This is a genomic window from Knoellia sp. Soil729, assembly GCF_001427985.1.
Taxonomy (GTDB): Bacteria; Actinomycetota; Actinomycetes; order Actinomycetales; family Dermatophilaceae; genus Knoellia.
The window spans coordinates 1-57,089 of sequence record NZ_LMSA01000002.1; the positions used below are offsets into that span (position 1 = coordinate 1).

The 57,089-nt window shown below is 70.9% G+C and carries 53 protein-coding genes and 1 tRNA gene (1 of these 54 running past the window's edge); 13 read left to right on the forward strand and 41 right to left on the reverse strand.

From position 1 onward, the window contains the following. Positions 1–591: 591 nt before the first annotated feature. Genes ASG74_RS04890 through ASG74_RS04905 form a run of 4 tightly spaced genes read right to left on the reverse strand, consistent with a single transcriptional unit; the run spans position 592 to position 4,538 of the window. Positions 592–1,671 carry an NAD(P)-binding domain-containing protein gene (locus ASG74_RS04890; protein ID WP_056139641.1) on the reverse strand — a complete coding sequence of 360 codons (1,080 nt, stop codon included), beginning with the start codon at positions 1,669–1,671 and terminating at the stop codon, positions 592–594. A gap of 26 nt (positions 1,672–1,697) precedes the next feature. Continuing rightward, positions 1,698–2,180, reverse strand: a complete 483-nt coding sequence (locus tag ASG74_RS04895; RefSeq protein ID WP_056139643.1) for a DUF4396 domain-containing protein — start codon at positions 2,178–2,180, stop codon at positions 1,698–1,700. Between the two features lie 56 nt (positions 2,181–2,236). Then, the gene (locus ASG74_RS04900) at positions 2,237–3,031 is read right to left on the reverse strand and encodes a deoxyribonuclease IV (RefSeq protein WP_056139645.1); all 795 of its coding nucleotides are present in this window, start codon (positions 3,029–3,031) and stop codon (positions 2,237–2,239) included. Positions 3,032–3,041: 10 nt separating this feature from the next. Continuing rightward, the gene (locus ASG74_RS04905) at positions 3,042–4,538 is read right to left on the reverse strand and encodes a flavin-containing monooxygenase (protein ID WP_056139647.1); all 1,497 of its coding nucleotides are present in this window, start codon (positions 4,536–4,538) and stop codon (positions 3,042–3,044) included. Positions 4,539–4,655: 117 nt separating this feature from the next. On the opposite strand from ASG74_RS04905, the gene ASG74_RS04910 reads away from it, so the two are divergent. The 3 genes from ASG74_RS04910 to ASG74_RS04920 are packed head-to-tail and all read left to right on the forward strand — an operon-like array spanning position 4,656 to position 6,875. Then, entirely contained in the window at positions 4,656–5,792 is a 1,137-nt protein-coding gene (locus ASG74_RS04910) for a metallophosphoesterase (protein ID WP_056139649.1), read from the forward strand. Between the two features lies 1 nt (position 5,793). Continuing rightward, on the forward strand, positions 5,794–6,279 hold the full coding sequence (locus ASG74_RS04915; protein ID WP_056139651.1) for a hypothetical protein: 486 nt from the start codon (positions 5,794–5,796) through the stop codon (positions 6,277–6,279). Continuing rightward, complete coding sequence (locus ASG74_RS04920) at positions 6,276–6,875, forward strand: DNA-3-methyladenine glycosylase I (RefSeq protein ID WP_056139653.1); 600 nt, start codon at positions 6,276–6,278, stop codon at positions 6,873–6,875. Before ASG74_RS04915 ends, ASG74_RS04920 begins: the two co-directional genes overlap by 4 nt. A gap of 166 nt (positions 6,876–7,041) precedes the next feature. On the opposite strand, the gene ASG74_RS04925 is transcribed toward ASG74_RS04920, so the two are convergent. From ASG74_RS04925 to ASG74_RS17315, 5 genes are all read right to left on the reverse strand, one after another. After that, positions 7,042–7,114 (reverse strand) — tRNA-Ala (locus tag ASG74_RS04925). Between the two features lie 77 nt (positions 7,115–7,191). Continuing rightward, positions 7,192–7,845: a histidine phosphatase family protein gene (locus tag ASG74_RS04930; protein ID WP_056139656.1), complete on the reverse strand. Its 654-nt coding sequence runs from the start codon at positions 7,843–7,845 to the stop codon at positions 7,192–7,194. A 37-nt stretch (positions 7,846–7,882) separates the two neighbouring features. After that, the gene (gene rsfS / locus ASG74_RS04935) at positions 7,883–8,260 is read right to left on the reverse strand and encodes a ribosome silencing factor (RefSeq protein ID WP_056139658.1); all 378 of its coding nucleotides are present in this window, start codon (positions 8,258–8,260) and stop codon (positions 7,883–7,885) included. Continuing rightward, entirely contained in the window at positions 8,247–8,870 is a 624-nt protein-coding gene (gene nadD / locus ASG74_RS04940) for a nicotinate-nucleotide adenylyltransferase (protein WP_056139659.1), read from the reverse strand. Before nadD ends, rsfS begins: the two co-directional genes overlap by 14 nt. Positions 8,871–8,899: 29 nt before the next feature. Continuing rightward, positions 8,900–9,136 (reverse strand): hypothetical protein, encoded by a 237-nt coding sequence (locus tag ASG74_RS17315; protein WP_162252783.1) that lies wholly within the window; start codon positions 9,134–9,136, stop codon positions 8,900–8,902. 569 nt (positions 9,137–9,705) lie between these two features. Between ASG74_RS17315 and ASG74_RS04950 the strand changes: the two genes are divergently transcribed. Next, a complete protein-coding gene (locus tag ASG74_RS04950) occupies positions 9,706–10,680 on the forward strand; it encodes a glycosyltransferase family 2 protein (protein WP_056143155.1) in 975 nt (324 codons plus the stop codon). Here the strand turns inward: ASG74_RS04950 and ASG74_RS04955 are convergent. After that, a complete protein-coding gene (locus ASG74_RS04955; protein ID WP_056143157.1) occupies positions 10,677–11,936 on the reverse strand; it encodes a glutamate-5-semialdehyde dehydrogenase in 1,260 nt (419 codons plus the stop codon). The two genes, ASG74_RS04950 and ASG74_RS04955, sit on opposite strands and share 4 nt — an antisense overlap. Positions 11,937–12,013: 77 nt before the next feature. On the opposite strand from ASG74_RS04955, the gene pdxY reads away from it, so the two are divergent. Then, positions 12,014–12,868 carry a pyridoxal kinase PdxY gene (gene pdxY, locus ASG74_RS04960; protein ID WP_056139663.1) on the forward strand — a complete coding sequence of 285 codons (855 nt, stop codon included), beginning with the start codon at positions 12,014–12,016 and terminating at the stop codon, positions 12,866–12,868. Then, positions 12,868–13,683, forward strand: a complete 816-nt coding sequence (locus ASG74_RS04965; RefSeq protein ID WP_056139666.1) for a DUF72 domain-containing protein — start codon at positions 12,868–12,870, stop codon at positions 13,681–13,683. Before pdxY ends, ASG74_RS04965 begins: the two co-directional genes overlap by 1 nt. A gap of 39 nt (positions 13,684–13,722) precedes the next feature. Here the strand turns inward: ASG74_RS04965 and proB are convergent, their stop codons facing one another. From proB to ASG74_RS05010, 8 genes are all read right to left on the reverse strand, one after another. Continuing rightward, complete coding sequence (proB, locus tag ASG74_RS04970; RefSeq protein WP_056139668.1) at positions 13,723–14,850, reverse strand: glutamate 5-kinase; 1,128 nt, start codon at positions 14,848–14,850, stop codon at positions 13,723–13,725. 9 nt (positions 14,851–14,859) lie between these two features. Further along, a complete protein-coding gene (gene obgE, locus ASG74_RS04975; protein ID WP_056139670.1) occupies positions 14,860–16,392 on the reverse strand; it encodes a GTPase ObgE in 1,533 nt (510 codons plus the stop codon). A gap of 210 nt (positions 16,393–16,602) precedes the next feature. Then, a complete protein-coding gene (gene rpmA / locus ASG74_RS04980; protein ID WP_056139672.1) occupies positions 16,603–16,872 on the reverse strand; it encodes a 50S ribosomal protein L27 in 270 nt (89 codons plus the stop codon). A gap of 31 nt (positions 16,873–16,903) precedes the next feature. Next, the gene (gene rplU, locus ASG74_RS04985) at positions 16,904–17,209 is read right to left on the reverse strand and encodes a 50S ribosomal protein L21 (protein WP_009778363.1); all 306 of its coding nucleotides are present in this window, start codon (positions 17,207–17,209) and stop codon (positions 16,904–16,906) included. A gap of 131 nt (positions 17,210–17,340) precedes the next feature. Continuing rightward, the gene (locus ASG74_RS04990; RefSeq protein WP_056139674.1) at positions 17,341–20,418 is read right to left on the reverse strand and encodes an Rne/Rng family ribonuclease; all 3,078 of its coding nucleotides are present in this window, start codon (positions 20,416–20,418) and stop codon (positions 17,341–17,343) included. A gap of 178 nt (positions 20,419–20,596) precedes the next feature. Beyond that, positions 20,597–21,346, reverse strand: coding sequence for a TIGR03936 family radical SAM-associated protein (locus ASG74_RS04995; RefSeq protein WP_056139676.1), 750 nt, complete (start codon positions 21,344–21,346; stop codon positions 20,597–20,599). Positions 21,347–21,424: 78 nt separating this feature from the next. Further along, entirely contained in the window at positions 21,425–22,360 is a 936-nt protein-coding gene (locus tag ASG74_RS17400) for an MSMEG_6728 family protein (RefSeq protein ID WP_200942532.1), read from the reverse strand. A 153-nt stretch (positions 22,361–22,513) separates the two neighbouring features. Beyond that, the gene (locus ASG74_RS05010) at positions 22,514–24,505 is read right to left on the reverse strand and encodes a TIGR03960 family B12-binding radical SAM protein (RefSeq protein WP_056139681.1); all 1,992 of its coding nucleotides are present in this window, start codon (positions 24,503–24,505) and stop codon (positions 22,514–22,516) included. Positions 24,506–24,564: 59 nt separating this feature from the next. Between ASG74_RS05010 and ASG74_RS05015 the strand changes: the two genes are divergently transcribed. Continuing rightward, positions 24,565–25,140 carry a protein-L-isoaspartate O-methyltransferase family protein gene (locus tag ASG74_RS05015; RefSeq protein WP_056139688.1) on the forward strand — a complete coding sequence of 192 codons (576 nt, stop codon included), beginning with the start codon at positions 24,565–24,567 and terminating at the stop codon, positions 25,138–25,140. Between the two features lie 95 nt (positions 25,141–25,235). Here ASG74_RS05015 and ASG74_RS05020 read toward each other — a convergent pair whose 3' ends face one another. The 10 genes from ASG74_RS05020 to rimP all read right to left on the reverse strand — a co-directional run bounded on the left by ASG74_RS05020 (position 25,236) and on the right by rimP (position 37,114). Beyond that, positions 25,236–27,116, reverse strand: a complete 1,881-nt coding sequence (locus ASG74_RS05020) for an AMP-dependent synthetase/ligase (protein WP_056139691.1) — start codon at positions 27,114–27,116, stop codon at positions 25,236–25,238. Between the two features lie 113 nt (positions 27,117–27,229). After that, positions 27,230–28,378, reverse strand: a complete 1,149-nt coding sequence (locus ASG74_RS05025; RefSeq protein ID WP_056139694.1) for an FtsW/RodA/SpoVE family cell cycle protein — start codon at positions 28,376–28,378, stop codon at positions 27,230–27,232. After that, on the reverse strand, positions 28,342–29,304 hold the full coding sequence (locus ASG74_RS05030) for a bifunctional riboflavin kinase/FAD synthetase (RefSeq protein WP_056143160.1): 963 nt from the start codon (positions 29,302–29,304) through the stop codon (positions 28,342–28,344). Before ASG74_RS05030 ends, ASG74_RS05025 begins: the two co-directional genes overlap by 37 nt. 10 nt (positions 29,305–29,314) lie before the next feature. Further along, complete coding sequence (truB, locus tag ASG74_RS05035; RefSeq protein WP_056139696.1) at positions 29,315–30,229, reverse strand: tRNA pseudouridine(55) synthase TruB; 915 nt, start codon at positions 30,227–30,229, stop codon at positions 29,315–29,317. Next, on the reverse strand, positions 30,226–30,744 hold the full coding sequence (gene rbfA, locus ASG74_RS05040) for a 30S ribosome-binding factor RbfA (RefSeq protein ID WP_056139698.1): 519 nt from the start codon (positions 30,742–30,744) through the stop codon (positions 30,226–30,228). Before rbfA ends, truB begins: the two co-directional genes overlap by 4 nt. Before the next feature lie 177 nt (positions 30,745–30,921). Beyond that, positions 30,922–31,836, reverse strand: coding sequence for a DUF4262 domain-containing protein (locus tag ASG74_RS05045; protein WP_162252784.1), 915 nt, complete (start codon positions 31,834–31,836; stop codon positions 30,922–30,924). A 154-nt stretch (positions 31,837–31,990) separates the two neighbouring features. Then, positions 31,991–34,918: a translation initiation factor IF-2 gene (infB, locus tag ASG74_RS05050; protein ID WP_056139702.1), complete on the reverse strand. Its 2,928-nt coding sequence runs from the start codon at positions 34,916–34,918 to the stop codon at positions 31,991–31,993. A gap of 74 nt (positions 34,919–34,992) precedes the next feature. Continuing rightward, positions 34,993–35,397 carry a YlxR family protein gene (locus ASG74_RS16850; protein ID WP_082569534.1) on the reverse strand — a complete coding sequence of 135 codons (405 nt, stop codon included), beginning with the start codon at positions 35,395–35,397 and terminating at the stop codon, positions 34,993–34,995. An 8-nt stretch (positions 35,398–35,405) separates the two neighbouring features. Next, entirely contained in the window at positions 35,406–36,581 is a 1,176-nt protein-coding gene (gene nusA, locus ASG74_RS05055) for a transcription termination factor NusA (protein ID WP_056139705.1), read from the reverse strand. Between the two features lie 2 nt (positions 36,582–36,583). After that, positions 36,584–37,114 carry a ribosome maturation factor RimP gene (gene rimP, locus ASG74_RS05060; RefSeq protein WP_056139707.1) on the reverse strand — a complete coding sequence of 177 codons (531 nt, stop codon included), beginning with the start codon at positions 37,112–37,114 and terminating at the stop codon, positions 36,584–36,586. A gap of 102 nt (positions 37,115–37,216) precedes the next feature. On the opposite strand from rimP, the gene ASG74_RS05065 reads away from it, so the two are divergent. Both ASG74_RS05065 and ASG74_RS05070 read left to right on the forward strand, forming a co-directional pair. Further along, on the forward strand, positions 37,217–38,236 hold the full coding sequence (locus tag ASG74_RS05065; RefSeq protein ID WP_056139709.1) for a hypothetical protein: 1,020 nt from the start codon (positions 37,217–37,219) through the stop codon (positions 38,234–38,236). 50 nt (positions 38,237–38,286) lie between these two features. Continuing rightward, positions 38,287–39,159, forward strand: coding sequence for an aminoglycoside phosphotransferase family protein (locus ASG74_RS05070; protein WP_156465293.1), 873 nt, complete (start codon positions 38,287–38,289; stop codon positions 39,157–39,159). A 7-nt stretch (positions 39,160–39,166) separates the two neighbouring features. On the opposite strand, the gene ASG74_RS05075 is transcribed toward ASG74_RS05070, so the two are convergent. Further along, positions 39,167–39,850, reverse strand: coding sequence for a response regulator (locus ASG74_RS05075; RefSeq protein WP_056139712.1), 684 nt, complete (start codon positions 39,848–39,850; stop codon positions 39,167–39,169). Continuing rightward, entirely contained in the window at positions 39,843–41,474 is a 1,632-nt protein-coding gene (locus ASG74_RS05080; protein WP_235498826.1) for a sensor histidine kinase, read from the reverse strand. The genes ASG74_RS05075 and ASG74_RS05080 overlap by 8 nt, the downstream gene beginning before the upstream one ends. Positions 41,475–41,623: 149 nt before the next feature. Here ASG74_RS05080 and ASG74_RS05085 point away from each other — a divergent pair, with 149 nt between their 5' ends. Together ASG74_RS05085 and ASG74_RS05090 are read left to right on the forward strand one after the other, a co-directional pair. Next, positions 41,624–43,006: a cation:dicarboxylate symporter family transporter gene (locus ASG74_RS05085; protein ID WP_082569535.1), complete on the forward strand. Its 1,383-nt coding sequence runs from the start codon at positions 41,624–41,626 to the stop codon at positions 43,004–43,006. Between the two features lie 62 nt (positions 43,007–43,068). Further along, on the forward strand, positions 43,069–45,060 hold the full coding sequence (locus ASG74_RS05090; RefSeq protein ID WP_056139717.1) for a thioredoxin domain-containing protein: 1,992 nt from the start codon (positions 43,069–43,071) through the stop codon (positions 45,058–45,060). On the opposite strand, the gene ASG74_RS05095 is transcribed toward ASG74_RS05090, so the two are convergent. The 11 genes from ASG74_RS05095 to ASG74_RS05145 all read right to left on the reverse strand — a co-directional run bounded on the left by ASG74_RS05095 (position 45,057) and on the right by ASG74_RS05145 (position 55,672). Continuing rightward, positions 45,057–45,896 (reverse strand): PhzF family phenazine biosynthesis protein, encoded by an 840-nt coding sequence (locus ASG74_RS05095; RefSeq protein ID WP_056139719.1) that lies wholly within the window; start codon positions 45,894–45,896, stop codon positions 45,057–45,059. The two genes, ASG74_RS05090 and ASG74_RS05095, sit on opposite strands and share 4 nt — an antisense overlap. A gap of 25 nt (positions 45,897–45,921) precedes the next feature. Continuing rightward, positions 45,922–46,638 (reverse strand): FAD:protein FMN transferase, encoded by a 717-nt coding sequence (locus tag ASG74_RS05100; protein WP_235498827.1) that lies wholly within the window; start codon positions 46,636–46,638, stop codon positions 45,922–45,924. Between the two features lie 53 nt (positions 46,639–46,691). Continuing rightward, complete coding sequence (locus tag ASG74_RS05105) at positions 46,692–47,216, reverse strand: FMN-binding protein (protein ID WP_056139721.1); 525 nt, start codon at positions 47,214–47,216, stop codon at positions 46,692–46,694. Positions 47,217–47,231: 15 nt separating this feature from the next. Next, entirely contained in the window at positions 47,232–48,656 is a 1,425-nt protein-coding gene (locus ASG74_RS05110) for a ferredoxin reductase family protein (RefSeq protein ID WP_056139723.1), read from the reverse strand. A gap of 149 nt (positions 48,657–48,805) precedes the next feature. Further along, positions 48,806–49,525 (reverse strand): HNH endonuclease signature motif containing protein, encoded by a 720-nt coding sequence (locus ASG74_RS17575; RefSeq protein ID WP_056139725.1) that lies wholly within the window; start codon positions 49,523–49,525, stop codon positions 48,806–48,808. Between the two features lie 159 nt (positions 49,526–49,684). Further along, a complete protein-coding gene (locus tag ASG74_RS17580; protein WP_056139727.1) occupies positions 49,685–50,266 on the reverse strand; it encodes a DUF222 domain-containing protein in 582 nt (193 codons plus the stop codon). Positions 50,267–50,345: 79 nt separating this feature from the next. Further along, positions 50,346–51,017: a nucleoside/nucleotide kinase family protein gene (locus ASG74_RS05125; RefSeq protein WP_082569537.1), complete on the reverse strand. Its 672-nt coding sequence runs from the start codon at positions 51,015–51,017 to the stop codon at positions 50,346–50,348. Further along, positions 51,007–51,786, reverse strand: a complete 780-nt coding sequence (locus ASG74_RS05130; protein ID WP_056139729.1) for a sulfite exporter TauE/SafE family protein — start codon at positions 51,784–51,786, stop codon at positions 51,007–51,009. The genes ASG74_RS05125 and ASG74_RS05130 overlap by 11 nt, the downstream gene beginning before the upstream one ends. After that, positions 51,783–52,565 carry an HAD family hydrolase gene (locus ASG74_RS05135; protein ID WP_056139731.1) on the reverse strand — a complete coding sequence of 261 codons (783 nt, stop codon included), beginning with the start codon at positions 52,563–52,565 and terminating at the stop codon, positions 51,783–51,785. The genes ASG74_RS05130 and ASG74_RS05135 overlap by 4 nt, the downstream gene beginning before the upstream one ends. After that, the gene (locus ASG74_RS05140) at positions 52,562–54,349 is read right to left on the reverse strand and encodes a proline--tRNA ligase (RefSeq protein WP_056139734.1); all 1,788 of its coding nucleotides are present in this window, start codon (positions 54,347–54,349) and stop codon (positions 52,562–52,564) included. The genes ASG74_RS05135 and ASG74_RS05140 overlap by 4 nt, the downstream gene beginning before the upstream one ends. A gap of 63 nt (positions 54,350–54,412) precedes the next feature. Then, positions 54,413–55,672: an MFS transporter gene (locus ASG74_RS05145; RefSeq protein ID WP_056139736.1), complete on the reverse strand. Its 1,260-nt coding sequence runs from the start codon at positions 55,670–55,672 to the stop codon at positions 54,413–54,415. A 23-nt stretch (positions 55,673–55,695) separates the two neighbouring features. On the opposite strand from ASG74_RS05145, the gene ASG74_RS17815 reads away from it, so the two are divergent. Beyond that, the gene (locus tag ASG74_RS17815) at positions 55,696–56,226 is read left to right on the forward strand and encodes an MGMT family protein (RefSeq protein ID WP_082569538.1); all 531 of its coding nucleotides are present in this window, start codon (positions 55,696–55,698) and stop codon (positions 56,224–56,226) included. A gap of 160 nt (positions 56,227–56,386) precedes the next feature. Beyond that, positions 56,387–57,089: the 5' portion of a hypothetical protein gene (locus ASG74_RS05155; RefSeq protein WP_056139737.1), read on the forward strand. It continues 236 nt past the right edge of the window; only the first 703 of its 939 coding nucleotides appear in the window; the start codon lies at positions 56,387–56,389; the stop codon falls past the right edge of the window.

A 57,089-nucleotide genomic window follows, 5' to 3' on the forward strand; every position in this document is an offset into this window, starting at 1 on the left:
GGACACTCACCAGCCACCCCACGACGAGGTAAAACTTGGCATCGATTTTTGACACGCTGTTGAGTTCTCAAGGTTCACACGCACACCAACACCCAACCCCACGCAGGAGCCAGACACCAGGGCAACTCTCCAAAACTACCCACGGCCACACTTGGGCGTCAAATCCGCCGGCCGTTGTGAAGCGGCCCGGAGCTGATCGCGCTTGGATCTTCGTGGGGTGTCCACCCTAGCAGCCTCTCGGCCGCTTCCCAAACCCGCTGTTTCCGGCGAGCTGGCTGGGGAACACTGCCCAACCCGGCCCTACGAGAGGGCCACGCTCCTGACGACGTCTCCGTCGTGTCGAGCGGTTGGGGTCTGCCCCGGGACCGGCCTCCTTCGTGTGCGGCTCGAGGCCTCACGCGGTGGTGTCCGTTCCTCCCTGTCGGGCTGACATCGAGAACAGTAGAGGACGTACTCCCCCAACGCCAAATCCAGCGGGGCGCATGGGGGACGAGAGCGGGCGGCATACCGAATCCCGCTGTGCCGCAACGACTCTCGTCCTTCGGGGTATCAGGCCCCAGGGGCGGCACCGCTCACGGGAGGACGCGAGCGTCACCGCTTGGGTGGTGGTGACGCCTGCTCCAGGAGCCTGACGAGCTCCTGTGCGGCCGCGCGACCGGCACGGTTTGCGCCGACGGTGCTGGCCGACGGCCCGTAGCCGAGCAGGTGGATGCGGGGATCCGAGGCGACTCGGGTGGCCAGTCGGGCGTCCATCGTGATGCCGCCGCCGGGCCCACGGAGCCTCAGCGGGGCGAGGTGGTCGAGCGCGCTGCGGAAGCCGGTGCACCAGAGGATGACGTCCGCGTGCCGCACCGAACCGTCTGGCCACCGGATGCCCTCGGCGGTGATCTCGGAGAACATCGGGTGGCGCTCCATGACGCCCCGCTCCCGGGCGGCGCGCAGGGCGGGCGTCACGGGCAGCCCGGTGACCGAGACCACGGAGCCGGGTGGAAGTCCGCGGCGCACCCGGTCCTCGACGATCGCCACGGCGCGCCGTCCCAGCTCGGGAGTGAAGGTCTCCTCGCGCCAGACCGGCTCGCGTCGCGTCACCCAGGTCGTCGAGGTCACCCGTGAGATCTCGTCGAGGAGCTGCACCGCCGAGATGCCCCCGCCCACGACAACGACGTGCTGCCCGGCGAACTCGTCGGCGGTCCGGTAGTCACGGGTGTGCAGCTGACGCCCTGCGAACAGCTCGGCTCCGCGCACGTGGGGGACGAAGGGCCGCTCCCACGTCCCCGTGGCGTTGACCAGCCCACGAGCCGTGAAGGTTCCGTGGTCCGTCTCGATCGCGAGGCTCCCGTCCCGCTCGCAGACGCAGCGCACGTCGACCGGGCGCTCGACGGGGAGCTCGAATCGCTTCTCGTACTCGGCGTAGTAACGCGGCACGGCGTCAGAGGCGAGCACCTGGTCATCGCTGGCTTCGATGACGTCGGCGAAGGGCAGCCCCGGCAGGTCGTGCAGCCCGTTCACGGTGCTCAGGGTGAGAGAGGGCCAGCGGTGCTGCCAGGCGCCGCCCGGCCCCAGGTCGTGGTCGAGCACGACGAAGTCGCTGCCGAGGCGTCGCAGGTGAAAGGCAGCGGACAGGCCGGCCTGGCCCGCCCCGATGACGACGACGTCGTGTGCTCGGTCCACCGCGACATCCTCCCAGCGAGGGGCGGTCAGTGGTGGTACTGGTGCACGACGGCGTGGCCCTTGCCGCGTGCGATGAGCCAGCGGTTGACCGGGACGGTGACGATGAAGGCCAGGGCGAGGGCGACCGCGAGCGACACCCAGAAGAGCCCGTCGCCCAGTCCCGCCGCCATCGCTCCGGGCACGGCGAGCATGAAGCCGTTGTCGATGATCTCCATGACCGTGATCGAGACGGTGTCGGCAGCAAAGGCCACGCCCAGCGCTGCCCCCAGGGGGATCCCGGCTCGCAGCACGGGGGTGATGGTCAGGCTGTAGCCGAACAGGAACGCCAGGACGACGGCGAGCACGATGGTCGCCCCGTTCGAGAGTCCGAGTGCAGTGCCGATGACGAGCCCGAGGATCTCGCCGATGGCGCAGCCGGTGAGGCAGTGCAGGGTCGCACTGGCCGCCTGGGACCATGCGCCCTTGGCGGGTTCGTGGCCGGTGTGGTGGTGCATCGTGGAGTCGCTCATGGTGTGGTCAACCGTACCCCCTGGGGGTATATTCCGCACCGGTCCGTTCGAGAGAGTCAGAGCCGCTCGCGCAGCCAGGCGAAGTCGGCCCTGTGCCCGTCAGCGCCGCCCGGCGTCTCGCAGACGACCGGCGCCCCGGCCGAGCGCACGACCCCCGCGAGCAGGTCGGCGTCGATCTGGCCGGCGCCGAAGTTGGCGTGCCGGTCGGCGCCCGAGTCGAACGCGTCGCGGCTGTCGTTGCAGTGCACGAGGTCGATGCGTCCGGTGATCGCGAGGACGTCGTCGACCACCGTGTCGAGCGGGTTGCCGCCTGCGTGCGCGTGGCAGGTGTCGAGGCAGAAGCCAACCTGGTCGGCCTGCGACGCTGACCCGATCGCGTCCCACACCTTGGCGATGCGCTCGAGGTAGCGCGCCATCGCGTTGTCACCGCCAGCGGTGTTCTCGAGCAGCAGTGGCAGCTTGAGGTCGGTGGCCTCGATCGCCTTGCGCCAGTTGTCGAAGCCCACCTCCGGATCGTCTCCCTTGCCGACGTGTCCGCCGTGGACGATGAGGCCCTTGGCGCCGATCTCGGCAGCAGCGTCGAGGTGCTGCTGGAGCAGCTTGCGCGAGGGAATGCGAATGCGGTTGTTGGTCGTGGCCACGTTGATGACGTAGGGCGCGTGGACGTAGAGCGAGATGCCAGCGGCCTCGGCGTCCGCGCGCAGGCCTGCCGCCCCACCGGCATACCGGATCTCGGGTCCCTTGTATCCCTGGGGATCACCGAGGAAGAACTGGACCAGCGTCGTGCCCCGGGCTGCGGCCTCGGCGAGCGGGTCGGTCTGGTCGACGTGGGCTCCGATGGTCAGGCTCATGCCCACCAGTCTAGGAAGGGACGGTGTCGACCCCCACGAGCACCGAGGGCCGGACCTTCAGCGGCTCGAACTCGAGCGTGCCGTCGTCGACCTTGCGCGGCGACATGAGCCGCAGGTCGTGGAAGTAGTTCTGGCGCACGGTCCACGGCTTCGTCGTGCCCTGCTTGGGCAGCAGGTGGCGCGAGCGCTCGACGTAGCCCGAGGCGAGCTCGAAGGGCGGCGTGCCCTCCTCGATGTCGGCGTCGAGCCGCGGCGTCGCGGTGGCCGCACCGGTCGCCGCCATCCGAGCCAGGACCGCGCAGACGAAGCGTGAGGTCAAGTCGGCCCGCAGGGTCCACGAGTTGTTGGTGTAGCCCAGGCACACCGCGAGGTTGGGCACTCCCCCGAACATCGCGCCCTTGTAGAAGAAGCGCTCGTGGGGCGCGAAGGTCGTACCGTCGACGGTGAAGGTGATGCCCCCGGCGACCTCGATCCGCAGGCCAGTGGCCGTGACGACCGCGTCGGCCTCGAGCTCGGTCCCGCTCGTGAGCCGGATGCCGGTGCGGGTGAACTCCTCCACGGTGTCGGTCACGACCGAGGCCGAGCCGTCGGCGACCACCGCCAGGAGGTCGCCATCGGGGACGACGCAGAGCCGCTGGTCCCATGGGTCGTAGGTCGGCGTGAAGTGCTCGAGCACGGCCTCGGGTCCGACGACGCGCCGGTTGAGCGCGGCGATCCCGCGACGGACCACGCGCGGGAAGTGCCGGCTGGCCTCGTAGAGCCCGACGTTCTGGACGACGTTCTTGGCGCGCACCACCCGGTGCGCGACGCGGGCGGGCAGGACCTTGCGCAACCCGTCGCCGACGCTGTCCCTGCCCGGTAGCGGCAGGATGTAGGTGGGGCTGCGCTGGAGCATCGTCACGTGCTCGGCCCCCTCGGCGACGAGTGCGGGCACGAGCGTCACCGCCGTCGCACCGGAGCCGATGACGACGATGCGCTTGCCCCGGGCCTCGAACGCCTCGGGCCAGAACTGCGGGTGGATGAGCGGCCCGTCATAGGCCGCCCGCCCCGGGAAGTCGACCACGTGCCCCGTGTCGTAGGAGAAGTACCCGGTGCAGATGTAGAGGAACGACGCCGTGTGCTCGACGAGCCCCTCCACCGTCTCCGACTTCACCGTCCAGCGTCCGGTGCCCGTCGAGAACCCCGCCGAGATCACCCGCTGGTCGTAGTGGATGCGGTCCTCCACCCCGAACTCCCGGGCGGTGTCGCGGATGTAGCTGCGGATCGACTCCCCCGACGCGAGGACGTCCGACCCCGTCCACGGCCGGAACGGGTAGCTGAACGTGAAGACGTCGGAGTCGGACCGGATCCCCGGGTAGCGGAAGAGGTCCCAGGTGCCGCCGCTCGCCCCACGGGACTCGAGGACCGCGAATGAGCGGTCGGGGCTGAGCTGGGCCAGGCGGCAGGCCGCACCCACACCGGAGAGGCCGGCGCCGACGACGAGGACGTCGACATGGAGGCTCTTCATCGAGGCTGCTCCCGGGGAGATGACGGGGGTGGTTCCTCATGAGACCACGGAAAGCCGTGTCGCCGCACCGTGGCACCATGAGCCTTCCGCCACGACCACAACCCCCAGGACCTGCGCGTGCTCCTCTTCGCCGTTATCGCCCTGGCACTCGTGGCCCTGCTCACCTTCTGGTTGCACCGTCGCCTCGTGGCTGCGCCCCGCTGGGCGACGCGATGGAGGTATGCCGGCAGCGCAGCTCTCGTGGTGCTGACCGCTTCGTCCGTGGTCGCCGCCGCAGGCGGGCTGCGTTGGGGCACCGCCGACGACACCCGCCCTGTCGCCTGGGTGGCGCTCACCTGGCTCGTCGTGGCGCTCTACCTCGTCCTGGTGCTGGCCGCCGCCCAGCTGCTGGCCGTCGTCGTCTGGCTCGTCACCGCCCGCGAGCGGCGGCGCCCCGTGCTGCGGCGGTACAACCGCGCCACAGCCGTGGTGGCGCTCGCGGTGGCACTCGGCACGACGGCATACGGCACCGTGGCGGCCAACGACCCCACGATCACCCGTACGACCCACACGTCCGCCGCCCTGCCGGAGGCGTTCGACGGCACGACCGTCGCCCTCGTCACCGACCTGCACGCCGGCATCGTGCACGGCTCCGGCTTCGCCCAGAAGGTCGTCGACCGGGTCAACGCCGCCAAGCCCGACATCGTCGTGCTCTCGGGTGACGTCGTCGACGCCCCCTTCGAGAGGCACCGAGCCGAGATCGCGCCACTGGCTGGTCTCGAGGCCCCACTCGGGGTCTTTGCCGTGACCGGCAACCACGAGATCTACACCGGGTCCACCGCTGCGTGGGTCGCCGAGTGGACGCGCCTGGGCATCACGGTGCTCGCCAACGCGTCCGAGGTGGTCAGCCGCGGCGGAGCCGCCATCTCGGTGGCCGGCGTCCACGACCACGAGGGCACCGGCGAGTTCGCCCCGGACCCCGCCCGGGCACTCGCGGGCACCACCGACACGTTCACGCTCTATGTCGCGCACCAACCGCTCATGGCCACGGAGTCGAGCGGTCGCGGGGTGGACCTGCAGCTGTCGGGGCACACCCACGGTGGACAGGTCTGGCCGGGCGAGTTGCTCGTGCCGCTCCAGCAGCCCATGGTGGAGGGGTACGCCGTGGTCGACGGTGTACCTGTGATCACCAGCCGCGGTGCCGGCACGTGGGGTCCGCCGGTGCGGGTCGCCGCCGCTCCTGAGATCCCGCTCATCACCCTGAGGAAGGCCTGACATGCCCGACCCGACCGCGCCCGGAGCACCGCGCTACCGCTCCGTCACCTCCCCGAGCACCCCCCTGGTGGTCGTGGGAGCGAGCGTCGCTGCGGTCGGGGTCATCTGTGGACTGTCCATCGCCAGCCTGGGCGGGTGGTCGGTTGCTGTCGGGCTCGCCTGCCTCCTCGTGATCGGAGGTCTGGGGTGGATCGTTGCGCGAGGACCGGTCACCGTCACCGTGACCGACCGGGCCATCGACGTCAGCTATCCGCTGGCGTCGCGCCGGGTCGACATGGCGGACGTCACCGATGTGGGCGCCGGCGACCACGTCAACGGCTTCGGCTACGGCTGGGGCGTGCGGTGGGAGGGCAAGGGCAAGTGGGCCTACCGCGTGGGCGGGCCGATGGCCACGGTCGTGCACCGCGGCGGTCGCCTGGGGGTCTCCGTCGAGGACCCCCACGACTTCGTCGAGGCCGTCGTCGCGGCACGCCAGGGCATTGCGTGAGCGAGGTCGTGGTCGGGGACGACGGTCTCTCGCGTCCGGTGTGGGCGTCGGTCGACCCGATGCTGCGTGACTACTACGACACCGAGTGGGGCATGCCGGTGCGCGACGAGCGTGGCGTCTTCGAGCGCCTCACGCTCGAGGCCTTCCAGTCGGGCCTGTCGTGGGCGACGATCCTGCGCAAGCGACCGGCGTTCCGCGCGGCCTTCGCGGACTTCTCGCCCGACGCCGTGGCGACGTTCGGCGACGCCGACGTCGAGCGCCTCCTCTCCGACGCGGGCATCGTGCGCAACCGGGCCAAGGTCCTCGCGACGATCCAGAACGCCCGGGCCACGCTGGCACTGCGCGAGGACCCCGAGGGTGACCTCGCGGCATACGTCTGGTCGTTCCAACCGGCCCGGACGCCGCAGCCGAGGACGCTCTCCGACGTGCCGACGACGTCGGACGAGTCGCTGGCGCTGTCCAAGGGGCTGAAGCGCAAGGGATTCGCCTTCGTCGGGCCGACGACGATGTTTGCCCTCATGGAGGCCATCGGCATCGTCGACACGCACGTGGTCGACTCGCACCGTCGGGGGTCCTCCGGCGTCTGGCCCGCCTGAGCTCGCACTCAGTCGGCGGACGGGACGTGCAGGCGTCAGGGCTCGCCACCTGACCAGTTGCTGACGAGACGAGCACCTCCACGTGGTCGTCTCGCGAGGGAGCGGTCATCTCGGGCATACGCGACGAGGGCCGGACACGATGTCGTGTCCGGCCCTCGTCGTGCGGTGGAGCATAGGAGATTCGAACTCCTGACCTCTTCCATGCCATGGAAGCGCGCTACCAACTGCGCCAATGCCCCGAGTTGCCCCGGTGGGACGTCCCCCGAAGGCGACTGCGGAAGTTTACGACGGGCCCTGCTCCGCAACCAAATCGGGGTCACGCAGGCCCGTCGCCATGGGCTCTACCCGCGACCGCCGCCTGGTTCCACGCCTGGATCCGCCACCCGGCGCGGCCTTCGACGAGCTCCGCCCAGTGGCAGTTGCCCAGGCCCCCGAGAGCGATCCACGAGGTGCGCTGGTCGATGCCGACGAGGTCGGCCGCGAGCGCTCGACCGGCCACACCATGCGTGGCGATGACGGCGCACTCGCCCGGGGCGAGCTCCTCGAGCAGGGCGTCGACGCCGGCGCGACAGCGGGCCGCGACATCGGCGACCGACTCACCGTGCCCACCGCGCTTGAAGTCCTCGCCCCTCAGGAGCCGGTCCATGTCCTCCGGGTAGCCGGCCCGCACCTCCTCGCCGGTGAGCCCCTGCCAGGCTCCGGCGTGGATCTCACGGAAGCGTTCGTCGGCGGAGAACGGTATGCCGTCCACCCGGGCCACCGTCTGACCCGTCACCGCCGCTCGGGAGAGGTCGGAGGCGACGACGCGCACCGGTGCGAACTGGGCGAGGGCCTGAGCCGCGGCAGCCGCCTGCGTCAGGCCGCGCTCGGACAACGGCGAGTCGAGCTGGCCCTGCCAGACACCCGCGGCGTTGTGGCTGGTCTCGCCGTGCCGGAGCACGATGAGGCGGCGAGGCGCGTCGACGGCCATCACGCGGGCATTGGGGCCCAGCGCCACCCGGCGGCCCTCAGGCCCGCTGCTCGGTGCCCACGGCCCCGAGGTCGACCTCGGGGCAGTCCTTCCAGAGCCTCTCGAGCTCGTAGAACTCGCGCTCGTCGTCGTGCTGGACATGGACGACGATGTCTCCGAAGTCGATGAGCACCCACCGGCCGTCGCGCTGGCCCTCGCGCCGCACGGGCTTGGAGCCCATCGCGCGCAGGTTGTCCTCGATCTCGTCGACGACGGCGCCGACCTGGCGTTCGGACTCGGCGGAGACGATGACGAAGATGTCGGTGATCGCGAGCTGCTCGCTCACGTCGATGCCGACGATCGTGGTGGCGAGCTTGTCGGCTGCCGCATGGGCGGCGGCGCGAGCGAGCTCGAGGGAACGGTCAGTGGCTGGCACAGGACTCCTTGGGTGCTGCGGTGGGTGCGTCGGACGACGCACTGGTCTCCGCGGCATACAGACGATGTTTGTTGATGTACTGGACGACGCCGTCGGGCACGAGGTACCAGACCGGCTCCCCGTCGGCGACGCGGTCACGGCAGTCGGTGGAGCTGATGGCCATGGCCGGCACCTCCTGGAGGGTGACCCGGTCCTGCGGCAGCCCGGACTCGGACAGCTCGTAACCGGGACGGGTGACCCCGATGAAGTGCGCCAGCTCCCAGAGCTCGTCGATGTCCTTCCACGACAGGATCTGGGCGAGGGCGTCGGCGCCGGTGATGAAGAAGAGCTCGTCATCGGGGTGCAGCGCGTGCAGGTCGCGCAGGGTGTCGATGGTGTAGGTCGGACCCTCGCGGTCCACGTCGACCCGGCTCACCTGGAAGCGCGGGTTGGAGGCGGTCGCGACGACCGTCATGAGGTAGCGGTGCTCGGCCTCGCTGACGTCGCGCTCGGCCTTCTGCCACGGCCGGCCGGTGGGGACGAAGATGACCTCGTCGAGCCCGAAGTGCGACTGGACCTCTGAGGCAGCCACGAGGTGGCCGTGGTGGATGGGATCGAAGGTCCCGCCCATCACGCCCAGGCGGCGGCGTCGGGGTGCGCTCAGTGCTCGCTCTGATCGTGCATCGTGCCGCCGTGGGCGTGCGCCAGCTCGGTCGAGTGGTGGTCGTTGCGCTGGCTGTCGAGCGTGTGCTTCTGCGCGTTGCCGCGGAAGGCCCACGTGAAGGCGAGCAGCAGGGCGAAGATCGCCAGAGCGGAGACCGCGAAGGCCCACGCGGGAGCGGGAAGGTTGTGCGAGGCGGCTTCTTCGGCAAGGACGCGGACGGCGTGCGAGGTCATGACCAGCAGCCTACCGCCACCGTTGTCCACCGGCGTCGTCCACAGGCCTGTGCATGGCCACGTGGGAACTGGACCCCGCCTGTGGACGACACGCGCGGGCGCAACCACTCGCCGACAAACTTGTCGGTCGCCTTGCGCCACCAGGGCTCCGACCGCTAAACAGGACCCCACGAACAACCGTCCTGGCCCTCGGGCACGGGCGGAAGTCGGGTCGAAGGAGAACGGCTGTGCCACCGCCCCCGTCACACGGGACGGGTGGGGGGTCACCCACACCGCGAGCGACATCGCGGGGCACACCGCGGCCGACGGCCAGAGTCGAAGTTCGCCCCGGTCCAGCCGGGACGACGCCACTGTCGCGTGGCCCCCTCGGCGGGCGCGCCCGTCGAGAACGACCGGCTCACCGAAGTGAGGGCTAGCCCTGGCGCCGAAGGCCCCCGATCTCATACATCGGGGGCCTTTGGTGACTCCGGCGCCGTGCCGACGCGGGTCGGGACGGTCGTCGGAGCGGTCCCCGGCGGTTGGTGCAGTCGGCACGCGGGTGGGTGTGCTCGCCGCCTACGCTGATGCCCATGCCTGCACCCGCCTCCGGCCCCACCCTGAGCGTCGTCATCCCGATGTTCAACGAGGAGGCCGTCCTTCCGCTGCTCGTCGCCAGGCTGCGCCCGATCGTGGACGGCCTCGGCACGGCATACGAGGTCGTCGCGATCGACGACGGGAGCTGCGACACGACCCCCGTCATCCTCGAACGCCTGCGTCGCGAGTGGCCACAGCTGCGCATCGTGCGGCTGCGCGCCAACGCCGGCCACCAGGCGGCCATCTCCGCGGGGCTGGCCCGGGCGCGCGGCAGCTTCGTCGTCACCCTCGACGCCGACCTGCAGGACCCGCCGGAGGTCATCCCCGAGATGCTGCAGATCGCACGGGAGGACGGGGTGGACGTGGTCTACGGGGTGCGCAACGACCGCTCGACCGACACCGCGTTCAAGCGCGGCACCGCCCGGTTGTTCTACTGGGGCATCCGTCGGCTCGGGGCGCTGGACGCGCCGCAGGACGCCGGTGACTACCGGCTCATGTCGCGTGCGACGGTCGACGCCGTGAACTCGCTGCCCGAGACCAACCGCGTGCTCCGGCTCGTCGTCCCCGCGCTCGGCTTCCCCTCGGCGGCTGTCGGCTACACCCGGGAGCTGCGGGCAGCGGGGCAGACGAAGTACCCCCTGTCGAAGATGGTGCGCCTCGCCGTGGACTCGGTGACCGGCTTCTCGCTGGCTCCCCTGCGCTTCGCGACGTGGCTGGGCCTGCTCGGCGGTCTCGCGGCCTTCGGCGTCCTCTTCTATGCGCTGGTCGCCCGCCTGCTCGACCACGCCCTCCCCGGCTGGACCTCCACCGTGGTCATCGTCGCCGGCGTGGGCGCCGTGCAGCTGCTCGCCCTGGGGATCCTGGGTGAGTACGTCGGGCGCATGTATGCCGCCCTGCAGGCGCGTCCGAGCTACTTCATCGCCCACGACTCGCTGGAGCCGAGCTCGGGCGGCTCCGCTGCCCGGGACTAGCGGATCTGCCCGTCGCCCTCGACGATCCATTTCGTGGTCGTGAGCTCGGGCAGCGCCATCGGGCCCCGGGCGTGCAGCTTCTGGGTGGAGATGCCGATCTCGGCGCCGAAGCCGAACTCGCCCCCGTCGGTGAAACGCGTGGAGGCGTTGACCATGACCGCGGCCGCGTCGATCTCGGTCGTGAAGCGCCGAGCGGCCGCGCGGTCCTCGGTGACGATCGCCTCGGTGTGCCCACTCGTGTGCCGCTGGATGTGGGCGAGGGCGGCGTCGAGGTCGGGGACGACGGCGACCGCCATCTCGAGGGCGAGGTACTCGGTGTCCCAGTCCTCGTCGGTCGCCGGGACGTGGGGTATGCCGGCAGCCTCCGCCGCGCTGCCGGCCGCCGGATCCGTGTGCAGCACGACTCCCGCACCGCTGAGCTCGGCGAGGACCTTGGGGAGGAACTCCTCGCGCAGCGCCTCGTGGACGAGCAGTGACTCGGCGGCGTTGCACACGCTCGGCCGGTGGGTCTTGGCGTTGACCGCGATGGCGAGCGCCTTGTCGAGGTCGGCAGCCGCGTCGACGTAGACGTGGCAGTTGCCGACGCCGGTCTCGATCACGGGCACCGTGGACTCGGTGACGACGGTCTGGATGAGGCCTGCTCCCCCACGCGGGATGATGAGGTCGACCTGGCCGCGGGCGGTGAGGAGCTCGCGCACGACCTCACGACCGCCCTCGAGCAGGGCGATGGCGTCGGCGGGCAGGCCCTGCGCGTCGAGGGCTGCGCGCATCACGTCGACCAGCGCGGAGTTGGTGCACTCGGCAGCGGAACCACCGCGCAGGATGACGGCGTTGCCCGACTTGAGTCCCAGGCCAGCGGCGTCGACGGTGACGTTGGGGCGCGCCTCGTAGATCATGCCGATCACACCCATGGGCACCCGGACCTGGCGGATCTGCAGGCCGTTGGCGAGGGTGGAGCCGCGCACGACCTCACCCACCGGGTCGGGCAGGGCGGCGATGTCGCGCAGGGCCGCGGCCACGGCGCCGACCCGCTCGGGGGTCAGGGTCAGGCGGTCGACGAGCCCGTCGGCCATGCCGCCCTCGCGTCCGCGCTCGATGTCCTCGGCGTTGGCCGCGACGATGCGCTCGCTCGCAGCGTCGAGGGCGTCGGCCAGCGCTCGCAGCGCCGCGTCCTTGTCCGCCCGGCTGAGCAGGGCGAGCGTGCGGGAGGCGATGCGCGCCCTCGCGGCGAGCTCGGCGACGGTGGGGGCAGGCATGGCTCCAGCGTAGGTCGCGGCAGCGGACGGCATACAGGCATCTCAGGGAAGCAGTCGTGAGGTGGAAGGATGGGCGGGTGACGACGATCCTCTCCATCCAGTCCTCGGTCGCCTACGGCCACGTCGGCAACAGCGCCGCCGTCTTCCCCCTGCAGCGGCTCGGCGTCGAGGTGTGGCCGGTCAACACGGTCCACTTCAGCAACCACACCGGCTACGGCGCGTGGCGCGGTCCGCTGCTGCCCGCCGACGACGTGCGCGAGGTCATCACCGGCATCGAGGAGCGCGACGCCCTGCCGGCGGTCGACGCGGTGCTGTCGGGCTACCAGGGCGGCGAGGAGATCGGGGACGTCATCCTCGACGCCGTCGCCCGGGTCAAGGCGGCGAACCCCAAGGCGATCTATGCGTGCGACCCCGTCATGGGCAACGCCAGGTCCGGCTGCTTCGTGCACCCGGCCATCCCCGTGCTGCTGCGCGAGCGCGTCGTCCCGCAGGCCGACCTCATCACGCCCAACCAGTTCGAGCTCGGCTACCTCACAGAGACCGAGCCGGAGTCGCTCGAGGACACGCTCGAGTCGGTGGCCAAGGCTCGTGCGATGGGCCCGTCGACGGTCCTCGTCACCTCGGTCCTGCGGCCCGACCGCCCTGAGGGCACCATCGAGATGCTGGCCGTGCACGGCGACGGGGCCTGGATCGTCCAGACCCCGCAGCTGCCGATGAAGGCCAACGGGTCCGGTGACGTCACCGCGGCCCTGTTCACCGCGCACCTGCTCGAGAGCGGCGACGCGGGGGTGGCGCTGGGCCGGACCGTGTCGAGCGTCTTCGACCTGCTCCAGCTGACGTTGGACTCGGGCCAGCGCGAGCTCCAGCTGGTCCAGGCGCAGGACGCGATCGCGCAGCCGAGGATGCAGTTCGAGGTCCAGCAGCTCCAGTGATGGGCACGGTGCGGATCGGCATCTCCGGTTGGCGCTATGCCTCCTGGCGCGGCGACTTCTATCCCAAGGGCCTGGCCCAGCGGCGCGAGCTCGAGTACGCCGCCACGCACCTCACCTCGGTCGAGATCAACGGCTCGTTCTACTCGCTGCAGCGACCGAGCTCCTACGCCCGGTGGCGCGCCGAGACGCCGGACGACTTCGTCTTCGCGGTCAAGGGCGGGCGCTACATCACCCATCTCAAGAAGCTCGTCGACGTCGACACCGCGCTGGCCAACTTCTTCGCCTCCGGACTGCTGGCCCTCGGCCCGAAGCTCGGGCCCATCCTGTGGCAGCTGCCCGAGAGGCTCACCTTCGACGCCACCCGCCTCGACGACTTCCTGGCGCGCCTGCCGACCTCGACCGGGCAGCTCGCGCAGCTGGCCGCCGGTCACGACGAGAAGCTCAGCGGTGACCGGGTGCTCACGACCGCCGAGGACGACCGGCCCCTGCGCCACGCCCTGGAGTTCCGCAGCCCGACGTTCCTCGTGCCCGAGGCCACGGACATCCTGCGGCGGCACCGGGTCGCCTGCGTGCTGGCCGACACGGCGGGGCGCTGGCCCAAGGTCGAGGAGGACACGGCCGACCTGCGCTACGTGCGCCTCCACGGCGAGCACGAGCTGTATGCCAGCGGCTACACGGGCCGCGCGCTCGACGCGTGGGCCGAGAGGGTGTCCGGATGGGCTCAGGCGGGGCAGGACGTCTTCGTCTACTTCGACAACGACATCAAGGGCTATGCACCGCACGACGCGATGGCCCTCCTCGAGCGGCTGCGCTGAGGGCTGCGCCCGGGCGGTCAGGCGGTCAGGCGGTCAGGCTCAGAGCATGACGAGGTCGTCACGATGGATGACCTCGCGCTCGTAGGCGGCGCCGAGCTCACGCGCCAGGTCGTGCGTGCTGCGCCCGAGCATCGGCGGCAGCTCACCCGACGAGTAGTTGACGAGCCCACGGGCGATGGCCACGCCGTCGGGGCCGCAGACGTCGACCGGGTCGCCTCCGCTGAAGGTGCCGTGCACCTCGACGATCCCCGCCGGCAGCAGCGACGTGCGCCGCGTCGTCAGTGCCGTGACGGCGCCCTCGTCGACGAGGAGACGCCCGCGCGCGGTCGTGGCGTGGGCGATCCAGAGCTGGCGTGACGCCTTCGAGCGCGCCTGCGGCGCAAAGACGGTGCCGACGTCGTCACCTGCCAGCGCGTGCCCGGCATCTGCCAGTCGCGACAGGACGGTGGGTATGCCGGCCGCACCGGCGATCCCGGCCGACTCCACCTTGGTGGCCATGCCACCGCTGCCGACCGAGCTGCCCGTGCCGCCGATCTCGATGCCGACGAGGTCCGCCCCGGACAGCACTGCCGAGATGCGCTGGGAACCGGGGCGCGAGGGCGGCCCGTCGTAGAGCGCGTCGACGTCGGTGAGCAGAACGAGGGCGTCGGCGCCCACGAGGTGCGAGACCAGGGCCGCGAGCCGGTCGTTGTCACCGAAGCGGATCTCGTGCGTGGCCACCGTGTCGTTCTCGTTGACGATCGGCACGATCCCCAGGTCGAGCAGCCTGGTCAGGGTGCGCCGGGCGTTGGTGTAGTGCGTGCGACGGGTGACGTCGTCGGCGGTGAGCAGCACCTGCCCGACGGTGAAGTGATGGTGGGCGAAGGCGCGGGCGTAGGCCGCCACCAGTGCTCCCTGCCCGACGGAGGCCGCTGCCTGCTGGGTCGCGAGGTCACGGGGGCGTGCGGTGAGGGCGAGCGGGCCGAGGCCGGCCGCGATGGCACCGGAGGAGACGAGGACGACCTCTCCCCCGCGTGCCCGCACGGCGGCGAGGTGCCCGACCAAGGCGGTCAGCCGGGCGTCGTCGATGGTGCCGCCGCCGGGACCGGTCAGCGAGGACGAGCCCACCTTGACGACCACGCGGTGCGCCGAGCCGATGGCGGCGCGCAGGACCGCCTCAGTACCCACGAGCCGCGCTCACTCGTCGTCGTCGTTGTGGGCGGTGGCCCAGTGCCCGGCCTTGCGCTCGGCCGCGAGCGTCTCGCGGGCCGCGGTCTGGGCGTCCTTGCGGCCGTGGAACTCCTCGCGCTTCTCGCCGCGGCTCTTGCGGCCGGAGTCCTCGAGGCGCAGGTCGGTGCCGCGCGGACCGGTGAGCAACTCGGCGCCGGCGGCCATCGTGGGTTCCCAGTCGAAGACGACCGAGTTGTCCTCGGGGCCGATGACGACGGTCGATCCGGAGACCGCGCCAGCCTTGAAGAGCTGCTCCTCGACACCGAGGCGACTGAGGCGGTCGGCGAGGTAGCCGACGGCCTCGTCGTTGGAGAAGTCCGTCTGGTGGATCCAGCGGGTGGGCCGGTCGCCGAGGACGCGGAAGACCTCTCCGTCGGGGGTGTTCTCCTTGCGCACGGTGAAGCCGGTGTCATCGACGGCCTTGGGTCGCACGATGGCCCGGGGACGCTCGACGATGAGGGCCTCCATCTCGGCGCGAGCCTGCGCGACGTGCTTGGCCAGCGAGAAGGTGAGCTCCTTGAGCCCGGTGTGGGCCACGGCGCTGACGATGTGCACCTCGAGCCCGCGCGCCTCGAGGTCGGGCTTGACCATCTCGGCGAGGTCGCGGGCGTCGGGGACGTCGGCCTTGTTGAGGACGACGATGCGGGTGCGCTCGGACAGCGGACGACCGCCGAGGCTGTCATCGGGGACGTAGGCGGCGAGCTCGGCCTCGATGACGTCGAGGTCGCTCATCGGGTCGCGGTTGGATTCCAGCGTCGCGCAGTCGACGACGTGCACGAGCACCGAGCAGCGCTCGACGTGGCGGAGGAACTCCAGGCCGAGACCCTTGCCCTCGCTCGCACCGGGGATGAGACCGGGCACGTCGGCGATGGTGTAGCGGACCGAGCCGGCCGTGACGACACCGAGGTTGGGGATGAGGGTGGTGAAGGGGTAGTCGGCGATCTTGGGCTTGGCCGCGCTCACCACCGAGACGAGCGAGGACTTGCCCGCGCTCGGGAAGCCGATGAGGGCGACGTCGGCCAGGGACTTGAGCTCGAGCACGATCTCGAGGGCGTCACCGGGCTCGCCGAGGAGGGCGAAGCCGGGGGCCACTCGGCGGGCGGAAGCGAGCGACTTGTTGCCCAGTCCGCCGCGGCCGCCCTGGGCGACGACGAAGGTCGCGTCATGGCCGACGAGGTCGGCCAGGATGTCGCCGGCGGCGTTCTTGACGACCGTGCCCTCGGGGACGGGCAGCACGAGGTCGGCGCCGTCGCCACCGTTGCGCTCATCGCCGGCTCCGGGCTTGCCGTTGGCTGCGCGACGGTGCGGGGTGTGGTGGTAGTCCAGGAGCGTGGTGGACTGCGGGTCGACCGCGAGGACGACCGAACCGCCGCGCCCGCCGTTGCCACCGTCCGGTCCGCCGAGCGGCTTGAACTTCTCGCGCTTGACCGAGGCCACGCCGTGCCCGCCGTCACCGGCCGCGACGTTCAGGACGACGCGGTCCACGAAGTTGACGGCCATGAATGATTCCTGCTTCCGGGTGGGGCGAGCTGCGTGATCTGGTGGTGCTGGTCCGAGGGCCCAGTCTACGGGCGGCTGGGTGTGCCCCTTGCGTCTGCGGAGCGGCGGGGGACGGCGAAGGCGGGCCGGATGTCAGATCCAGCCCGCCTTCGCGGTGGTGAGGTGGTGTGCCGGAGCGAGCTCACGGCATACGCGCTCACACCGGTGGAGTCACTCCGCTGCTGCGGTCTCCAGGGGAACGATGTTGATGACCTTGCGGCGACGCTTGGTGCCGAACTCGACGTTGCCCGCGACGAGCGCGAACAGGGTGTCATCGCCGCCACGGCCGACGCCGTCACCGGGGTGGAAGTGCGTGCCACGCTGCCGGACGATGATCTCGCCCGCGTTGACGAGCTGGCCGCCGAAGCGCTTGACGCCGAGTCGCTGGGAGTTGGAGTCGCGACCGTTACGGGTCGAGGCTGCACCCTTCTTGTGTGCCATGTCAGTCCTACTTTCGGAAGTCTGTGGACGCTCAGGCGTCGATCGAGGTGATCTTGATCTGGGTCAAGTGCTGACGGTGACCCTGACGCTTGCGGTAGCCGGTCTTGTTCTTGTACTTCATGATCACGATCTTGGGGCCCTTGGCGGCCTTGACGACCTCGGCCTTGACCGAGACCTTGGCCAGCTTCGAGGCATCGGAGGTGACGGTCGAGCCGTCCACGACGAGAAGCGGGGTCAGGTCGATGCTGTCGCCGGCGCGGCCGACCTTGTCGATCAGCAGGACGTCTCCGACGGAGACCTTTTCCTGCCGACCACCTGCGCGAACAATCGCGTACACAGTGGAGCTCACTTTCGAATCAGGATGCACTCGCTCTGGATGACCGGCCAATAGCTACCCCGCGGCTTCCGTGCTCGCAAGAACACGTCAGAAACAGGACATCAGCTCGGTGGGCGCACCGACGGACAAGATTAGCGGTCGGTGTCGCCCTGCTCCAAATCCACGGACTTCGGAGGACCGGCGGGCGCGACCACCCGGCCGCGCTTGCGGCGTGGCCGCACGACCGGCTCGTCGATCGGTGCGGGCGTTCTCACCAGCTGGGGCATCGGCTCGACGTCCTGCGAGTCCGGCTGACCCACCTCGGCGATGACGGTCGCGGTCGGCACGGTGGTCGACTCAGCAGCGGTGTCGGGCCCAGGGGCCGTGTCCGGCTCAGGGGCCGTCTCGGGCTCTGAGGCGGCGTCCGGCTCGGAGGTGGCGTCTGCCGCCCGACCCTGCTCGGCATCCGCGGCGAAACCCTGGCCTGGCTGCGTCGCGGCGTCCGCCGGCGGACCGGTCAGCTCGGCGACGTCGTCGTCGGTGGGCTCCCCGGACATCGACTTGATGGCAGCGGCGTGGGCCGCTGCTGCGATCTGGGCCGCAGTGGGTCCGTTTGGCACGGCCGGGGACCCGGTCGAGGGTGCCTCCGTGAAAGGTTGCACCTGGCCGGACTCGACGACCTTGCCGCGACGGCTCCGGCTCCGCCCCGAGGCGTTGCCCTTGTCGTTGCTGCCGTGGCCGTGCTCGTTGTTGCTGCCGGAGCGGTCAATGGGATCGCTCTGCACGATGATGCCGCGGCCGTCGCAGTGCTCGCACTGCTCGGAGAACACCTCGATGAGGCCCGAGCCCACGCGCTTGCGGGTCATCTGGACGAGTCCGAGCGAGGTCACCTCGGCGACCTGGTGCTTGGTGCGGTCGCGCCCGAGGCACTCGAGGAGCCGCCGGACGACGAGGTCGCGGTTGGACTCCAGGACCATGTCGATGAAGTCGATGACGATGATGCCGCCGATGTCGCGCAGGCGCAGCTGCCGCACGATCTCCTCGGCCGCCTCGATGTTGTTCTTGGTGACCGTCTCCTCCAGGTTGCCGCCGGAGCCGACGAACTTGCCGGTGTTGACGTCGACCACGGTCATGGCCTCGGTGCGGTCGATGACGAGGGAGCCACCCGAGGGCAGCCAGACCTTGCGGTCCATGGCCTTGGCGATCTGCTCGTCGACGCGGTGGTGCGTGAACAGGTCCTCTTCGGAGGTCCAGTGGGTGAGGCGCTTGGCGAGGTCGGGGGCCACGTCCTCGACGTAGCCGCTCACCTCGGACCAGGCCTGGTCGCCGGACACGATGAGCTCGCTGAAGTCCTCGGTGAAGACGTCGCGGATGACGCGCACGGTGAGGTCTGCCTCGCCGTGGAGCAGCACCGGGGCGCCGCCCTTCTTGGAGCCGGCCGTCTTCACCTTCTGCTGGATGGTGTCCCAGGCCTTGGTGAGTCGCTCGACGTCCGCGCGCAGCTCCTCCTCGGAGGCGCCCTCGGCAGCAGTGCGCACGATGACACCGGCGTGGTCGGGCACGACCTCCTTGAGGATGGCCTTGAGGCGGGCGCGCTCGGTGTCGGGGAGCTTGCGGGAGATGCCCGTCATCGACCCCTCGGGGACATAGACGAGGTAGCGGCCCGGAAGGGAGATCTGGCTGGTGAGGCGCGCGCCCTTGTGGCCGATCGGGTCCTTGGTGACCTGGACGAGGACCGTGTCACCGGATCCGAGGGCGTTCTCGATCCGCTTGGCCTTGTTCTGCTCCAGGCCGGCAGCGTCCCAGTTGACCTCACCGGCGTAGAGGACCGCATTGCGGCCCTTGCCGATGTCGACGAAGGCGGCCTCCATCGAGGGCAGGACGTTCTGCACCCGGCCGAGGTAGACGTTGCCCGCCATCGAGGCGTTGGTCTCGCGCGAGACGTAGTGCTCGACGAGGACGCCGTCCTCGAGGACCCCGATCTGGGTCTTGTCACCCTTGCCGCGCACCGCCATGACTCGCTCGACGGACTCACGGCGGGCGAGGAACTCGGCCTCGGTGATGATCGTGCGGCGACGACCGGCCTCACGGCCCTCGCGCCGGCGCTGCTTCTTGGCCTCGAGGCGGGTCGAGCCCTTGACCGCGGTCGGCTCGTCGCTGCGCTCGCGCTCCTTGCGGGGCTCACGCACCCTGGTCACCGTGCCGGGCGGGTCATCGCTGTCACCGGAGGAGCCGGAGCGGCGACGGCGACGGCGACGACGACTCGAGCCGCCCTCGGAGTCCGAGTCGGCGCTGTCGTCGGCGCGTCCACTGGTGTCGGCGTCGTCGTGCTGGTCGTCGTTCGCGTCCGAGGAGTCCGCCTGGCGGGAGGCGTCGCCGGAGGAGTCGTCGGTGTCGTCGGTGTCGTGGGAGTCGGAGCGGTCGTTGCCACCTCGACCCCGTCGACCGCGGCCGCCACGACGGCGGCGACGTCCACCCTCGGAGGGCTCATCGCTCGAGTCGTCGTGGCTGGTCTCGTCGGTGTCCTCGTCCTCGAGGGGCTGGGCGTCCTCGGCCGAGTCGAGCACGTCGGCCTTCTGGGTGGCCCGGCCACCGCGACGTGAGCGGGTCGGCCTGTCCGGTGTGGACTGCACCTCGGAGACGGCGGCCTCGTCGGGGGCTGCCTCGTCCTGGTCGGGCGTGCGGTCGGCCGCACGGTCGATCGTGCCCTCGCTCGGCGCCTGGGCGGGCGCGGTGGCGCGGCGACGACGCGGCGCCTTGCTGACGTCGGGTGCCTGGAAGATCAGGCCGAACGACGGGGCCGCAGGTGCCGCGGGGGCTTCCTCGGTCTCCTCCGCCTCGTCCTCGGTCGGCTCCTCGACAGGAGTGGTCAGGTCAAGCAGGGTCTCGGGCTCGGCCTCGGGCTCGGGCTCGGGCTCGGCGGTCTTCTTGGCGCGGGTCGTCTTCTTCGCCGCCTTGGCAGGCGCCTTCTTGGCGGTCTTCCTGGCCGCCTTCTTCTTGGGGGCTGCGTCCTCGGCGCCCTCTTGGGCTTCCGGGGCCGGCTCCCCGCCGGCCTCGGCGGCAGCGTCTGCCACGGCGTCCCCCGCGGCACTGTCGGTTGCGACCTCTGCTGGCGCCGGCGCGGCGGCCTTCTTGGTCGCGCGACGACGACGCGGTGCCTTCGCAGGCACCTCGGCGGACTCGTCGACCGACTGTTCGTTCTGGGTGGTGGGCTCGTCCTGGGTAGCCATGGGCTGTGACCCTCTCGGCGCCACGTGGCCGTCAGCCACACCATCTGGGCCGTGGCCCGGACCTGCCGACCCCGTGGGGCTCAATTCGCGATCGTGGCGGGTGAAGTTGCCCGTCACGGAAGTCAAGTGCTGTCCCCTCGGGGTTTCGCGCGGCCTGTTTCTCCGCTGCGGCAACCTTTCAGGAACCGACGGCCTCCTTGTCGGCGGCCAGTGGATCAGCCACCCCAGCAGCTGCCGTGAGCAGCGGGCCCTGGGCCAACCGCGTCACCAGAGGTGGCACAGGAGGCTTGAGCTCGGTCACTGCGTGCAGTGCGGTCAGGATGTCATCGGGGCGAACGGACGGTGTGGTGTGCCGAACGACCATCTGCAGTATCGCACAGGACGCGTCCTCGCTCTCGGTGGCGACCATCGACACGACGGCCGAACGGACGTCGAACGTCTTGGCCCCCGTCTTGAACATGCGGGTCACCTCCGCGACCTCGACCTCGAGGAACCGCTCCACGGCATACGCGAGGGTCTCGACGGTGACCCCACGCATCTCAAGACGCCAGACACTCGCCTCGAGGCGCTCGGCGAGGCTGCCCGGCCCGGCCTGGACAACCTCGAGGACGTCGAGGTCGGGCGGAAGCGCCTCATCGAGGGCCACGCGCACGGCTTCGGGATCGACACGCTCGGTCACCGAGATCTCGAAGTACTCCGCTTCGCTGGCGGTGCCTGTCGGCGCGGCGTTGGCGTAGCTGATCTTGGGGTGGGGGTGGAAGCCCGCCGAGAACGCCATCGGCACACCGGCCCGCCGCAGCGCGCGCTCCAGGGCCCGAGCGAAGTCACGCGTCGACGAGAAACGCAACCGGCCACGCTTGGCATAGCGGATGCGGAGCTTCTGGACCGCCAGCGGTGGCGGGGGGCCTTCAGGGGTGCGACGTGCCATGGTCCGCCCAGCCTATTTCACGGCCGGGCGCGTCCCGGACGACGTGTATGCCGTCCGCTCACCTCTTGCTCGGAGCGGTTAGCTCTCCGGAAGGACGAGGCGCGGGCGACCCGTCGCTGCCCCGGGGTCGGCGGACGCCGGTGTGACGACGAGCCCGGCCGCGAGCGCGTCCGCGAGAGCCCTCGTGGCACGCCCGCGTCGCACGAACCTGAACTCCGGCACGCTCTCGGCCTCCTGCGCCATCGCAAGCCGGTCCTGCTCCGACGGTTCCCGCGCGGCGGAGGGGCTCACCGAACCGGAGGTCTCGCGCGGTGCGGGAGGTGGTCCGGACGGCGCGAGCGGGGGAAGGTCGACCACCCACAAGGTCGTGCCCGGCGTGCACAGCCCCGCGACCAGCCCGAGGACCTTCGCCTCGGGCAGCGCCTCAGCCGGGAGACGGACGTCCTCTCCCCCGCCCAGGCGCCGCACCACGTCGTCGGCCCCGGTCGGGAGGTCGTCGAGCCCGAGGAGCGTCGCGGCCTCGGCGAGCGAGAACGGCTCGCCCTCGCCGCGCTGCAGCGGCCAGCGGGGAAAGGTGGGGTCGGGCCACACGTAGGGCAGGTCGTCGGGGACGTCACCGAAGTGCTGTCGGTAGTGCTCGGGCTCCTTGCGCACGAGGGCGGAGCGGTGGCTGAGGTGCAGGGCCTCGTCACCGACCCACGGGGGGAGGCGCCCCTCGTCGTGCAGCGTGTCCCAGTCCGGCTCGACGCCACCAGTGAACTCGAGCAGCGAGGCCCTCGTGGAGTCGGCCCTCCCCCGCGCCCGCCACTCGTCGACACAAGCCAGGCCGTAGGCGACCAGACCGGGGACGAACCCGCGCCACATGCGCACGGCCGGGTGGTTCTTCCAGCCGTAGGTCGGCCAGGTGATCGCCCGGAGCACCTGGAACGTCTCGACCCGCTGCTTGCCGAGCCGACGGTCGTCGAGGACGGCGGCGCTCGCTCGGGGGTCGGCGTACGGGAAGAAGGTCTGCACCCTGCCCTTGTACCCTGCGAGCCCCGGGAGATGAGCCGGGGGACGTGCCGGGTTCATCTCGGTGAGGGCTCGGGTGTCGAGGTGACGACGCGGAAATCGTGGATCGTCCCGGTTGCAACCGGGACGATCCACGATTTCCGCGTCACGCGCAGTTCAGGCGTGGGTGTGGGCCTCGGCCATCGCGGCCTTGCCGGCGCCGAGCACGGTGAGCGGCAGCAGCGTCTTGCCGGTCGGTCCGATCTCGATCTCGGTGCCGAACTGGGGACACACGCCGCAGTCGAAGCACGGCGTCCAGCGGCAGTCGTCGACCTCGGTCTCGTCGAGGCTGTCGAGCCAGTCCTGCCAGAGCCACTCCTTGTCGAGGCCGGAGTCGATGACGTCCCAGGGCAGGAACTCGGACTCCTCACGGTCGCGGGTGGTGTACCAGTCGACGTCGATCGGCCACTCGCTGGCGCCGAACACCGTGTCGGCCGAGGCCATCCACAGGTCGTAGGAGAAGTGCTCGCTCCAGCCGTCGAACCGGCCACCGTCGCGCCACACCTGCTCGATGACCGCGCCCACGCGACGGTCACCGCGCGAGAGCAGTCCCTCGACGATGCCGGGCTTGCCGTCGTGGTAACGGAACCCGATGGAGGAGCCGAAGCGGCGGTCGGCGCGGATGGCGTTGCGCAGCTTCTCGAGCCGCGCGTCGGTGTCCTCGGCGGAGAGCTGGCCGACCCACTGGAACGGCGTGTGCGCCTTGGGCACGAACCCGCCGATCGAGACGGTGCAGCGGATGTCCTTGCGGCCACTCACCTCGCGTCCGGTCTCGATGACGCGCTTGGCGAGCTCGGCGATCTGGAGGACGTCCTCGTCGGTCTCGGTGGGCAGGCCGCACATGAAGTAGAGCTTGACGTTGCGCCAGCCAGCGCCGTAGGCCGCCGAGACGGTCGTGATGAGGTCCTCCTCGGTGACCATCTTGTTGATCACCTTGCGGATCCGCTCACTGCCACCCTCGGGCGCGAAGGTGAGCCCTGAGCGGCGCCCGTTGCGGGTCAGCTCGTTGGCCAGGTCGATGTTGAATGCGTCGACCCGGGTCGAGGGCAGCGACAGCCCCGTCTGGGTCCCCTCGTAGCGGTCGGCCAGGCCCTTGGTGAGGTCGGCGATCTCCGAGTGGTCCGCGCTCGAGAGCGAGAGCAGCCCCACCTCCTCGAAACCCGTTGCGGCCAGCCCCTTCTCGACCATCTCGCCGATCCCGGTGATGGAGCGCTCACGCACGGGGCGGGTGATCATGCCCGCCTGGCAGAAGCGGCAACCGCGCGTGCAGCCGCGGAAGATCTCCACCGACATGCGCTCGTGCACCGACTCGGCCAGCGGCACCAGCGGCTGCTTCGGGTACGGCCAGGCGTCGAGGTCCATGACCGTGTGCTTGGAGACCCGCCACGGCACCCCGTGCTCTGTCGGCGCGATGCGCTGGATGCGACCGTCCGGCAGGTAGGTGACGTCGTAGAACTCGGGCACGTAGACCCCGCCCGTGCGCGCGAGACGCAGCAGCAGCTCACGGCGGCCACCCGGCATACCCTCGCTCTTCCACGCGGCGATGTGGTCACTGACCATGAGCACCGCCTCCTCGCCGTCGCCGATGATGGCGGCGTCGACGAAGTCGGCGATGGTCTCCGGGTTGAAGGCGGCGTGCCCACCCGCGATGACGATGGTGTCCCCGTCGCGGCGGTCGCGCGCGTGCAGCGGGATGCCGGCGAGGTCCAGGGCGGTGAGGAGGTTGGTGTAGCCCAGCTCGGTCGAGAAGGAGATCCCCAGCACGTCGAAGTCCCCGACCGCGCGGTGGGCGTCGACGGTGAACTGCGGCACCGCGTCGGCGCGCATGAGGGCCTCCATGTCGGGCCACACGGCATACGTCCGCTCGGCGAGGACGTCGGGACGCTCGTTGAGGACCTCGTAGAGGATCATCGAGCCCTGGTTGGGGACACCGACCTCGTAGGCGTCGGGGTACATGAGCGCCCACCGGACGGTGACGTCTCCGCCGCAGTCCCAGTCCTTCACCGTGGAGTTCAGCTCGCCGCCGACGTACTGGATCGGCTTGCTCACCTGTTCGAGCAGGGGCTCGAGCGCAGGGAAGAGTGAGTCGCCAGCGGTACGGGTGTGCATGGGTCAAGGGTACGTTCGCCCGCGCGTGCGACCCAAAGCCACAGGAGCACACTGGGGTGATGGACGCCGCGGGGCGAGTGGCCGAGGCGATGGCCGCGTGGCCACGCCAGCGGTTCCTGCCCCTGCGCGAACGCCGCCACGCCGGGCGCGACGGGCCCCTGCCGATCGGCCACGGCCAGACGAACTCGCAGCCGCGGACCGTCGCGGCCATGCTCGAGCTCCTCGACGTGCACCCCGGTGACCGCGTGCTGGACGTCGGGGCGGGTTCGGGCTGGACGACCGCCCTGCTCGCCCACCTCGCCGGACCGACCGGGTCGGTGCTCGGGCTGGAGCGCCTGCCGGAGCTCGTCACCTTCGGCGCCGCGAACCTGCACCGCGCCGGTATGCCGTGGGCTCGCCTGCTGCTCGCCACTCCAGGTGCGCTCGGCTCACCGGGGGACGGCCCGTTCGACCGGGTCCTGGTGTCGGCGGAAGCCTCGACCCTGCCGCGGACCCTCGTCGACCAGCTCGCGCCGGGCGGAGTGATGGTCATCCCGGTCACGGGATGGATGCACCGGGTGGAGCTGGACGCCGCGGGTGAGGCCCGGGTCGAGTTCCACGGCGCCTACCGGTTCGTCCCCCTCATCGAGGACTGAGGGCTCCAACGACCGACTTATTGCCCGTTCGGCCGCCTACAGCGGCGGTTCGCCGCCCGCTGAACTGGCCAAACGGGCAATAAGTCGCGCTCGGGTCAGGCGCCGGCGTAGTGGGCGTCGAGCGTGTCCTTGTAGCGCTCGGTGACGACCTTGCGCTTGAGCTTCAGGCTCGGGGTCAGCTCACCGCTGTCGACGGTGAGGTCGGTGTCGAGGATTGAGAACTTCTTGACCTGCTCCCAGCGGTTGAGCCCGGTGTTGAGCTGGTCGACGTAGCCCTGGACCATCTCATGCGCCTCGTCGGACGTCACGATCTCGGCGTAGGACTTCTCGCCCATGCCGTTGGCCTGCGCCCAGCCCGTGATGGCCTCGGGGTCGAGGGTGACGAGGGCGGACACGAAGTTGCGGTCGGCGCCGTGCACGACGAACTGGCTGACGTAGGGGCACATGCCCTTGAACTGCGACTCGATGATCGAGGGGGCGACGTACTTGCCGTTGGAGGTCTTGAACAGGTCCTTCTTGCGGTCGGTGATCTTGAGGAAGCCGCGCTCGTCGAGCTCGCCGATGTCGCCGGTGTGGAACCACCCGTCGGCGCCGAGCACCTCGGCCGTGGCGTCGGGGTTGTTGTGGTAGCCGTCCATGATGCCGTCGCCGCGCAGGAGGACCTCGCCGTCCTCGGCGATCCTCACCTCGGTGCCGGGCAGCGGCCAGCCGACCGTCCCGTAGCGGTAGGCGTGCGGCCGGTTGACCGTCGACGCAGCACACGACTCGGTGAGGCCGTAGCCCTCGCCGACGAGCATCCCCATCGAGTCGAACCAGCGACCGACGTCCTGGTTGAGTGCCGCCGACCCGGAGATGAAGAGGCGCACGCGCCCGCCGAAGCGGTCGCGGACCTTGCTCATGACGAGCTTGTCGGCCAGCGCGAACTTGGTCGCCAGCAGGCCGCTCGGTGCCTTGCCCTCCGCGCGCAGGTCGCTCACCTCACGACCGACGCCCTCGGCCCAGCGGAACAGCTTGAGCTTCACGCCGCCGTCGGACTCCATCATCATCTGGACCCGGTTGTACGCCTTCTCGAAGATGCGGGGGGCGGCACCCATGAAGGTCGGCTTCACGACGGCGAGGTTGTCCACGATCTTGTCGATGCGTCCGTCGATGGCCGTGGGGAACCCGATCTGCAGCGGCAGGGTGAGCAAGAGCTTGCCAAAGACGTGGGCGAGGGGCAGCCAGAGGTACTGCAGGTCGTCGTCGCGCAGGATGGACGTGGAGTCCGTGGCGGCGGCCTCGTAGGTCCACGTCCTGTGGAGCAGCCGCACCCCCTTGGGCCGGCCGGTGGTGCCCGACGTGTAGATGATCGTGGCGAGGCGGTCGGGCGTGAGGGCGTCGATGCGCTCGTCGATGAGGCCGGGGTCGCGCTCGAGCCCGGTGCGTCCGAGGGCCTCCAGCGAGTCCAGGCTGATCACCCAGTCGTCCTCGCCCGTGGCCGCCTCGGCGTCGAAGGTGACGACCTTGCGGACGCCCGGCACGGAGTTCGCGATGCGGCGCAGCTTGGCGACCTGCTCGGCGTTCTCGGCGAAAACCACCTTGCTCTGGGAGTCACCGAGGATGAACGCGACGTCGTCGTCGATCGTCGTGGGGTAGATCGTCGTCGTGACACCCCCTGCCACCATGACGGCGAGGTCGGCCAGCGCCCACTCGTAGCGCGTCGACGAGGCGACCGCCACGCGGTCCTCGGGGCCGACCCCGAGGGCGACGAGCCCGGCACCGATCGCGTACACCGTCTTCTTGACCTCGGCCCACGTGACCGTCTGCCACTCGTCACCGGCACTGGTGACGCGGGCATACATGAACGCGTCGGTGTTGGGGGTCGCCGTCACGCGGTCGCGGAACAGGTGCCCGACGCTGGCGGCCCGCTCCTCGATCAGGCTGTGGTCGACGGACTCGTCAGCGGGCGAGTGGGTCTGGGCGGTGGCAGCAGTCATGTCGTGTTCCTCGTCATTGGGGAGCGCTTGCGCGCATGCTGCCACAGACTTGCGGGTAGAGGTGTCGGCACGTGACAAACGTGACCCACGGGTAACCCAGCGGGTCCGCGAGGTCAGCGGACCCGGTCGCGGTGCCCTGCGGCATACGCCGCATTGACGATCCCGATCGCGAGCCAGGATGCGAACATCGAGGACCCGCCGTAGGAGATGAACGGCAGCGGCAGTCCGGTGACGGGCATGACCCCGAGGTTCATCCCGACGTTCTGGAAGACCTGGAAGGCCAACCACGTGCCGACGCCGGCGCCCACGAAGCGCCCGAACGCGTCGCGCGAGCGGCCGGCGACGACGAAGATCCGGATGACGATGAACGACAGCAGCAGCAGCAACCCGGCGGCGCCGAGGAAGCCGAGCTCCTCCCCCGCCACCGAGAAGATGAAGTCGTTGAGCTGGTAGGGGATGAAGCCGCCCTGGGTCTGGCGTCCCTCCAGAAAGCCCTGCCCCGACCAGCCACCCGAGCCGATCGCGAGGCGCACCTGCCGGGTCTGGTAGCCGATGCCCTGCGGGTCGGCGCTCGGGTCGGCGAAGGCCAGGAGCCGGTCCCGCTGGTAGTCGCTGAGCAGCGGGGTCGTGAGCGCTGCGACCACCACGCCGACCGCCGCGAACGCGACTCCGGCGACCCAGCGCCGGGGCGCCCCGGCGAGCGCGATGACGACGAACGCGAGACCGCCGAGCACGACCGCCGACCCCAGGTCCGGCTGCAGCATGATGAGCGCGACGGGCACGGTGGCCAGGACCCAGCCCAGGGCGACGTCACGGCTCCCGGGCGCCACTCGCCTCTCCCACCGGTCGGCGAAGACGAACCCGAGCATCAGCGCCAGCCCGACCTTGGCGAACTCCGAGGGCTGCACGGTGAAGCCCGCGGCGACCGGTATCCAGGACCGGGAGCCGTTGACCGTCAGCCCGAGCGGCGTGAGGACCGCCACGAGCCCAAGGAGCGACAACCCGTAGATCCACGGTGCGAGGAGGCGCAGCCCGTGGTGCCCGAGCCGGCCCACCCCGACGGCGAGCCCGATGCCGATGGCCGTGTTGAGGAGATGACGGACGAGGTATGCCGTGCCGGCGGTCTCGTGCGTGGCTGACCACACGAGGAGCGCACCCACGACCGAGGTGCCGGCGGCCCCGACGAGGAGTCCGATGTCCTGCCGGAGCCAGAGGGCGTGACGGCTCAGGAGTGGACGATCTGGGTGAGCACCGCTCGGCACTGCTCGACGTCCTTGGCCATGGCGACGAGCAGCTCGTCAATGCTCTCGAAGCGCAACGTGGGTCGGATGTGCTCGACGAACTCGACCACGACGCGCTCGTCGTAGAGGTCGAGGTCGTCCCGGTCGAGGACGTAGGCCTCGACCGTGCGGCGGTCCTTGGTGTCAAAGGTCGGGTTGGTGCCGATGGAGATCGCGGCGGGCATCGTGCGGTCGTGCTCGCCGGCCTCCAGGCCCAGACGAGTCAGCCATCCGGCATAGACGCCCTCGGCCGGGACCAGGCCGGCGGAGTCGGGCGAGAGGTTGGCCGTGGGGTAGCCGAGCTCGCGACCCCGGTGGTGTCCATGGACCACGGTGCCGACGACCCGGTGGGGGCGGCCGAGGACGCGGGCGGCGGCCGCCACGTCACCGTCTGCCAGGGCGTTGCGCACCGACGTCGAGGACCAGCGCTCGTCGTCACCGACGTCCTCGAGGGCGATGACCTCGAAGCCGTGCTGGGCGCCCAGCTCACGCAGCGTGTGGACGTCACCGGAGTTCTTGTAGCCGAAGCGGGTGTCGACGCCGACGACGACGACCTGCGCCCGGAGCCCGTCGACGAAGGTGCCCCTGACGAACTCCTCGGGTGACTGCTGCGCGAACTCCTTGGTGAACTCGATCACGAGGAGCCCGTCGACGCCGGCATCGGCGAGCAGGTCGTCCCGGATCGAGCCCGGGGTGAGGAGCTCGGGCGCGCGCTCGGGGTGGAGGACGGCCAGGGGGTGGGGGTCGAACGTCACCGCGACGGCGGGCAGGCTGCGGTCGCGACCGATCTCGATCAGGCGAGCCAGCACGGCCTTGTGACCACGGTGGACGCCGTCGAAGTTACCGAGCGTGACGACGCAGGGCGCCAGCTCGTCGGGCGTCTCGGCGGGGTCGGTGAAGCGGTGCACGGTGGACACTCTACGAACTCGCCGGGGCGAACACGACGTGGCTGCGTGCTGTGTCACCCGTCTCGTCGAGCATGGCGACGAGACGACCGTCCGGGGCGAACGCTGCGACGGGCTCGCTGCGCCCGGGCTGCTCGGAGGCGAGGCGCTGGCCGTAGCCGATGGTGCGAGCCTCGTCCTCGCTGAGCTCACGCGCCACGAACCCTGCCCGGGCGGCGTCGGCCAGCGCGATGACCGGCATCGGCTCSCCCTGCCGTGCCTCCAGGTCCGCAAGCGGGTATGCCGTGTCGAGACCGAAGCCTCCCACCCGGGTCCGTCGCAGAGCAGTGAGGTGCCCGGCCGAGCCCAGCGCCGTGCCGAGGTCACGGGCCAGGGCCCGGACGTAGGTGCCGGAGGAGACGGTGACGTCGACGTCCGCGTCGACGAGGTGCAGGCCCGCCTCCAGCGACCGGCGGACGCCACGGACCTCGAAGCGGGAGACGGTCACCGGACGGGCCGGGAGGTCGACGGACTCCCCCGCACGGGCCCGGTGGTAGGAGCGCTGGCCCTTGACCTTGATGGCGCTGACCGAGCTGGGGACCTGCTGGATGTCACCGGTGAGGGTGCCCACGGCTGCGGCGATCGCCTCGTCGCTCACCCGCGCGGCACCGGGAGCGACGGTCACCTCGCCCTCCGCGTCATCGGTGAGCGTGGCCTGCCCGAGCCGGATCGTCGCCGTGTAGTCCTTGTCGCAGCCGACGAGGAAGGTGAGCAGCCTGGTGGCGCGTCCGACGCCGAGGACGAGCACCCCCGTCGCCATCGGGTCGAGGGTGCCGGCGTGTCCGACCTTGCGGGTGTTGCACAGGCGCCGGGCGCGGGCGACCACGTCGTGGCTGGTCCAGTCGGTCGGCTTGTCGACGATGAGCAGGCCGTCGACCGTCTCGCTCACGCGCGGTCGGTGCTGGGAGTCCCGGTGACCGCGTCGGACGCTGGGGCCTGACGCACGTCGCCGGCGGGTGCCTGGTCGGCGTCGGCGTCGGCGTCCTCGTCGTCGTGGCGGTAGGGGTCGGGGTCACCGGCGTGGGTGGCACCCGCGGCGGCGGCAGCGACCTGCGCGTCGCGCTCGCGTGCCTCCTGCAGGAGGACCTCGAGGTGCGCCGCCGTCTCGGGGATGGCGTCGGCGATGAACTCGAGCGACGGTGTGAGGCGGATGCCGAGGTTCTTGCCGACGTGGCTGCGGAGCTTGCCGCGGTTCTCCTCGAGCAGGTAGGTCGTCTTGGCGCGCTGCGCGTCGTCACCGAACACGGTGTAGAACACCGACGCGTGCTGCAGGTCGTTGGTCACGCGCACGTCGGTGATGGTCACGAAACCGAGGTCGGGGTCCTTGATGATCGAGCCCAGGCCTGCAGCGATGAGGGTCTTGATGCGGTCGGCGACCTTGCGGGCGCGGGCGGCGTCAGCCACGACAACTCCTTCACAGATGTTTGGTGGTGCCCGCACACACTATGCGCCCGGCGCGCAGGCGCAGAACCGGACAAGGGATCGACGTCGGAGTCGACATCGGGCGACACGCGTGCGCCATGACGCGGGCTGCGGCAGGTCGCCCGATCTCGACGTGATGGCGTGGGTGCCGCACGTCCATCAGGGCACCGTCACCACGGTCCACTCGCAGTCGACGGTCGGGCGGTGTGCCTGCTCATCAAGGCCGAGCCCACTCAGGGCGCGCAGGCTCGGCGCCGAGCGGACCAGGTGGGCGAGATGCGCACGTCTCATCTCCTCGGTGGCGTGGCCCTCAGCGCCGCAGTGGAGGCTCCAGTCCTCGCTGTGCTCCCGGTCGGACTCCCGGGCCACGAACAGGACGGCTTCTCCGTGCTCCACGACGTGCACGCAGGAGAAAGCCAGCCGATCAGGTGGGACGGGGAAGTCCCACGAGGGGTCGACCGCCACGCCACCGGTGTGTGTGATCGGGTCGCGCCAGGACGGTGGCTGACGCTCGTCGAGGACAGGAGGCGCACCCGGCTGCCAGGCGAACAGGCCGGCGGTGCTGGGCCACACGATGGCCAGCGCTTCGGGCCGGCGTCGGTGGAACCACCCCGACCACGTCACCGTCTCGCGCAGCCCGTCGTCCGCGACGCCTTCCACGACGACCGGGACACCCGCCAGCACGTCCTCGAGGACATCGCCCGGGGCGAACCGTCGGCCAGCCATGACCTGGTGGGCCAGGTGGTTGAGCGCCTGGTGCATCACCGTGGGGTCCAGCCCGGACATGAGGAGCTCTGGGTGACCGCACCGGTGGCCGAGGCCAACGGTGTACGCGAAGGCTGGAACGGCAGTGCCGTGGTGGTCCTGCGCAGGGTGGTGATGGGCGTGGTCACCGTGCTCGCAACCGGCCTCGTCGGAGACCAGACTCACCTGCCAAACGTGACGCAGGATCGTGTCGATGGTCCGGCGATCCTCGACGTCGTAGGACCCGGCCGGCCGGCAGATGTGGCAGTCACACCCCGCGGACGCCGGCAGCGGACCCATCCACTCGGGCTCAGCTCCTCGCTCTGACATGCGCTCCCCACCTCGTGACTCAGCAGTGCCACCGGCGGCACTGGCGGTCACCCTAGAGCGTGCGGGCGACAACGCTCGGTGACCGCCGTCGTAAACGCGAGCGGCCGGCATACCGAAAGTCGGTATGCCGGCCGGTCACGTCAGGCGATCAGCCTCAGGCGCGGGGCTTCTCTCGCATCTCGTAGGTGGCGATGAGGTCGCCGAGCTGCAGGTCGTTGTAGGACCCCAGGTTGATGCCGCACTCGAAGCCCTCACGGACCTCGGTGACGTCATCCTTGAAGCGGCGCAGGCCGGCGATCTCGACGTTCTCGGAGACGACGACTCCGGCACGCGTGATGCGTGCCTTGGTGCCGCGCTTGATCTCGCCACTGCGCACGATCGAGCCGGCGATGTTGCCGAACTTGCTCGAGCGGAAGATCTCGCGGATCTCGGCGGTACCGAGCTCGACCTCTTCGTACTCGGGCTTGAGCATGCCCTTGAGCGACTGCTCGATCTCCTCGATGGCCTGGTAGATCACCGAGTAGTAGCGGATCTCGACGCCCTCACGCTCGGCGTAGTCAGCGTTCAGGCCCTCGGCCCGGACGTTGAAGCCGATGATGATGGCGTTGGAGGCCACGGCCAGGTTGATGTTGTTCATCGTGATGGCGCCGACACCGCGGTCGATGATCCGCAGGTCAACGTCCTCGCCCACATCGATCTGGAGGAGTGCGTCCTCGAGGGCTTCGACGGAACCGGACACGTCACCCTTGAGGATGAGGTTGAGGGTGTCGACCTTGCCCTGCGCGATGGCCTCGTTGAGGTCCTCGAGCGAGATGCGCTTGCGCGCCTTGGCCAGGCTGGCCTGACGGTCGGCCGACTCGCGGCGCTCCGCGATCTGTCGCGCGGTCCGGTCATCGGGTGCGACGACGAACGTGTCGCCTGCACGCGGGACCGAGCTCAGACCGAGCACCTGGACCGGACGCGACGGGGTCGCCTCCTGGAGGTTGTTGCCGTGCTCGTCGAGCATGGCGCGAACGCGACCGTAGGAGCTGCCGGTGACGATGGCGTCACCGACGTGGAGCGTGCCGGACTGGATGAGCACCGTCGCGGTCGCACCACGACCCTTGTCGAGGTTGGCCTCGATCGCGACACCACGGGCGTCACGGTCGGGGTTGGCCCGCAGGTCGAGCGCGGCGTCGGCGGTGAGCAGGACTGCCTCGAGCAGTGCGTCGATGTTCTCGCCCTGCTTGGCCGAGACGTCGACGAACATGGTCTCGCCGCCGTACTCCTCGGCGACGAGGTTGTACTCGGTGAGCTGCTGACGGATCTTGGACGGGTTGGCGCCCTCGACGTCGATCTTGTTGACCGCGACGACGATCGGGACATCCGCAGCCTGGGCGTGGTTGAGCGCCTCGATGGTCTGCGGCATGACGCCGTCGTCGGCAGCGACGACGAGGATCGCGATGTCCGTGACCTTCGCACCACGAGCACGCATGGCGGTGAACGCCTCGTGACCCGGGGTGTCGATGAAGGTGATCGGACGATCGACGCCCTCGTGCTCCTTGTGGATCTGGTAGGCACCGATGTGCTGGGTGATGCCACCGGACTCACCACCAGCCACGTTCTCGTTGCGGATCGCGTCGAGAAGTCGCGTCTTTCCGTGGTCGACGTGACCCATGACGGTCACGACCGGCGGGCGAGCCGCGAGGTCGTCCTCGTCCTCGGCGTCGACGCCGATCTCGAGGTTGATGGAGAAGGCGTCGAACAGCTCCTTCTCCTCCTCCTCGGGGGAGACCATGCGGATGTCGTAGCCGAGCTCGGCACCGAGCAGACGGAACGTGTCCTCGTCGAGGCTCTGGGTCGCGGTCGCCATCTCACCGAGGTGGAACATCACCGTGACGAGCGAGCCCGGGCTGGCGTTGATCTTGTCGGCGAAGTCCGTGAGGGAGGCACCCTGGCGCACCTGGATGATGGTCTTGCCATCACCACGGGGAACGCTCACGCCACCGATCGAGGGTCCCTGCATCTCCTCGAACTCCATGCGCTTGGCGCGCTTGGACTTGCGGGCGCGACCGGGACGGCCACCTCCGCGACCGAATGCACCAGCGGTCGAGCCGCGACCGGCTCCACCGCGGAAGCCACCGCCACCGGGACGACCGGCAAAGCCGCCGCCTGCACCGGGACCGCCACCGGGACGACCCGGGCCACCGGCTCCGGGACGACCGCCGCGACCACCGGGGCCGGGACGCTCACCCGGACGGGCGACCGCACTGGAGGACGGCATCATGCCGGGGCTCGGACGGGCGCCACCGGGACGGGGACCGGCTGCACCGGCGCCCGCACCTGCGGGACCACCGGGACGCGGACCACTGCGCGGACGCGGCATGCCCTGGCTCGGAGCGAACGGGTTGTTGCCCGGACGGGCGGCACCGCCGCCTTCGCGGCCACCCTCGCGGGGCGCATCACGACCGGCGTCACGACCGGCGTCACGACCGCCATCGCGGCCCTGGCGCATGCCCTGGCTGGGAGCGAACGGGTTGTTGCCCGGGCGCGGGGAGCCCGCACCGGGGCGCGGCGCCGGACGGGCACCGGAGTCGGGGGTCGCCCGAGCGGCCGGGGCCGAGGGGGCGGGAGCCGCCGGAGTGGGGGCTGCGGGCGCGGGCGCGGCCGGAGCGGGTGCGGCCTTGGCAGCCGGAGCGGCAGGGGCCGGAGCCGCCGGGGCGGGAGCGCCCGGGGCAGGTGCTGCAGCAGCGGCGGGGGCAGGAGCCGGAGCGGACGCCGGAGCGGAGGGAGCCTTGGGGCCGGGAGCAGCCGGTGCGGCTGCAGCGGCGGACTCAGCCGGGGCCGAGGGTGCTGCGGGCGCAGCAGGACCGGGCGTGCCCGGCTTGGCCGGCGCCTTCTGGGCGGCCGGCTTGGCTGCCTCGCTGGGGGCTGCTGCGGGGGCGGCGACCGGGAACTTCTCCTGGTAGCGGCGAACGACGGGCGCCTCGACGGTGGAGGACGCCGACTTGACGTACTCACCCATGTCGTTGAGGCGCTCGAGGAGGACCTTGCTGGTCACTCCCACTTCTTTGGCGAGTGCAGAGACTCGAACCTTTGCCACGTTTCTTTCTCCTTCTTCCGGTCCGTGCGACCTGACGAAGCAGAAGGGCGCGGACCTTTAGTACTGGGGGGAGCTCATTGCTGAGTTCTCATCGGGTGCTCATCAGCGTCAAACCCGCTCTCGGTTCCCTTGGGACGGTTGGTTGTCTGCTCGTGGGTGGTGATCCACTCCGCCACGGCGGCGGTGTCCAGCGGTGCGCTGACTCGCAGCGCACGCCCGAACGCCCGACGTCGGACGGCGAGGGCAAAACAGTCCTCGGTGGGATGCAGCCAAGCGCCGCGCCCCGGAAGACATCGTCGGAGGTCTGGGACAAGGTCCCCGTGACCTCCGGCGACCACTCGCAGGAGTGCCGACCGGCTATCCGTTGCTCTGCATCCCACACAGGTGCGCACGGGCTCCACCACAGACGATGTATGCCGTGTGCCCGCCTCAGCGTGCAACGCCCGAGCCCGGGTTCCAGTCCGGTCGGTCCCCTCCACTCTAGCGCCTAGCGAGCGTCGGGCGCGTCATCGGAGGTGTCGGCCGTGCTCGGGGCAGGTGACTGACCGCCCGTTGCGCCGGGGTTGTCGGAGCGGATGTCGATGCGCCAGCCGGTGAGCTTGGCGGCGAGGCGGGCGTTCTGGCCCTCGCGCCCGATGGCCAGCGAGAGCTGGTAGTCGGGCACGATGACGCGGGCGGCGCGCAGGTTCCAGTCGACGATCTCGACCGACTGCACCCGCGAGGGGCTGAGCGCCGAGGCGATGAAGGTGGCCGGGTCGTCGCTGAAGTCGACGATGTCGATCTTCTCGCCGTGGAGCTCGGCCATGACGGCCCGCACGCGCGCACCCATGGGGCCGATGCAGGCGCCCTTGGCGTTGAGGCCGGCGACCTTGGTGTGCACGGCGATCTTGGTGCGGTGCCCGGACTCGCGAGCCAGGGCGGCGATCTCGACGCTGCCGTCGGCGATCTCGGGGACCTCGAGGGCAAAGAGCTTGCGCACGAGGTTGGGGTGGGTGCGGGACAGGCCGATCTGCGGGCCGCGCAGGCCGCGCTTGACGCTCACGACGTAGACGCGCAGGCGCTGCCCGTGGACGTACTTCTCGCCGGGCACCTGCTCGGCGAGCGGCAGGATGCCCTCGACCGTGCCGAAGTCGACGGTGACGTGGCGCGGGTCCGGGCTCTGCTGGATGACGCCGGCGACGATGTCACCCTCGCGCCCCTTGAAGTCGCCCATGATCGCGTCGTCCTCGATGTCGCGCAGGCGCTGGACGATGACCTGGCGGGCCGTCGCCGCGGCGACGCGGCCGAAGTCGGAGGGGGTGTCGTCGAACTCCGGACCGTACTCACGGCGCATCCTCGGCGCACGCGGCTCGCTCGCCACCTCCGCTGCGTCTGCGGATCCGGTGGCTGGAGCAGCCGCATCCGCAGACGTTGCGTCGGAGGCAGGCGTGGCAGGGTCGGTGGGCTCGGCCGGCTCGTCCTCGACCGGGACCTCGAACTCCTCGCGGGCCCAGATCGTCACGTGACCGGTCTTGCGGTCCAGCTCCGCGCGCGAGCTGCGGTAGGCGCCCTCGGTGCGCTGGTAGGCGAGGAGGAGCGCCTGCTCGATGGCGGGGATGAGCACGTCGAGCGAGATGTCACGCTCGCGCTCGACACCCCGGAGGACGGCGAGGTCGATGTCCATGGTCAGCTCTCCTGATCTTGTGGTGCGTGGTCCGGGCGCGAGAACTCGACCTGCACGTCGGCACGCTCGATCGCGGCATACGCAAAGGTCTCGTTGCGGGCGGGGTCCTTCTTCTTGGCCGGGACCTCGAGGGTGAGGTCGTCGGTGCCGGCGCGCACGACGCGCCCGGTGACGGGCTCGGCCCCCTGGGGAGCGAGCACGACCAGGCGGCCCACGTTGCGGCGGAAGTGTGAGGCGTTCGTGAGTGGCCGGGAGACGCCGGGCGAGGTGACCTCGAGGGTGTAGGGCTGCTCGCCGAGCACGTCGGACTCGTCGAGAGCGTCGCTCACTGTGCGGGTCGCGGCCGCGATCTCGTCGAGGGAGAGGGAGGGCAGGGTCTGCGTGACGTCACCGGTGGCGTCCAGGGCGCGGTCCACGACGACCTTGACGACGCGACGACGTCCGGCGGGGGTGACGACGACGTCCTCGAGGACGACTCCTGAGCCGTCCAACGCACCAGCGATGAGCTGCTGCACCTCGGTGTCCCGGGTCATCGGTCTCCCTCTCTGTAGTTCTCCTCGCTGCACGTACCGCTGCGGCGTCGCCCACTCTAGCCGTGGACGGCCGCGCGCTTCCACGCGTGCGAGGATGCCGCCATGCGTGAGGTCACCCCGCCGGGCACCCCGAGCCCGTCCCGGCGCGTCGTCGCGCTGGGAGCGCTGGGCGTGGCCGTGGCCTCGCTCACGGGCTGCGGCATCCGGCTCGAGGACGACGCGCCGCACGTCCCGCTGGTGCCGGACCGCTCGCCCATCCCGGGCGAGCAGGCCCTCCTGCACCTCCTGTCGGCCGTGCACGCAGCGGCCCTGGCGCCGGTCGACCCCAGGACACCGCTCTCGCCCCTCCTCGCCCCCCTGCACCGCACGCAGGCAACAGTCCTCCACGACGCCCTGCGCCAGCGCGGGGTGCCGGAGGACGAGCTCCCCTCGGGCACCCCCACGCCGACACCGTCGCTCACGTCGTCGGCCCCTCCGCAGGCGAGCACCACCACTGCGAGCTCACCCACGCCGAGCAGCACAGGGTCGCCTCCGCCGCCGCCGCCGACGCAGGCCGTGGCCATCGAGGAGACGATCATCTCGGCCGGGGCCGGCTGCGCCGAGGCCGCCGAGGACCTGCGACCCACCGTGGTCGCCATCCTCGGGCAGGCCCATGCCGCGGTTGACCTTGCGGGCCCCGGCTTCTCAGCGCCCACCACCGCTCCGCCGACGTGGAGCACGCCCGAGGTGTTGGTGCCTCTCCTCGAGGCGGTGCGCACGTCGACGTACGACCTCCAGGTGGCGGCCGCGCGGTCGTCGCGGTCCGTGCGTGACGAGTGGGCAGTGGGCATCGGCCGCCTCGAGCGGCTCACCGCCGAGCTCGTGGCCGCGATCGGCGACGGCGCGCCCGCGCCCGATCTCGGCCGGCCACTCCCCCACCCTGTGACGACCGCGGCCGAGGCGGCCACCCTCGCCACCGAGGCCCTGTCGACCGTGCTCAGCACGTTCGGGAGAACGCTGCGCTCGCTCACGGACGCGGACCCGGAGGCCGCCTTCGCCGTCGTGCCCGGGTGGCTCGGCACCGTTGCGGCGCAGGCACGCCGGCATGGTGTGCCCCTCACCGCCTTCCCCGGTCTGGCGTGAACGCGGGGCGGGCAGGCGAACCGCTGGCACCCCAGGAGTGGCTCACGTGGATGAGCCGCCTCCCCGCCGACGGCGGGCCGACCGGTGAGGACTGGGTCCGTGACGTCGGCCGGCTGACCCGGGAGTCCATGGACCAGTGGGGCCTTGCCCTGGACGGCGACCCGATGACCGGATGGACGGCTGTCGTCCATCCGGTGGTCCGTCGCGACGACCCGGACTCGGCTCCGCTCGTCCTCAAGATCGGCTGGCCCCACGTCGAGTCCGCCCAAGAGCACCTCGCCCTGCGTGCCTGGGGCGCGAGGGGCGCCGTCCGGCTCGTCGCGGCCGACCCGTCGCGAGGCGCGTCCCTGCTCGAACGACTCGACTCCGGCCGCGACCTCAGGACGGTCGACATCGACGAGGCGTGCTCGGTAATCGGAGGCCTCTATCGCGACCTCCACATCCCGGCACCACCGAGCTTCAGGACGCTCGCGGGCTACCTCGATCCCTATCTCACGCGCCTGCGCCAGCGCACCGACGTGCCACGACGCGTCGTGACCCGCGTGACCGGGCTGGCCCGCGACCTGCTCGCGGAGCCAGGACCGAGGGTGCTGCTCCACACCGACCTCCACTTCGAGAACGTGCTCGCGGCGAGGCGGGCACCGTGGCTCGCCATCGACCCCAAGCCCTTGGCGGGACCGGCCGGCTACGAGCTGCACCCGTTGCTGCGCAACAGGTTCGACGAGCTCGGCACCGGTCCGTCCATGCGCTGGTCCGTGCGTCGCCGGCTCGAGGTGGCCTGTGACGCCGCCGGCCTCGACGCAGACATCGGCAGGCTGTGGTGCATCGTGCGCTGCGGTGTCGAGATCCTCTGGGCCGCCGTCGACGGGGACGAGGACCAGCTGTCGAAGAACCTCACCCTCCTCAAGGCGCTCGAGGACTGAGTCCGGTTCAGCTGCTCCAGCGGTACTCGACCTCGGGACGGCCGGCACCGGCATAGCGTGAGCGCCGGGTTGCCAGACCGCTCTCCTGCAGGTGCTCGAGGTAGCGGCGAGCCGTCACCCGGCTCACCCCGAGGGCCGCGGCGAGCTCCCTGGCCGACAGGGCTTCCGGTGCCTCCCGCAGCGCCGTCACGACCCGGCCCAGGAGCTCCTCGGACATGCCCTTGGGCAGAGTCGTCGACCGGGTCGGGCGCACCGCCGCGAAGACCTCGTCGACCTCGGCCTGGGTGCCGACCTCGAGCGTGGTCACGTGCGCCTCCCGGTAGTCGAGGTAGGCGCGGAGCCGGTCGCGCAGGGTCGCGAACGCGAAGGGCTTGAGGACGTACTGCACCACCCCGAGAGAGACCGCTGAGCGCATGAGGTCGAGGTCCCGCGCCGAGCTCACGGCGATGACGTCGGCCCGGTGGCCCGCCGCCCGCATCGCCCGCACGACCTCCAGGCCGTGCACGTCGGGAAGGTTCATGTCGAGCAGCACCACGTCGATGTTGCTCTCCTGCAACATTTTGAGCGCCGCGCGTCCGGTGGCTGCCACTCCGGCCACGACGAGGCCGGGGACCTGCCCCACACAGGTCGCGTGTGCCTCGGCGGCGATGGGCTCGTCCTCGACCACGAGGACGCGCAGGGGCTCAGCCATGATCGGCCTCGGTGTCGAAGGGCAGCCGGATGACGAAGCGCGCCCCGGGCGGCCCCGTCACGGCGAGGGTGCCGTGGAGCCGGTCGACGGTCTGCGACACGAGGGCGAGGCCGATGCCACGCCGGCCGGCGCTGCCCTGCCCCTTGGTGCTGAACCCACGCCGGGCGACGAGCTCCACCGTGTCGGCCGGCAGCCCCGGCCCGGAGTCGGCCACCTCGAGCACCACCGACCGGATCTCCCCCTCGCTCGCCACGGAGATGTCGACGTCCACCCGGCGCTCGGCCTTCGAGGCACCGCCCGTCACGGCGTCGAAGGCGTTGTCGATGAGGTTGCCGACGATCGTGACGATGTCACGCACCGGCACCGCTCCCGGCGGCCAGTCGGCGTCCCCCGAGATCCGCAGGTCGATGCCGCGCTCACTGGCCTGGGCGCTCTTGCCGACGAGCAGGGCGGCGAGCACCGGCTCGGTTCCCGCACCCACGACCTGGTCAGCCAGCCTCTGCGTCACTGCCAGCTCGTCCGTGGCGAACTCGAGGGCACGTTCGGTGTGGCCGAGCTCGATGAGGGAGACGATCGTGTGGATCCGGTTGGCCGACTCGTGCGCCTGGGACCGCAGCGCCTCGGTGACTCCTCGGGCAGAGTCGAGCTCTCCGGTCAGGTGCTCGAGGTCGGTGCGGTCGCGCAGCGTGGCCACGGTCCCGAGCCGTCGGCCCTCCCACGTGGCAGGGGCCGTGCTGAGCACGAGGATCCGGTCCTCGGTGAGGCGCAGCTCGTCCTCGCGGTGTGCCCCGTCGGACAGGGCGGTGGTCAGGGAGGGGCTGAGCCCGAGCTCGGCCAGCGGCCGGCCGGTGGCGTCGTCCGGGAGGCCGAGGAGGCGGATGGCCTCGTCGTTGGCGAGCTGTAGCCGACCCTCCTGGTCCACGAGGATCAGGCCCTCGGTGACGGCGTGCAGGACGGCGTCGTAGTACTCGTACATCTCCCGCAGCTGCCGCTCCCCCAGACCCAGGGTCTGGCGACGTGTGCGCCGGGCGACGAGGGCGGCGCCCAGGCCGGAGAGCAGGGCGGCCGCCGCGCCCGCGGCCAGCAGTACGGGCAGCTGGTTGCTCACGGCCCTGGACAGGGCCGTGCGCGTGATGCCGACCGCCACCAGGCCGACCACCGACCCGGTGTCCGACTCGACGGGCACCACCACCCGGCGCGACGGGCCCAAGGTCCCGGTGTAGTCCTCGACCACCTCACCGCCTCTCACGGCGTTCTCGATGTGCCCGATGAACCGCTCGCCGACCCGCGCGGGGTCCGGGTGGGAGTAGCGCACGCCTTGGGTGTTCATCACGACGACGAAGTCGGTCGCGGTCTCCTTGCGGACCTCCTCGGCGAAGTCCTGCACTGCTGGGGACGGGGTGCCCGACGACAGCGCCTGCACGACCTCAGGAGTCGAGGCGACGGTGCGGGCCACGGACATGGCGCGCGAGGTGGCCTCCTGGGTCTGCGACCGGCGAGCCTGGACGTAGGCCGCCACGAGCCCGACCGCGACGACGAGCAGCGCGACCGCGACCTGGAGCGCGAAGGTCTGGGTGGCGACGCTCCAGCGTCTCGGTGACGCGCGCACGCGAGCCGGGCTCACCGGCATACGGAGTGCGAGGGCCGTCGGGGCACCCGCCCGACGTCGCCCCGGCACTCAATGAACACAAGGGTGACCCTAGCCACTTCCGTCTGCAGAATCGGTGACGCTCAGGACCCGGAACGACCGGGACGCAACCGAGGGAGAAACCCGTGACCGACACCGCCGTCGATCGACCTGTCCGCAGGGATCGCACCCACTGGCTCTACATCGCCGTCGTCATCGCCATGGTCCTGGGCATCGCGGTCGGCCTCATCGCCCCGGAGTTCGGGGTCAAGCTCAAGTGGCTCGGAACCGGGTTCGTCAACCTCATCAAGATGATGATCAGCCCGATCATCTTCTGCACCATCGTCCTCGGCATCGGCTCCGTGCGCCGCGCCGCGCAGGTCGGCAAGGTCGGTGGCCTCGCGCTGGGCTACTTCCTCACCATGTCGACCGTCGCCCTGGCCATCGGCCTCCTCGTCGGCAACATCATCAAGCCCGGAGCGGGTCTGCACCTCACCGACGAGCTCGCCTCCAGCGGCCAGAAGGCCGTCGGCGAGGAGCACACCTCGACCGTGGACTTCATCCTCGGACTCGTCCCCGACACGCTCGTGTCGGCGCTGACGTCTGGGTCCGTCCTCCAGGCCCTGCTCGTCGCCCTGCTCGTGGGCTTCGCCCTGCAGAAGATGGGGCGGGCCGGTGAGCCGATCCTCGGCGGCATCAAGCACCTCGAGCGGCTCGTCTTCCGCCTCATGGCGATGATCATGTATGCCGCCCCGATCGGCGCGTTCGGAGCGATGGCTGCCGTCGTGGGTGCCACCGGCTGGGAGGCGCTGAAGTCGCTGGCGCTCATCATGGTCGCCTTCTATGTCACCTGCTTCCTCTTCGTCTTCGTCATCCTCGGGTCGATCCTCAAGGCCGTCACGGGCGTCAACGTCTTCTCCCTGCTGCGCTACCTGTCGCGCGAGTTCCTCCTCATCCTGTCGACGTCGTCCTCGGAGTCAGCCCTGCCGCGGCTCATCGCCAAGATGGAGCACGCCGGCGTCTCGCGCCCGGTCGTCGGGATCACCGTCCCGACGGGCTACTCGTTCAACCTCGACGGCACGGCGATCTACCTCACGATGGCCTCGCTGTTCATCGCCGAGGCCATGGACAAGCCGTTCTCGATCGGTCAGCAGATCTCCCTGCTCGTCTTCATGGTCATCGCGTCCAAGGGCGCTGCCGGTGTGACCGGCGCCGGGCTGGCCACCCTGGCCGGCGGGCTCCAGTCGCACCGCCCCGACCTCGTGGACGGCGTCGGCTTCATCGTGGGGATCGACCGCATGATGAGCGAGGCGCGCGCCCTGACGAACTTCGCCGGCAACTCGATCGCCACGGTCCTCATCGGGCACTGGGTCGGCGAGCTCGACCGGCCCCAGCTCGACCGGGTGCTCGCCGGCGAGGACCCGTTCGACGAGGCGTCCATGGTCGACGACCACGACCATGACGTCCACGACCGCACCGGCGACCGCGACCTCGTCGCCGAGCCGGCGTCCGGCACGACCACCCGCTGACTGCACGGCCCGCGTCCGGGGTGAGTCGGTCACGCGGGCCGCGGACGGCATACGGTGACGTCATGGGAAACCGGCTCGCCCAGTCCACCTCGCCCTACCTCCTGCAGCACGCCGACAACCCCGTCCACTGGCAGGAGTGGGGTCCGGAGGCCTTCGCGGAGGCGCGCCGCCGCGACGTCCCCGTCCTCCTGTCGGTGGGCTACGCCGCCTGCCACTGGTGCCACGTCATGGCGCACGAGTCCTTCGAGGACGAGCGCGTCGCCGAGGTGGTCAACGCGAACTTCGTCCCGGTGAAGGTCGACCGGGAGGAACGCCCCGACGTCGACGCCGTCTACATGAACGCCACCACGGCGCTCACGGGGCACGGCGGCTGGCCGATGACCTGCGTGCTCACCCCCGACGGCGACCCGTTCTTCGCCGGCACCTACTTCCCTCGCGAGCAGTTCCTCGCGCTGCTCGCCAACGTCACCCGCGTGTGGACCGAGCAGCGCGAGGACGTCGTGGCGTCCGGAGCGCACATCGCCGGCCAGCTGCGCGAGATGACGGCACCGGGCCCATCGAGTGCCATCACCACCGAGACGCTGGCCTCAGCGGTGACCGCGCTGCGGCAGCACTTCGACCCGGCCCGCGGCGGCTTCGGCGGGGCGCCGAAGTTCCCACCGTCGATGGTGCTCGAGTTCCTCCTCCGCCACCACGGGCGCACCGGCGACGCCGATGCGCTGTCGATGGCCCGGCGCACCTGCGAGGCGATGGCCCGCGGGGGCATCTACGACCAGCTCGCGGGAGGCTTCGCCCGCTACTCCGTCGACGCGGACTGGGTGGTCCCGCACTTCGAGAATATGCTCTACGACAACGCCCAGCTGTTGCGCGTGTTCGCCCACCTGTGGCGAGCGACGCGCGATCCTCTGGCGCGCCGGATCGCCTCCGAGACAGCGGACTTCATCATCCGCGACCTCGGCACCGAGTCGGGCGGGTTCGCCTCCGCGCTGGACGCCGACACCGAGGTCGACGGGGTCGGTGTCGAGGGCGCGACCTACGCCTGGACACCGGAGCAGCTCGTGGACGTGCTGGGCGCCGAGGATGGTGCGCGAGCCGCGGCGCTGCTGTCGGTGACCAAGACTGGGACCTTCGAGCACGGCGCGTCGACCCTGCAGCTGCGCTCGGACCCAGAGGACGAGCAGTGGTGGTCGCAGGCACGGGCCCGCCTCGTGGCAGCACGCAACCAACGGCCGCAGCCCGCCCGGGACGACAAGGTCGTGACGTCGTGGAACGGGTTGGCGCTCGCCGCACTGGCCGACGCCGGCGTGCTCCTGGAGCGACCCGACCTGGTGGACGCCGCCCGGCGCTGCGCCGAGTTCGTCATCAGCGAGCACGTGGTCGACGGTCGCCTGCGCCGCGCCTCGCGCGACGGTGTCGTGGGCGCGGCAGCCGGTGTCGCCGACGACCACGGCAACCTCGCTGAAGGGCTGCTCGCCCTTCACCAGGCGACGGGTGACCCACGCTGGCTGGCGGAGGCGGGCACCATCCTCGAGGTCGCCCTCGAGCACTTCCGCGACGAGGACGGCTCGGTCCACGACACGGCCGACGACGCGGAGCAGCTCTTCGCCCGGCCGCGCAGCCAGGGCGACAACGCGGAGCCCTCGGGGGCCTCGTCGCTGGCGGGCGCCTGGCTGCTCCACGCCACCCTCACGGGTTCGTCGCGCCACCGCGAGGCTGCCGAGAGCACGCTTGCGAGCCTGGGTGCACTGGCCGCACGCGACCCGCGCTTCGCAGGGTGGGCCCTGGCCACTGCCGAGGCCGCCGTCACAGGTCCGCTGCAGGTGGCGATCGTCGGGGACGGACCCGCCGCCGAGGCGATGCTCGCGACCGCCCGGGCTTCCACCTCGCCCGGCCTCGTCATCGCCCACGGCGAGCCCGACTCCCTCGGCCAGCCACTGCTCGAGGCGAGGCCGCTCGTGGGAGGTGATCCGACGGCATACGTGTGTCGTGGGTTTGTCTGTGACGCCCCGGTGACCGACGTCGAGGCCCTGAGGTCCGCGCTGGCTCCCGGCTAGAGCCGGACCTCGCCCTCGATGCGCGTCACCGCATCACCCGAGACCCAGACCTCGCCGTCGGCGGCCTCGATGCGCACGCGTCCGTCCCGGCCGATGACCGACCCCTGCCGCGCGACATAGCTGTCGGGCAGCGCGCCCGTGCCGATGAGCCACTGGGCGAGAGCGGCGTTCGCGCTGCCGGTCACCGGGTCCTCGGCGAAGTCGCGCCCGTCGGCATAGAAGGCACGCACCTCGACGTCCGCGCCGAGCTCAGCGGCGTGGGCAGCGTCCCAGCGCCCGATGACGGCCACCTTGAGATCGGTAAAGGCGGCGATGTCGGGCACGAGGCGGACGACGGTTTCGGCGTCTCCGAGGTCCACAGCCACCCATCCCGGCCCGTTGTCGGCCCACGCCATGTCGACGACCGCGGACTCCTCGATCGCCAGCGCCGTGACGATCCGGGCGCGCAGCGCGCCCTCGACCTCACCGGACCGATGCAGCGGTGGGGAGGCGAACCCGAGCCTCGGTGTCCGCCGGACGGTGACCAGCCCGGCACCGCACTCCTGCACCACGGACTCACCCTGCGGCACCCCGCCGGCCTCGAGCCAGGCGTGGGCGCTGCCGATCGTGGGGTGCCCGGCAAAGGGCAGCTCACCCGTGGTGGTCCAGATCCGCACCCGGTAGTCGGCGCGGGGGTCGGTCGGCGCGCTGAGGAACGTCGTCTCGGACAGGTTGGTCCAGCGCGCGAAGTCGGCCATCTGCGCCTCGGTCAGCCCGTCGGCGTCGTGCACCACGGCGAGCGGGTTGCCGAGCCACGGCTCGGCACTGAAGACGTCGACCTGGCGGAAGGGCAGCATGCGCCCATCCCAGCACATGCGCCCGTCACAGGACGATGAGCCGGTATGCCGGGTCACGGGCTTCCAGCAGCCGTCGCGTCGTCGTGGGGTCCACGAAGGCCGCGGTGGCCCACACGTCCGCCCACAACAGGTCGGGCCCCACAACGGTCGTCGAGCCGGGGCGCGAAAGGGGCTGCCCCGTGCGGGGATCCACGATGTGCGCACCCCTGGCTGCGGCGCCGGAGGTGGCGACGGCACCGCGGCTGAGGGTCACCACGTCGGCCACCTGGCTGCGGTCGCGGGCGTTCTCGATGCCGATCCGCCAGATCGGTCGGGCATCGAGCATCCCGTGGCCCACCCCGACGACGATGTCGCCGCCGGCACCGATGCTGAACGCGATGTCGGCGACGGTCTCCAGGTGGGCCGCTGCGGCTGCCACGGCCCAGCCCTTGACCAGGCCGGTCGGGTCGAAGGTGGGGCGCCCACCCGCGCGTGACCGCCAGGCCCGGAAGAGCCCGTCGGTCCGGTCCTCGGCCTCGAGGCACAGGTCGGTGACCTCCGCGAGCCACGGGTGGGCCTGGTCGGCGTCGAGCTCGCCGTGCTGGAGACGCAGCAGGTCGCTGTCGGCGCGCCACGTGCTGAGCACCCGGTCGACCCGCTCGAGGTGCGCGAAGACGCGACCGGCGGCGAGCTCGATCTCGGGGCGATCAGGCTCGACCGCCCGGACGTGGAGGCTGACCGGCAGCCCCATGAGCTGGCGCACGAAGACACGACGCCCAGGAGCTTGCGGCGTCCGCTGCGGGGCCACGAGGGTGCTCACAGCCCGGCCTGGTCGAGGGCCGACTGCAGCGACTGCGCGTAGCCCTGCGAGGTGTAGCTCGCCCCGGAGACCATGTCGATGTGTGCGCTCTGCGCCGACACCGCCTCCTCGTTGAGGATCGGCACCGCCTGCGAGTTGATCTCCTGGTCCCGGTGGTCGCGCCAGGGGACCTGGGTGACCGTGGCGGCGGTGACCTTGCCGTTGGCGACGGTGATCTTGACCTGGACATCACCGAACCGGGTCGAGGCCGCGGCCCCGGTGTAGGTCTTGGTTGACGACTGCGTTGAGCCCGAGGATGACCCTGAGCCCGAGGAGGAGCCCGAGGAAGAGCCCGACGATGACCCCGAGGTTGGGCTGGAGTCCGAGCTCGGTCCCGAGCTGGAGCCAGCGGCGGCCACGGAGCCGCCGTTGGCGGGTGAGGAGATGCTCGTCGTCGTGCCCGAGGACGTGGACGTGTGATAGCTGAACAGCAGGACCAGCGTCGTCGCAGTGCTGGCCAGCCAGAGGGTGATGCGGCGCATGATGCGTCTCCTGGGTCAGTAGGTGAAACGTTCGTGGTGGATGTTCTGCGCCGGGACGCCCGCGGCCGCGAGCGCCGCACGCGCCGCGTCCATCCAGCCGGGACTGCCGCAGAGGTAGGCGTCGTGGTCCGCGACGTCCGGCACGAGGTGGCGCAGGGCGGCGGTGTCGCTGAGGTGCTGGGCGCCCACGGGCAGCCACGTGTCCCGTCCGGGGATGCGCGGCCCACTGACGAGGTGGTAGCGCGCACCCCGTGCGGCGGCCAGGCCCGAGAGCTCGTCGGCGAGCACAGCAGAGTCCGCACTGCGGACGCGGTGGATGACGGTGACGTCACCGGGTGCCTGCTGGAGGTCCTCGAGAAGGGCTCGCATCGGGGTGATGCCGATGCCGGAGGCCATGAGGAGCACCTTGCGCCGGGTCCGCACGCCTTGGTGGAGCCGCCCGTAGGGGCCCTCGACGAGGACGCGGGCACCGGGCTGGAGGGTGGCCAGCCGGCTCGTGCCGTCACCGACGTGGGCGGCGGTGAAGCGCAGGGACCTCCCGTCCGGAGCCGCTGACAGGGAGTACGGGTGTGCACGCGTCCAGCCGGGGCCGTCGAGCAGCCGCCACTGGAAGAACTGCCCACCGTGCGCCCGGATCCGCCGCACCCCCCGACCGGCCACGGTCACCGTGGTGACGTCGGTGGCGTCGTGCCGGACCTCCACGACCCTCAGCGGCGCCCGCAGCGACCTCACGAGGGGGACGGCGATGCGGAAGACGAGGACGGAGCCGGCGGCAACGGCATACAGGGTCCACCAGAACCAGGTCGCGACGGGAGACGCCGTGAGGTCGCGACCGGTCCACAGCTGGTGCGGCAGGGCCAGACCGGCGCCGAGGTAGCCGTAGAGGTGGATGAGGTGCCACGACTCGTAGCGCAACCGGGCGCGTGCCTTGCGCACCGAGGTGACGACGACCATGGCCAGGGCGGCCGTCCCGGCGATGCCGAGGAGCATGCCCGGGTAGTTCACCGCGAGGTTCCACACCGTGCTCCAGAGACCGAGGTTCGACGAGGCGGCGTATCCCAGGACGACGAGCACGATGTGCGCGAGCATGAGGTTGAACGACGTCAAGCCCACGAGGCGGTGGGTCCGAGCCAGCTCGTCCTGGCCCCACGCCTGCTCGAACCAGGGGATCCGGGCCATGAGCAGGACCTGGATGAGGAGCAGTGCCGATGCGAGGAGTCCGCAGAGGCGCCCGGCGGCGGTGAGGCCGTCACCGAGGGACCCGAAGTCGCCGAGCCCGCCGTGCACCACCCAGAGGCAGGTCACCGCGACGAGGAGTGCCCACCCGGTCACCCCCGAGGCGTCACGCCACCAGCGGGGCACGGGAGCAGGGACGCGGCGTGGCGCTGGTGTCAGGTCGCCGGGTGGGCCCTCGGACACACGCGGTGCGGTCATCGTCATGAGATGAGAATCAGGCCCGCGGCTGTGCGCCGGCTGTGGGTGGGTCCTGTCCGAGCCGTGAAGGGGCCGTTTTGTCAGGTGCGGTTCGGGTTGACGAGAGGCCCGCGTCGTCAGGCGGCCCAGGAGTGGCCTTCGTAGGCGTGGTCGAGCTAGTCGCCGAACTGTTCAGCGAATCGCTCCTGCTCCTCGGTGAGCTCCAGGTGGTAGCCGATGTCGGCGTCACTTCCGGGCTTGGGGTGGTCAGCTCCGGGCGGTGGGACCCAACCCTCACCCAGGATCGGGGGTGCGGTGGAGTCGTGAACCCGCCCGGTCGGGGTCGTGATCCGCACCGAGTGCGAGCCCATCCCGTCGAGGCCGGTCGACCGCACCCGCACGTGCCAGCCGTCGAGCTCCTTGACCAAGTTGTGCCGTTGGCACAGCCCCTGACCGTTGTCGGCGTGCGTGGTCCCGCCGTCGTGGACGGCCCGGGCGTGGTCGGACTGGATCGCGGGGGCATCGCACCACGGGACACGGCACGTCGGGTCCCGCAGCTCCAGGAAACGACGCAACCCGCCCTCGAACCGGCGACGCACCGAGTCCAGGGCCACGAGGTCCCGCCCGGTCGGGTCGGTGAAAAGGCGCCGCAACCACACGAACGCCGTGTTGTCCGTGGTGTCACCGGCATGATCGAGATGGGCGGCGATGTGGGCGCGGGCTTCGGCACCGGGCATGGCACCCCAGCCGGGGATGACCGCCACATCATCGACCGGGGCCTTGCCGCCGAATGCTGCGGGCAGCAGGACACGGTCCGTCATGACCAGGTTGACCTCGACAGGTTGCGGCTGGTCCTTGGCCCGACCGCTGAGGAGCTCCAGGGCGCGGTCACACAACCACGCACCCTTGCCACGGTCATCCGCGCGGGCGGCAGCAGCGGCGGCGTCCCACTGCTCACTCGGGAGGTCGGGATCGATGATGTGGCGGCGCTTCTCCTCCGCGGTGAGGGCGACGTGGGCTCCGATGATGTCCTTGACCGGTCCCAGGATCGACAGCTAGGCCATCCCGTCCGCCGCAGCGCGCACGCTCATCCGCCGTGAGGCCACGGCGCGACGGTTGCGTGCAGCCAGAGACTCCGCATCCAACCTCGCACCAGCCCTGCGGGCGGCACCAGCCAACTTCTTGTCACCCATGGTTGCCAGTTTCGGGGCGAGCTGCTTGTCGACCTCGCGGCGGTGTTCCACGCTCAGGCAGGCTGTCTCTCGCACCATGAGCATCGCTCGCCGCTCGCTGATCTCCCCACGGGTGAGCGCGGCCATCGTCTCGGGCATCTCACCCACAAGAGCCTTGGCGACCCCGACGTTCTGGTCCGCCAAACTCGGGGAACACCGCCGCGCCAGAGCCAGGTCGGCGCGCACACTGCGCGAGTCCTCACTCAACGCCTCACGATCGATGACCGCAGCGGCCGTCAGTCGGGCCTGCGCCGCAGCCGCCGCGCCCTTGAGCGCCTCCAACGCCGCGACGCTATCGAGCCGCTGCTTCTCGGTCACACCCTCGGCATCAACCGACGCCAACCACGACACGAGAGAGGTCACCTGCGCTGCAGGTTCGTCGCCTCGAATCGCGATCGTTTCCATGTCCCCAAACCTACAAGCCAGCACTGACAGCCACTCCGTTCGGCATCCAGCACCGTTGCACCACAGGGGCATGCGGAAGTCAGCCCTCGCGGACGACCACACCGTCCAGCAGCACGACGTCCGCCCGCTCCGCTCCCCCGTCGACCAGCTGCGCGTTCGCCTCGTCGGACCGCAGCACCCACTGCGTGGCGTCGACGACCTCACGCCCCGTCCCCACATGGCGTGAGACGAGCCGCTCCACCCGGACGTCACCGTCGAGGGCACACCACCAGACCTCGTCGAGCAGGTCCGTGACCCCCGTCCAGTCCCCCGACCCGAGCAGCAGGTAGTTGCCCTCCGTCACCACCAGGTCCGCCTCGACCGGGACGATGCAGGAGTGCGGGACCGGCTCCCCCACGACGTGGTCGAAGCTCGGGGCGGCGACGACAGCGCGAGGCTCGGCGCGCACGGACGCCAGCACACCGGCATACGCCACGGCGTCGAACGTGTCGGGGGCACCCTTGCGGTCTCGTCGGCCCAGCGACTCGAGGGTCGCGTTGGTGAGGTGGAAGCCGTCCATCGGCACGTGCGCGACCCGACCGGACAACGCGGGGTATGCCGTGACGGCCGTGAGCAGCCGAGTCACCAACGTGGTCTTGCCGGCTCCCGGCGGTCCAGCGATCCCCAGGACGGCGCGCCGTGGTGCGACCCGGGCCACGAGGGCCTCGAGCCGGCCCACCAGGTCCTCGACGGAACGCGACTCACCAGACACCGAGCACCTGTCCTCCGATGCGGATCGTGAACGCGGCCACCACGACGACGAAGATGACGCGGACGAAGCCACTGCCCCGCGACACCGCGGTGCGAGCTCCGACGTAGCCACCCGCGAGGTTGGCCATGGCCATGACCGCACCAATCTTCCACATGACGTGGCCACCGGGGGCGAAGACGGTCAGGGCGCCCAGGTTGGTCGCGAAGTTGGCGATCTTGGCCTTGGCGCTGGCCTCGAGGAACGCGTATCCCATGAGCCCGACCAGCGCGAACACCATGAACGACCCGGTCCCCGGCCCCAGCGCCCCGTCGTAGATCCCGATGACGAAGCCGACGGCCATGGCCGTGACGGTGTGTCGCGTGCCGTCCCACCGCAGCGCGGTCTGGGTGCCGAGCGTCGGTTTGAAGAGCGTGTACGCACCGACCGCCACAAGCATGACGAGGATGATGGGGTTGAACGCCGACTTGGGGATGTGCAGGCCGATCAGTGCACCACCGATGGCCCCGAAGTAGGCCACCCCCGCCATGGGAAGGGCGGTCCGCAGGTCCGGCCTGACCCGGCGCCAGTAGGTCGTCGCGCTCGCCACCGTGCCCGCGATGGACCCGATCTTGTTGGTCGCGAGGACCTGGGCGGGGCTTGCCCCGGGGAAGCCCAGGAGCAGAGCCGGGATCTGGATGAGTCCCCCACCACCGACGACCGCGTCGACCCAGCCCGCGACGAAGCCGGCGAGTGCCATGAGCGCATAGGTCGTCAGTTCGGGATCGCTCATTCCCCGGAAGCGCCTGCCCAGCGGTCGACGATGTCGAGGATGTCGAGCAGCTCGTGGGCCACGGCGTCGGGGGTGACGTCGACGTCGACCTGCTGGTCGACGGGGATGTCCGAGTGCGGCACCCAGATGGCGCGCATCCCGACCTGCTGGGGACCGTGGATGTCCTCGAAGGGCCGGTCACCGACGTAGGCCGCGCACTCCGGCTCGACACCGAGGGCGTCGCACGCAGCGCGGAAGGCGTCGGCGTGCGGCTTCACCACGTGGATCTCGGAGGAGTAGATGTCGGCGTCGAGCAGGTCCAGCACACCGTCGCGCGCGAAGACCTCGCGGTGGTACTCGCGCGACCAGATCGTGTTGGACAGCACGCCGATGCGCAGGCCCCTGTCCCGCAACCCCTCCCAGAGCGGACGGACCTGTTCGTCGGTGTGGGTGTGCGGCTCCCAGAAGCCCCGGTAGGCGGCGAGGGCCAGGTGGTGCCGGTCGTGTGCCGGGTCCACGCCCGCGACGTCGAGGATCGCCTCGAGGGAGGAGCTCGAGTGGTCGGTCCGGCCACGCTTCCACGCCTCGCCCTCGGCCTCGAGGATGCGCAGCGCGAGGGAGTCGGCCTCGGCCAGCTCCTCGGGAGGCATCTCGCTCGAGTCGACGGGGATGCCGTGCACCTGGCGCGCGAACACGCGCCACTGCTCGGGCAGGTCGACCTCGTGCCACGGCGTGAGCGTGCCGCCCCAGTCGAAGACCACCGCCTCGAGGGGTCGAGGGGAGCCTGCGGCCGCACTCACGCGGAGTCCCCGCGCACCTCGGCCAGCACCTCGTCGAGGGCCGAGTCGACCGCGACCTCGCGGCGTTCGCCGGTGCGGCGGTCCTTGATCTCGATGACGCCGTTCTCGAGCGACTTGCCGACGACGACGATGGTCGGGATGCCGATGAGCTCGGAGTCCTTGAACTTCACGCCGGGGCTGACCTTCTCGCGGTCGTCGTAGAGGACCTCGAGGCCGTGCGCCTCGAGGGCGGCGGTGAGCTCGTCGGCCTTGGCGAAGACGGCCCCGTCGCGCTCACGGTTCTTGCCCGTGGCCACGACGTGGACGTCGGCGGGGGTGACGGCCCGGGGCCAGCACAGCCCCACCTCGTCGAGGGTGTCCTCCGCGATGGCCGCGACGGCCCGCGAGACGCCGATGCCGTAGGAGCCCATCGTCACGGTGACGAGCTTGCCGTTCTCGTCGAGCACCTTGAGGTCGAGCGCCTCGGCGAACTTGCGGCCGAGCTGGAAGATGTGGCCCATCTCGATGCCACGTGCCGTGTGCAGCACGCCGTTGCCGTCCGGGCTGGGGTCCCCGTCACGGATCTCGGCGGCCTGGACGGTGCCGTCGGCGGTGAAGTCGCGACCGTGGACGAGGTCGAGCACGTGCTTGCCGTGCTCGTCGGCGCCGGTGACCCACGCGGATCCCTCGGCGATCGACGGGTCGAGGAGGTAGCGGATCTTGGACTCCCGCTCGGCACCGAGCACGCCCGGACCGATGTACCCCTTGGCCAGGACCGGGTTCGCGGCGAAGTCCTTCTCGTCGAAGGCTGCCACCTCGGCGGGCGCGACGTGGGCCTCGAGTCGCTTGGGGTCGACCTCGCGGTCGCCCGGCACGCCGATGGCGAGCGGCTCGCGGGTGCCGTCGGGGTGCACGAGCATGACGATGACGTTCTTCAGGGTGTCGGCCGCGGTCCACTCCCGTCCGTCACTGCGCGCGTGGTGGGCGTTGAGCGCGGCGACCAGCGACTCGATCGTCGGGGTGTCAGGGGTGTCCTCGACGTGCGCGGCCGGCACGCCCGAGGCGTCGACGCCGGCAGCCTGGGGCACGACGACTGCCTCGACGTTCGCGGCATACGTGCCGGCGTCGTTGCGGACGAAGGTGTCCTCGCCGATCGTGCTCACGGCGAGGAACTCCTCGCTCGCCGAGCCGCCCATGGCACCGGACATCGCGGCGACGATGACGTACTCGAACCCGAGCCGGTCGAAGATCCTGATGTAGGCCGCGCGGTGCGCCTGGTACGACGCCTCCAGACCCTCGTCGCTGACGTCGAACGAGTACGAGTCCTTCATGATGAACTCGCGCCCGCGCAGGAGCCCGGCACGCGGACGAGCCTCGTCGCGGTACTTGTTCTGGATCTGGTAGAGGCTGAGCGGCAGGTCCTTGTAGGAGCTGTACATGTCCTTGACGGTGAGGGTGAACATCTCCTCGTGCGTCGGCCCGAGCAGGTAGTCACCACCCTTGCGGTCCTGGAGCCGGAAGATGTTGTCGCCGTACTCGGTCCACCGGTTCGTCGCCTCGTAGGGCTCACGCGGCAGCAGCGCGGGGAAGGTCAGCTCCTGCGCGCCGATCGCGTCCATCTCCTCGCGCACGATCGCCTCGACCTTGCGAAGGACCCTCAGCCCCAAGGGCAGCCACGTGTAGATGCCGGGAGCGGCACGGCGCACGTAGCCGGCACGCACGAGGAGACGGTGGCCCGGCAGCTCGGCGTCGGCCGGGTCCTCGCGCAGGGTTCGCAGGAAGAGCGAGGACATGCGCAGCGCCACGGGAAGTCTCCAGGTGTCAGTGAGGGGGAACTCGCCAAGGATAACGACGCCGGTGTATGCCGTTCACCCGCATTCCGCGTGGCTCGCCGTGGGTGCCGCCCGCCGCAGGGCCGGCACCCAGGTGAGCAGGGCCGCGCACCCGTTGGCCAGGGCGACGACGACCAGGGCTGTTGGCACTCCCGCACGCGACGCCACCTGCCCGGAGAGGAGGACCCCGAGGGTCGCTCCCCCACCCCACGAGATCGTCCTCGACGCGGTGCTGACCCGCGAGAGCAGTTGCTCGGGGATGACCTGCATCCGGTAGGTCACCGTCGCCGAGATGACCAGCACGTGAAGCACTGCGTAGGTGACGTAGACCGCGAGCGCCGGTCCGTAGCGGTCGAGCCGGCTCAGCACCCCGAGCAGCACCGTCATCACCGGGAAGAGGACCTGCGCGAGCCGGATGGCACCGAAGCGGCGGCTGAGCCGGGGCATGACGAGCGAGGCGGCGAACGCCCCGGCCGCCCAGCCGCCGAAGAGGAGGCCGAACCGCCAGCCGCTCGTGCCGACACCGAGGACCCGGTCGGCCCAGGGCACGATCAGCCCCAGGAGGGCGGCGGCCGAGCCGGCCCCGAAGAAGGCGACCATCGCCAGCGGCCACAGGGTGGGGTGCCTGCGCAGGAAGTGCAGGCCCTCGCGGAGGTCGGCCCACAGGACGGTGGGCGTGACGGGTGCCGCGCGGTCGCGCACACCGTTCAGGGCGGTCCTGATGGCCCGCACGAGCAACAGGCTGCCGAGGAACGACAGCACGTCGACGACGAGCAGCGTCGCCGGGGACCAGATCGCGAGGGCAAGTCCGGCGGCGGCCGGCATCGCGACCTCCAGCACGCCCTGCGTTCCCCAGATGCGGGCGTTGGCGTCCGGCAGTCGCAGGCGGCCCACGAGCGACGGAAGCGCTCCGGCACTGGACCCGTCGAAGAGGACGGCGGCTGATGCCGAGGCGAAGGCGGCGGCATACACATGGGGAAGCGTGAGCACGCCGGCGACGTGCGCGATCACAAGGCTCGCGATGGCCGACGCGCTGACGAGGTCCGCGGCGATCATGATGCGACGCCGGTCGAAGCGGTCGCCCAGCACGCCGCCGGCCAGCCCGAAGAAGGCCATCGAGAGCGTGCTCGTCGCCATGAGCGCCGAGGTGAGCGCTGGCGAGCCGGTGAGCTGGTAGATGAGCACCGGCAGCGCGACCGCCGTGACGGAGGAGCCGATCATCGTCACCGCGCGTGAGGCCCAGTAGCGCAGGAAGTCGCCGTGCCGCCACAGGCTCGGGGCGGCGGTCTGGGTCACTGCGCCAGCCTAGGCTGGCCGCCATGGCGAGCGAGCTGACGATCGAGCGGGTGCTGACCCTGGTCGAGCTGGTGCCGCGCGGGCGGGTCGTGAGCTATGGCGACCTGGGCGCCATCGTCGGGATCGGGCCGCGCCAGGTGGGTTCGTTTCTGCGCCACCACAGCGACGGGCTGCCGTGGTGGCGGATCACCAACGCGTCGGGTGACCTGCCGGCGCCCCTGCTCACCCAGGCCATACCGCACTGGGCGGACGAGGGGATCCTCCTCAAGCGCAACGGCCTGGGCTGCCGGATCGCCGACTACCGCGCGGACCTCGACGCCCTCGCCACCGCCTACCGGCAGCGGATCGCCGACACGCTCGCCACGATGGGGACACCGCTGCCGACGACGAGCGCCCCGGCCGCTCGAGCCCTTGCCTCGGCCTCGATCACCACCCTCGAAGAGCTGAGCGAGTGGCGTCGTGCAGACGTCGCCGGCCTGCACGGCATGGGCCCCGAGGCGCTCGGCGTCCTGGACTCAGCGCTGCGTGATGCCGGCCTCGGGTGGAGGCGATGACTCGATGCCCGACGTCGGCGTCATGGTCATGCCGGACGCGTCGGATGTGACGCGTTCGGCATGACCTTGGCTGTCCACAGGTGAGTGGACCGGCCCGCGCTGTCCACAGGTCACGCTCCGCGGCCTTGTCCACCGAGGACGTCCCCCGCAGGGTCGCTGCATGCCCTCACCCAGCCCTTCCCGGCGCGCCACCGTGGCCGAGGCGATTGCCCTCGACCACGGAGGAGTGGCCCATCGGGCCGAGCTGCGACGCCACGGCGTGGACCGCCATGCCGTCCGGACGGAGGTCCGCTCCCGGCGGTGGGAGGTCGTGGGCAGGCACACCGTGCGAGTCCTCTCCGTCCCCGAGGCGCCGGCCGCCGCGTGGTGGACGGCGGTCTGGGAGTCGGGCTCCGGTGCCGTGCTCGACGGGGCCGCTGCCTTGGTGGCCCAGGGCATGACCGGCTTCACGCCCGACCTCATCGACGTCTCGCTTCCCAGGGCGTCGACGCGCTTCGACGTGCCGGGGGTGCGGCCGCACGTGTGGCGTCAGCTCCCACCCACGATTCGCGCCGGGGTGCCACGAGTGCGTCCCGAGCAGGCCCTCATCCATGCCGCTCAATGGGCACGCACCGACCGGCAGGCCGCACTCGTCATCTGCCTGCCCGTCCAGCAACGGCTGGTGCGACCCGCCGCTGTGCTCGCTGCGTGGGCAGAGGTGACGCGATCTCCACGACGAGCGTTCGTCGGGCACGTCATCGGCGACGTCTGCGACGGGGCCCACTCCCTCGGTGAGCTCGACTTCACCACGTGGTGCCGGCGCTACCGCATCCCTCCTCCGCGCCGGCAGGTGGTGCGCGTGCTGCCCTCGGGTCGGGCCTACC

What these genes read in the sequence shown, in the direction of transcription:
- ASG74_RS04895 (WP_056139643.1), bottom strand. Translation starts at nt 2,180, where the DNA reads ATGAGCGACTCCACGATGCACCACCACACCGGCCACGAACCCGCCAAG.
- ASG74_RS04900 (WP_056139645.1), bottom strand. Translation starts at nt 3,031, where the DNA reads ATGAGCCTGACCATCGGAGCCCACGTCGACCAGACCGACCCGCTCGCC.
- ASG74_RS04905 (WP_056139647.1), bottom strand. Translation starts at nt 4,538, where the DNA reads ATGAAGAGCCTCCATGTCGACGTCCTCGTCGTCGGCGCCGGCCTCTCC.
- ASG74_RS04915 (WP_056139651.1), top strand. Translation starts at nt 5,794, where the DNA reads ATGCCCGACCCGACCGCGCCCGGAGCACCGCGCTACCGCTCCGTCACC.
- ASG74_RS04930 (WP_056139656.1), bottom strand. Translation starts at nt 7,845, where the DNA reads ATGGCCGTCGACGCGCCTCGCCGCCTCATCGTGCTCCGGCACGGCGAG.
- nadD (WP_056139659.1), bottom strand. Translation starts at nt 8,870, where the DNA reads ATGGGCGGGACCTTCGATCCCATCCACCACGGCCACCTCGTGGCTGCC.
- ASG74_RS17315 (WP_162252783.1), bottom strand. Translation starts at nt 9,136, where the DNA reads ATGACCTCGCACGCCGTCCGCGTCCTTGCCGAAGAAGCCGCCTCGCAC.
- ASG74_RS04950 (WP_056143155.1), top strand. Translation starts at nt 9,706, where the DNA reads ATGCCTGCACCCGCCTCCGGCCCCACCCTGAGCGTCGTCATCCCGATG.
- ASG74_RS04955 (WP_056143157.1), bottom strand. Translation starts at nt 11,936, where the DNA reads ATGCCTGCCCCCACCGTCGCCGAGCTCGCCGCGAGGGCGCGCATCGCC.
- ASG74_RS04965 (WP_056139666.1), top strand. Translation starts at nt 12,868, where the DNA reads ATGGGCACGGTGCGGATCGGCATCTCCGGTTGGCGCTATGCCTCCTGG.
- obgE (WP_056139670.1), bottom strand. Translation starts at nt 16,392, where the DNA reads ATGGCCGTCAACTTCGTGGACCGCGTCGTCCTGAACGTCGCGGCCGGT.
- rpmA (WP_056139672.1), bottom strand. Translation starts at nt 16,872, where the DNA reads ATGGCACACAAGAAGGGTGCAGCCTCGACCCGTAACGGTCGCGACTCC.
- ASG74_RS04990 (WP_056139674.1), bottom strand. Translation starts at nt 20,418, where the DNA reads ATGGCTACCCAGGACGAGCCCACCACCCAGAACGAACAGTCGGTCGAC.
- ASG74_RS04995 (WP_056139676.1), bottom strand. Translation starts at nt 21,346, where the DNA reads ATGGCACGTCGCACCCCTGAAGGCCCCCCGCCACCGCTGGCGGTCCAG.
- ASG74_RS05010 (WP_056139681.1), bottom strand. Translation starts at nt 24,505, where the DNA reads ATGCACACCCGTACCGCTGGCGACTCACTCTTCCCTGCGCTCGAGCCC.
- ASG74_RS05015 (WP_056139688.1), top strand. Translation starts at nt 24,565, where the DNA reads ATGGACGCCGCGGGGCGAGTGGCCGAGGCGATGGCCGCGTGGCCACGC.
- ASG74_RS05020 (WP_056139691.1), bottom strand. Translation starts at nt 27,116, where the DNA reads ATGACTGCTGCCACCGCCCAGACCCACTCGCCCGCTGACGAGTCCGTC.
- ASG74_RS05045 (WP_162252784.1), bottom strand. Translation starts at nt 31,836, where the DNA reads ATGTCAGAGCGAGGAGCTGAGCCCGAGTGGATGGGTCCGCTGCCGGCG.
- nusA (WP_056139705.1), bottom strand. Translation starts at nt 36,581, where the DNA reads ATGGACATCGACCTCGCCGTCCTCCGGGGTGTCGAGCGCGAGCGTGAC.
- rimP (WP_056139707.1), bottom strand. Translation starts at nt 37,114, where the DNA reads ATGACCCGGGACACCGAGGTGCAGCAGCTCATCGCTGGTGCGTTGGAC.
- ASG74_RS05065 (WP_056139709.1), top strand. Translation starts at nt 37,217, where the DNA reads ATGCGTGAGGTCACCCCGCCGGGCACCCCGAGCCCGTCCCGGCGCGTC.
- ASG74_RS05070 (WP_156465293.1), top strand. Translation starts at nt 38,287, where the DNA reads ATGAGCCGCCTCCCCGCCGACGGCGGGCCGACCGGTGAGGACTGGGTC.
- ASG74_RS05075 (WP_056139712.1), bottom strand. Translation starts at nt 39,850, where the DNA reads ATGGCTGAGCCCCTGCGCGTCCTCGTGGTCGAGGACGAGCCCATCGCC.
- ASG74_RS05090 (WP_056139717.1), top strand. Translation starts at nt 43,069, where the DNA reads ATGGGAAACCGGCTCGCCCAGTCCACCTCGCCCTACCTCCTGCAGCAC.
- ASG74_RS05095 (WP_056139719.1), bottom strand. Translation starts at nt 45,896, where the DNA reads ATGCTGCCCTTCCGCCAGGTCGACGTCTTCAGTGCCGAGCCGTGGCTC.
- ASG74_RS05105 (WP_056139721.1), bottom strand. Translation starts at nt 47,216, where the DNA reads ATGCGCCGCATCACCCTCTGGCTGGCCAGCACTGCGACGACGCTGGTC.
- ASG74_RS05110 (WP_056139723.1), bottom strand. Translation starts at nt 48,656, where the DNA reads ATGACGATGACCGCACCGCGTGTGTCCGAGGGCCCACCCGGCGACCTG.
- ASG74_RS17580 (WP_056139727.1), bottom strand. Translation starts at nt 50,266, where the DNA reads ATGGAAACGATCGCGATTCGAGGCGACGAACCTGCAGCGCAGGTGACC.
- ASG74_RS05130 (WP_056139729.1), bottom strand. Translation starts at nt 51,786, where the DNA reads ATGAGCGATCCCGAACTGACGACCTATGCGCTCATGGCACTCGCCGGC.
- ASG74_RS17815 (WP_082569538.1), top strand. Translation starts at nt 55,696, where the DNA reads ATGGCGAGCGAGCTGACGATCGAGCGGGTGCTGACCCTGGTCGAGCTG.